Origin of the sequence: Ewingella allii (assembly GCF_044430645.1) — a bacterium.
In the GTDB taxonomy this organism is placed as follows: Bacteria; Pseudomonadota; Gammaproteobacteria; order Enterobacterales; family Enterobacteriaceae; genus Ewingella; species Ewingella allii.
This window is the reverse complement of record NZ_JAWUDN010000001.1, coordinates 230,687-288,357: the sequence shown is the minus strand read 5'-3', so window position 1 is coordinate 288,357 and position 57,671 is coordinate 230,687. Positions and strand designations below refer to the sequence as shown.

The following is a 57,671-nucleotide window of genomic DNA, read 5'->3' as shown; positions in this document are numbered from 1 at the left end:
CTTTCACGCCATAGCGCTCGGTGGCGTGGTGGCCTGCGGCGTAGAAGTGCAGGCCCATCTCGCGGGCAATGTGGATGGTCTGCTCGGAGACTTCGCCGCTGATAAAGGCATCAACACCAAACTCCGCCGCCTGCTGGATAAAGCCCTGACCGCCGCCGGAGCACCAGGCCACGCGACGAATCTCAGCCGGGCCGCCCTGGCCGCTGTGCAGCACCTTACGGTCCAGCAGCACTTCAATGCGCTGGCGCAAAGCTTCGCCGCTGAGTGGCGTTTTCAGCTCGCCGAAAGGCACCAGCGGCATCACTTCACCCAGCACCTCAATGCTGAACATCTTGGCCAGCTGCGCGTTGTTGCCTAACTCCGGGTGGGCGTCAAGGGGCAAGTGGTAGCCGTAGAGGTTAATGTCGTTAAGTAGCAGAGTTTTCAACCGGTTGCGCTTCATGCCGCGCACCACGGCTGGCTCGTTTTTCCAGAAATAGCCGTGGTGAACCAGGATAGCGTCGGCCTTGTGCTCCACCGCCGCGTCCAGTAAAGCCTGAGAAGCCGTCACGCCGGTCACGACGCGGTTGATCTCCTTGCGCCCTTCCACCTGTAAGCCGTTCGGCGCATAGTCATGGAAGCTACTGATATCAAGTTTCTGATTAATCAAGGATTCAAGCTGAAGGTTGGTGATCATATCGGTCTCTCATTGGGTCTGAATATTTAGGGTGATGATAACTGACAAGCCGCTAACACCCAACCTTCAACACGGCTGGCTATAAGGTTAAGTGGTCGCCCTGCTGCATCCTGACAAACTTCACGCCAAGGTCATTGCCTTTCTCCAGCTGCTGCATGATAGAGGTTTCTGGATTTTCACCGGCTTTCAGGCTGGGCTTGATGTGGCTGATGATCACACTCAGGCCGTCGAGAGAGCCTTTGCCGCCGCTGGCGGTTTCCAAGACTTTCAGCTCTTTGAGCAGCCATTCAGGGGTCAGATGACCAAACAGCTTGCCGTCGGCCACGTCGTCGGGATAAGAGGTTTCGATGATGATGCCCTTGAGCCGCTTGGCTTTCACCTCAGCACCCAGCACCTGCCACACCGCCGCCAGATTGTTCGACTTCTCCACCGCGTCCGGGCCGGTATCGCCAAAGTAGGCAAAAGACTCTTTATTGCGGCTGAGCAGGATCATGCTCGACGGCGTACCGCCGTGGCTGAGGGGGTAAATCACGCCATCAAGCCCGGTAAGCCCGACGGAAAAACGCTGGGCCGGGCGCGGCGCATTCAGGCGATAGGTGCCGATGCGCAGGCCGCTGCCGGCATCCGTGAAGTTCGGCCACACTTTGCCGTTGAAGTAGTGCTGGCGCAGGGTGCCGATGGTATCGGCGGTGCCGTAAATCGGTTTTTTACTGTCTTCGGGAGAGCTGATGATAAGCCCGGCAAGGTGGTCGAGATGGCCGTGGCTGATGAAGTAGCCGCCAATCAGATTGCGGAAAACCGCGCCCTGTGGGGTGTAAGGCGCGGCATTTTCTGGCGTTACCTGAGGAAAGGCGCCCTTTTCCAGCGCCTTACTGATCCCCGGCAGAACCGAACCGGCATCCAACCCGAGATAGAGTTTTTGGTCATCGCTGCGAATCAAATAGGAGGTCAAATTGCCCTCCTCAACGCCGCCGTGAACGCCAAGCGCCACCACGTCAAAACCTGCGAATGCCTGACTCGCGGAACACGCCAGGATCAGCGCCAACATTTTGTTTCTCATCACATCGCTCCGTGTGTGGTGAAGATTTCTGTTGGTTCTCAGCCCTGTGGCTGATTCCCTCGTTTCGCCGCCTCGAACGCCGCCAGTGTGTCTTTCCGGGCGGTGGAGTGATCGATAACCGGCTGAGGATAGTCTAGCACGCGCTGGGTTTTCTCAGCCCATTGATGTGGCTGGTGAATTCCTTTTTCTGGGACATCGGTCAACTCCGGCACCCAAGCTTTGATAAATCGCCCGGCTTTGTCAAAACGCTCCCCCTGAGTGGTAGGGTTGAAAATGCGGAAGTAAGGCGCGGCGTCGGTGCCGGTGGACGCGCCCCACTGCCAGCCGCCATTGTTGGCCGCCAAATCACCATCCAGCAGTTGCGACATAAAATAGCGTTCGCCCTCGCGCCAGTCGATCAGCAGGTCTTTGACCAAGAAGCTGGCGACAATCATCCGCAGGCGGTTGTGCATCCAGCCGGTGGCGTTCAACTGGCGCATGGCCGCGTCGACAATCGGATAGCCAGTTTTACCCTCTTTCCACGCCTGAAGATCTTCCGGCGCGTGCCGCCAGCGGACATTATCGGTCCAGTCGATGAAAGGCCGGTGTTTACACAGCATCGGCCAGGCCACCAACAAATGACGGTAAAACTCGCGCCACACCAGCTCGTTCAGCCAGCCAAAGGCCCCGCCGTCGCGGCGCTCGAGCACGTCCGGGCATTCGGTGCGCAGGCGGTTAAAGCACTGGCGTGGCGACAGCACGCCGATGGCTAAATAAGGGGAAAGCGAGCTGGTGCCGTCGACGGCGGGCAGGTCGCGCTGCTCGAGATAATCCTGCACCTGCTCGCGGCAAAAACGGCGTAAACGGTCACGCGCCGCCTCTTCGCCGACCGGGAAGTCATCGCCAATCTCCTGCTGCGGATGGTCGAAGGGAGTCAGCGCGTGCAGTTTGACTTCGCCGTCGATGTCGCGGGCCTGCGGCGCAGGCAGCGAGCGGCTGTCGGACTCGGTCAGGCGTTCAAGAAAGGCGCGACGAAATGGCGTGTAGACCTTGTACATGCTGCCTTCGCCGGTAGTTACCGAGCCGGGGGGTAACAGCAGGCTGTCATCAAAACTGCGACAAATGACCTCGCCGGAGAGGCTTTTTTCGAGGGCGGCGTCGCGCTCTAACTCGTTGATTTCATACTGGCGGTTGTAGAACAACGCATCCACGTTTTGCTCGGCGCAGAAATCCTTCAGCCAGACATTGCTGGCGGCGAAGTCATCGCACTGCTGGTAGTACAGTGGAATGCCGCGCTCGGCCAAGGAAGCCTGCAAAGCCTGAACGTGCTGATAAATAAAGGCCGCCTGACGCGGCGCCATGACGTGCTGTTGCCACTGTTTCGGCGTGGCGATAAATAGCGCGAGCACCTTAGCCTGCGGGTCCTCGCAGGCGGCGTGCAGCGCGCGGTTATCGGTGATACGCAGGTCGTTGCGGAACCAGACGAGATGGGTAGTCATAAAGATCCTTCATTAATGGCCGTAGCGTAACCGCAGAGCCTCTGGATACGGCTCAAAATACCGCTGATCCGCCAGATAAGCGTCCGGATACTCAGCCATATAGTGTTTAAGCAAGGTGATGGGTGCCAACAGAGGCTGAACGCCCTGACGATAGCGGTCGATAAGCTGGGTCAGTTCTTGGCGCTGGTGAGCATTAAGCTGGCGGCGGAAATAGCCCTGAACGTGCATCAATACGTTGGTGTGATTGCGGCGCGTGGCCTTGTGCTGCAACAGATTCATCAGCCGCTGGCGATATTCGACGAAGTACTCTTCCAGCGAAGTCCACTCGGCCATGCCCGCGACGAATCGGCCTAACTCGCGATATTGTGGCTGGGAGTGTGCCAAAAGCGAAAGTTTGTAACGGCTGTGAAAAGCCATCAGCTTGCCGCGCGACAGGCCGCTGGCCCGCAGCTGGTTAAGCTCATATAAGGCAAACACGCGCTCGACAAAGTTCTCACGCAGTACCGGGTCATTGAGCCGCCCATCCTCTTCCACTGGCAGCCACGGGTAGCGTTTCATCAACGCGGCGGCATAAATGCCCACGCCGCATTTCTTGCCGTCTTTGCCGTTGGCGCTGTAGACCCGCACTCTTTCCATGCCACAGCTCGGCGACTTGGCGCAGAGAATATAGCCACACAGATGCCCCAAAGGCTCAATGCGCTCCTCGGCATAACTCTGCATTTTCTCTGTCACATCAATGGATTCATCATTACTGAAACGCATCGCCACGCCGTCATCCTGACGAACCAAACGCAAGGCTGGGCGCGGCGTCGGCAGGCCAATTGCCATCTCGGGGCAAATTGCTTCGAAGCGTACATAGGGCGCAAGTTGCTCAACGGCGAAAGCCAGCCGCTTGTGGCCGCCGTCAAAACGCACGTTCTCCCCCAGCAGGCAGGCACTGATGCCGATCGGAATGTGTTCACTCATTAGCAACTCCCTGATGATGTTCGCCATGGCACGTAGGAAAAGAGCTATCTGCCCTCGTTATGAATCAGTATAAGTTATACAACAAAATAATGTTGTACAACTTTAGATTGAGGTAATAAAAAACCCCGGCTTTTCAGTCGGGGTTTAAGAAAAAAAATACAAATTGTTCCGCGCAATCCGCTAAACCATTGGCGTCACAGCAAGGCAGCAAGTGAGCGAATCCCGATGAGCTTACTCAAGTAAGTAATTCGGGTGAACGAGCGCCGCTAACGCCGCGGTGGCGTCAAGGGCGACGCGGATTTTAAAAGAAGTCTTGCGAAGCGAGTTCAGCATGGGCCAACCAAACAGGCTTATCGCTGGTTTTCAGCCAGACGCGGTGTAAATAACTATAAAAACGGGCGCGGTCCTGGCGGAACAGCATCACCGGTAATGCCAGCACGCCTGCGGCAAGCACCAGAGCGCGGCGAACAAGAATACGGGTCAGCGTATACGGCGTGTAATCAGACATAGCGTTGCTCCTTTCGGAAATGTTTAAGAATTAATGGAATCTGTAAATTGAACAAAATTTTACCGCAACAGCTGAAAGTTTACTACTCATCTGACCACTTAAAGTGTAAAAAAACACCAAATTTTGCCTATCGATGTAATTGAGTTACAGAAAAGTTAAATAAAAACACTTTTTACATTTCATTTTTATAACAACTCGATCACCTATCAGATTTTTATTCCCCCAGCCCAAATCCCAAGCCATTGGCACTGTAGTGAGCCCCTTTAACACAAGCCCAAATCCCAGCCATAGGCGCTGTAGTGAGTCCCTGTAGCACAGGGCCAAATCCCAAGCCATTTGAGTTTTATCAAGGCGGCAACTGAATGAATCCCAGGAGCTTACATAAGTAAGTGACTGGGGTGAGTGAGGGCAGCCAACGCCGAGACAACTCAAAGGGCGCCGGGATTTTTATATAATTTTTATACTGAGGACTGCTTTCTTTTCAGGATCTTTGCCTGCGATTCCCTATTCTCGCTGCAACATAAAAAAACACCTGTGGAGGTGGACTGTGACTGTTGGCGTAATCTGCGGCGCACTGCTGGTTCTGTTGTTACTCGGCTACTTGGTTTATGCCCTGCTTAATGCGGAGGAGTTTTAAAAATGGCAGCTTCGGGCTTTTTAATGATCGCCAGCTTTATGTTGGTGTTATTGCTGCTCTCAAAACCACTGGGGAATTTCATTGCTCAGCTGATTGAAGGTCAGCCTGTAGGCGGGTTTATAAGAGGAAAGTTACAACGTTTTGATCGTGGGGTATTACGCACAGCAGGAAGTTCAGAAACAGAAATGAATTGGTGGCAGTACGCCCTCGCCATCATGGTGTTCAACATTTTAGGCATCATCGTTTTGATGGTGATGTTGTTGGCGCAAGGCTGGTTGCCGATGAACCCGCAGAACTTCGGCGGTTTGTCTTGGGATCTGGCTTTCAACACAGCAGTCAGCTTTGTAAGTAACACCAACTGGCAGGCGTACAGCGGCGAAAACACGCTGAGCTACTTCAGCCAGATGATTGGTTTGACGGTGCAGAACTTCCTGTCTGCCGCCACCGGTATTGCCGTGGCCTTTGCGCTGATCCGCGCTTTCGCGCGCCCTTCGGCTCATACCATCGGTAACGCCTGGGCCGACCTGTGGCGCATCACGATGTACCTGCTACTGCCAATCACTCTGCTGATGGCGCTCTACTTCGTCAGCCAAGGGGTGATTCAGAACTTCGAAGTTTATCAGCACGTGACCACGCTGGAAGGCGCGCAGCAGCTGTTGCCAATGGGCCCAGTCGCCTCTCAAGAAGCGATCAAAATGCTCGGGACTAACGGCGGCGGCTTCTTCGGCGCTAACTCCGCGCACCCGTTCGAAAACCCAACCGCCATGACCAACATGGTGCAGATGCTGTCGATTTTCCTGATCCCTTGCGCACTGTGCTTTGCGTTCGGTCGCGTGGTCGGTGACAACCGTCAGGGCCACGCGCTGGTGTGGGCGATGTCAGTGATTTTCGTGGTGTCGGTGGTGGTCATTATGTACGCCGAATTGCAGGGTAACCCGCACTTCACGCAGCTCGGTGCGACCAGCAACATCAATATGGAAGGTAAGGAGAGTCGCTTCGGCATCTTAGCTTCTAGCTTCTTTGCTGCCGTCACTACCGCCGCCTCCTGCGGTGCGGTGAACGCCATGCATGACTCCTTCACCGCCCTTGGTGGTCTGGTGCCAATGTGGCTGATGCAGATTGGTGAAGTGGTGTTCGGCGGCGTCGGCTCTGGCCTGTACGGCATGCTGCTGTTCGTGCTGCTGACGGTGTTTATCGCTGGCCTGATGATTGGCCGCACGCCGGAATACCTTGGTAAGAAGATTGATGTTTACGACATGAAGATGACCGCGCTGGCGATTCTGGTGACACCAACGCTGGTGTTGCTGGGTACCGCGCTGGCACTGGTGACTGACGCAGGCCGTGCTGGTATCTCCAACCCGGGCGCCCACGGTTTTAGCGAAGTGCTGTATGCCGTCTCCTCTGCCGCCAACAACAACGGTAGCGCCTTCGGTGGTTTAAGCGTCAACACCCCGTTCTATAACGTGCTGTTGTCGGTATGTATGTTCTTCGGTCGCTTTGGGGTGATTCTGCCGGTGCTGGCTATCGCTGGTTCACTGGTTGCGAAAAAACGTCAGAAAGCGGGCAACGGTACGCTGCCTACCTCCGGCCCACTGTTTATCGGCCTGCTGGTCGGTACGGTTCTGCTGGTTGGTGCGCTGACCTTCGTTCCGGCCCTGGCCCTCGGTCCGGTAGCAGAACATTTGCAGGTGTGGTCCGGCCATTAATGCCGCGTAACCCGTTGAACTGATAATGAGTGAGATTAATAAAATGACTCGTAAACAACGTGCGCTGTTTGAACCGCGCCTGATCCGCACCGCCCTGCTCGACTCGGTGAAGAAACTGGACCCGCGCGTCCAGTGGCGTAACCCGGTGATGTTCGTGGTGTATCTGGGCAGTATTCTGACCACCATTATTTGGCTGGCTATTCTGTTCAAACAGACTGACGGCAGCGCCGCCTTCACCGGCAGCGTGTCACTGTGGCTGTGGTTCACCGTGCTGTTCGCCAACTTTGCCGAAGCGTTGGCAGAAGGCCGCAGCAAGGCGCAGGCACAGAGCCTGAAAGGCGTGCAGAAGACCAGCTGGGCGAAGAAAATCTACGAACCGCGCCCGGAATCTCCGGTGGTTAAAGTGGCCGCAGACAGCCTGCGTAAAGGCGACATGGTGCTGATCGAAGCCGGTGATACCGTGCCGTGCGACGGTGAAGTGCTGGTCGGCGGTGCGTCAGTGGATGAGAGCGCCATTACTGGTGAATCCGCACCGGTGATTCGTGAGTCAGGCGGTGACTTCTCCTCCGTCACCGGCGGTACTCGCGTGCTGTCTGACTGGCTGATTGTTGAGTGTACGGCGAACCCGGGCGACACCTTCCTTGACCGGATGATCGCCATGGTGGAAGGCGCAAAACGTCGCAAAACGCCAAACGAAGTGGCTCTGACCATTCTGCTGGTTGCGCTGACGCTGGTGTTCGTTCTAGCCACCGCAACGCTCTATCCGTTCTCGCTGTTCAGCGTTGACGCCAGCCACATGGGCGTTCCAGTCACCGTCACCGTACTGGTCGCGCTGTTAGTCTGTCTGATCCCTACCACCATCGGCGGCCTGCTGTCGGCCATCGGCGTGGCGGGTATGAGCCGCATGCTGGAAGCTAACGTGATTGCCACCAGCGGCCGTGCTGTAGAAGCCGCGGGTGACGTTGACGTGCTGCTGCTCGACAAGACCGGGACCATTACGCTGGGTAACCGTCAGGCATCGCAGTTCCTGCCCGCACCTCAGGTGACGGAACAGGAACTGGCCGATGCCGCACAGTTATCCTCACTGGCGGACGAAACGCCGGAAGGCCGCAGCATCGTGGTGCTGGCGAAACAACGCTTTAACCTGCGCGAACGCGATATTCATTCGCTGAACGCCACCTTTGTTCCGTTCTCTGCGCAAACCCGTATGAGCGGCGTGAACATCGGCGACCGCAGCATTCGTAAAGGCTCGGTGGACGCCATTCGTCGCCACGTGGAAACCAACGGCGGCAGCTTCCCGCAGGCTATCGAAGGCCTGGTGGAAAACGTAGCTCGTAAAGGCGGTACGCCGCTGGTCGTGGCTGAAGGTGCGCGCGTTCTGGGCGTGGTTGAGCTGAAGGACATCGTCAAAGGCGGCATCAAAGAGCGCTTTGCCGAGCTGCGTAAGATGGGGATCAAAACGGTGATGATCACCGGTGACAACCGTCTGACCGCCGCCGCTATCGCGGCCGAAGCCGGGGTGGATGACTTCTTGTCTGAAGCCACGCCGGAAGCCAAGCTGGCGCTGATTCGCCAATACCAGTCAGAAGGCCGTCTGGTGGCGATGACCGGCGACGGTACCAACGACGCCCCTGCTCTGGCACAGGCTGACGTGGCGGTGGCGATGAACTCAGGTACCCAAGCGGCGAAAGAAGCCGGCAACATGGTGGATCTGGATTCCAACCCGACCAAGCTGATTGAAGTGGTGCATATCGGTAAGCAGATGCTGATGACGCGCGGCTCGCTGACCACCTTCAGTATCGCCAACGACGTGGCGAAGTACTTCGCCATTATCCCGGCGGCGTTCGCGGCGACCTATCCGCAGCTGAACGCGCTGAACGTGATGCACCTGACCTCCCCTGCTTCGGCGATTATGTCAGCAGTGATTTTCAACGCCTTGGTGATTGTGTTCCTGATCCCACTGGCGTTACGCGGTGTGAGTTATAAAGCCATGAGCGCCGCGTCGCTGCTGCGTCGCAACCTGTGGATTTATGGCGTGGGTGGTCTGGTGGTGCCGTTTATCGGTATCAAGATTATCGACGTGATCCTCACCGTTTTACACTTAAGTTAAGGGATAAAGACTATGTCTGTTTTACGTGCTCAGTCTGCTAACCATGCTCCAGCGCCAACCCGCATGAGCTACCTGCGCCCTGCAATTGTGATGACGGTGCTGCTGACGCTGGCGACCGGGGTGGTCTACCCGTTCGTCACCACCGGGATCTCCACCGCGGTATTCAACTACCGCGCTGAAGGTTCGCTGATCCGTGACAATGGCGTGATTGTCGGTTCTGAGCTGATTGGCCAGAACTTCACTCGCGACAACTATTTCTGGGGGCGTCCGTCGGCGACGTCCGATACCCCCTATAATTCAATGGCGTCCGGCGGCAGCAACATGGCGGCGAGCAATCCGGCGCTGGACAAAGCCGTGGCGGATCGCGTGGCGGCACTGCGTAAAGCGAACCCACAAAGTTCGCCACAGGTTCCGGTGGATTTAGTCACCGCATCGGGCAGCGGCCTTGACCCACAAATTTCGGTGGAAGCCGCACAGTGGCAGGCCCAGCGCGTGGCAACGGCGCGTGGCTTAACGCTGGCGCAAGTCAATAAACTGATTGATGATAATACCTCGTCGCCGCTGGCGAGCTTTATCGGCCCAACCGTGGTCAACGTGCTTGAATTAAACCATGCGCTGGACAACCTGAAAGCGCAGTAAGGGTTCGAATAAAGATGTCCTCTAGATAAAGAGGATCAGTGATTAGGGCGCAACACGCTGCACCTTTCGAGATTCCCCCTCGGAAAATGCAACATGCTGCGCCCGTTCGGCTTTCTAAATTATGATGGGAAAACACATGGTGGAAGAATCACAACGCCCCGACCCCGATAGTCTTCTGGCGCTCGCTAATGAGAAGCCGCGCGGTCAATTAAAAGTCTTTTTCGGTGCCTGCGCGGGCGTTGGAAAAACCTTTGCCATGTTACAAGAGGCCCAGCGTTTACGCGCCACGGGCCTCGATGTTTTGGTCGGCGTGGTGGAAACCCACGGGCGTAAAGAGACTGAGGCCCTGCTGCCCGGCCTGAGCCTGCTGCCGCCGAAACGCATTCAGCACCGTGGTCGTCTGGTGCAGGAGTTTGATCTCGACGCCGCCCTCGCCCGCCACCCTGCCCTGATCCTGATGGATGAACTGGCGCACAGCAACGCCACCGGCTCCCGCCACCCGAAGCGCTGGCAAGATATTGATGAGCTTTTAGATGCCGGAATCGACGTGTTTACCACCGTCAACGTGCAGCATCTGGAGAGTTTGAACGACGTGGTCAGCGGCGTGACGGGGATTATTATTCGCGAAACCGTCCCTGACCGGCTATTTGATGACGCCACAGAAGTGGTGCTGGTGGACCTGCCGCCGGACTCGCTGCGCCAGCGTCTGAAAGAGGGCAAAGTCTATATTCCCGGTCAGGCCGAGCGCGCCATCGAGCACTTTTTCCGCAAAGGCAATCTGATTGCGCTGCGCGAATTAGCCCTGCGCCGCACCGCCGACCGGGTTGATGACCAGATGCGCGAATACCGCGATGATCAGGGCGTCCACCGCGTCTGGCACACTCGCGACGCCCTGCTGCTGTGCATCGGTCACGGCGGCGGCAATGAGAAATTAGTGCGCGTCGCCTCGCGGCTGGCGGCGCGGCTGGGGTGCATCTGGCACGCGGTGTATGTCGAAACCCCGCGCCTGCATCGTCTGCCAGAAGGCCAGCGGCGGGCGATTTTGCGCTCGCTAAAACTGGCGCAGGAGCTGGGGGCCGAAACTGCCACCCTCTCCGACCCGCAGGAAGAGAAAGCCATTCTGCGCTATGCCCGCGAGCACCGTCTGGGCAAAGTGCTGATGGGGCGGCGCAAAGAGCAGCGCTGGAAGCTTGGCGGCAGCTTCGCCGACCGCCTGGCGCGCATCGGGCCAGATTTAGATTTGATGATCATCGGGCTGGAAGATGCCCCGGCGATCCCGAGCCGCAAAGAGCACGACGCCCGCACCTTCGCCGAGAAATTCCGCCGCCAGCTTCAGGGCTGCGCCGTGGCCGTGGCGCTCTGTACGCTGATCACCCTATTCTCACAATGGCTGATCCCGGCCTTCGATCAGGCCAACCTGGTGATGGTTTACCTGCTCGGCGTGGTGATCGTCGCGCTATTTTATGGCCGCTGGCCGTCGGCGCTGGCCGCGGTGATTAACGTCGCCAGCTTCGACCTGTTCTTCGTCCAGCCCCGAGGCTCACTGGCGGTCACCGACGCCCAGTATCTGGTGACCTTCGCGGTGATGCTGATTGTCGGCATTCTGATCGGCAATCTCACCGCCGGGGTGCGCTATCAGGCGCGCATTGCCCGTCACCGCGAACAGCGCGCTCAGCATCTGTATGAAATGTCGAAAGGTTTAAGTCAGGCATTGACGCCAGACGCCATTGCCCAAACCAGCCGCCACTTTATCTCTTCCAGCCTGCACGCCAAAACCGCGGTTTTACTGCCGCAGGAAAATGGCGGTCTGGCTCCGGCGGCCAGCGATGAAGGCGCCAGCATCGTGGTGGATGACGCCATTGCGCGCTGGAGTTTTGACAAGCAGATGCCAGCCGGAGCAGGTACCGACACGCTGGCGGGCGTGCCTTACCAACTGCTGCCTCTGGTGGCCTCCGGCCAGTCGCGCGGCCTGCTGGCGGTTGAGCCGACCAACGCCCGACAGCTGATGGTGCCGGAGCAGCAGCGACTGCTGCAAACCTTCACCGTGCTGGTCGCCAACGCCCTCGAGCGTTTAGATTTAGCCGCCAGCGCCGAAAGCGCGCGGCTGGACGCCGAGCGCGAACAGCTGCGCAACTCGCTGCTCTCCGCCCTCTCCCACGACCTGCGCACGCCCCTCACCGTGCTGTTCGGTCAGGCAGAAATTCTGACCTTGGACTTAGCGTCCGAAGGCTCGAAACACGCGCCGCAGGCTAATCAGATTCGCCAACAAGTCCTCAGCACCACCCGGCTGGTGAACAATTTGCTAGATATGGCGCGCATTCAGTCCGGCGGCTTTAACCTGCGCAAAGAGTGGCAGTCGGTGGAAGAGATCATTGGCAGCGCGCTGCGCATGCTGGAAACCGTGCTTAGCAGCCACGAAATCAAAATCGAGCTGCCGGAAGAGCTATTGCTGGTGAACTGCGACGGCAGCCTGATTGAGCGGGTATTTATCAACCTGCTGGAGAATGCCCATAAATACGCCGGTTCTGGGGCGACCATCGGCATTCGCGCCACGCCGCAGCAGGAGTGGCTGGAGATGGAAGTGTGGGACAACGGGCCGGGAATTATGTCCGGCGGCGAGCGCGCCATCTTCGACAAATTCTCTCGCGGAAATAAAGAGTCAGCAATCCCCGGCGTAGGCTTGGGATTAGCGATTTGTCGTGCCATTATTGAAGTACACGACGGAGAAATCTGGGCGGAAAATGGCCCTAACGGCGGCGCGCGCTTCCGTTTCCGCTTACCTTTGGAATCACTGCCAGAAATGGACACTGACATAATTGAGGAAATGTGACTTCATCTCCCATTAATATTTTGATTGTTGAAGATGAGAAAGAGATCCGGCGCTTTGTTCGTACCGCGCTGGAGGGCGAAGGTTTGCGCGTTTTCGAGAGCGATACGCTGCAACGCGGGCTGATTGAGGCCGGTACGCGCAAGCCTGACCTGATTATTCTTGATCTCGGTTTACCGGATGGCGACGGGCTGGATTACATTCGCGATTTGCGCCACTGGAGCAGTATCCCGGTGATTGTGCTTTCAGCCAGAACCAGTGAAGAAGATAAAATTGCCGCGCTGGATGCCGGTGCCGATGACTTCCTGACTAAGCCGTTTGGCGTTGGCGAGCTGTTGGCGCGGGTGCGCGTGGCCCTGAGACGCCATGCCGGCAGCCATCAGGAAAGCCCGCTGGTAAGTTTCTCTGATATCAACGTGGATTTGGTCAATCGGCGCGTGCAGCGCAATGGCGAAGATTTACACCTGACGCCGATTGAGTTTCGCCTGCTGGCGGAGCTGCTGGCTAACAGTGGGAAAGTGATCACCCAGCGGCAATTATTGAGCCACGTCTGGGGGCCAAACTACGTCGAGCACAGCCACTATCTGCGAATTTATATGGGCCATTTGCGGCAGAAGCTGGAAGTCGATGCCACCCGTCCACGCCATCTGTTGACTGAAACGGGCGTCGGCTACCGATTCCTGCCCTAACCTGCTTTACTCTTCCCGCTCGCGCACTTTGCCGGTTTTCAGCAGCATCATGAAATCCTTAAAGGCGGTGCGCAGAGGGTCGAACAGCGGATGCTTGCGGTTCTCCATCATGGTTTCGGAGAATAACTTCAATCCCACGGCAAAAGCCGCCGTTTTCTCTTCGCCAAAGCCCAAATCTTCCCGCGCCTGCAAACGCTTCACAATGCCCAAAATCTCATCGTGGTTCTCAGCTTCGAACACCAGCGTTTCGGCTTCCAGAGGATCGCCGTGCTTGTCAGTTAATGGCTCTACGGTGATGCGATAACGGTAACCCGGCATTATTTTTTCTCCTCAGAATGAGCATTTTTAGAAGACGCAGCGGCCAGTTCGGCGTCGATGGCGGCGAATTCGGCTTCAATGCTTTCTACCGCTTTGACCAGCGTGGCATTAACGCGGGCCACCTGCTCGGCACTCAAATCGCCGCGCATCATATTGCCGCGCAGCACGCGTTTCAGACGGTGCATGGCGTCTGAGATACCTTCCGCCAAGTTGCCACCGCGCGGTCGCGTTGCGCCAGCCAGACGGGCGAAGATGATGTCGACCACTTCCTGATGCTGCGCCAGCTCGACTTTACCGGCTTCGGTAATTTGGTAGCTTTTGCGGCCATTGCCGGTGGCGACAGCTTCCAGAAAGTCTTGCTCTTCCAGCAGGGTCAGCGTCGGGTAAATCACCCCAGGGCTTGGCACATAGAGGCCAGACGAGGCTTCTTCAATCGCTTTAATCAGCTCATAGCCGTGGCTTGGCTTTTTCGCCACCAGCGCCAGCAGCACGCGGCGCAGGTCGCCGTGCTCAAACAGCCGCTGTACGCGCTCGCCGTGACGCCCTTCCCCACGACCGCCGCGACGGCCTTCGCCGCGCTCATCGCGATCGCCAAAATGATGACGCCCGCCGCGACGCATATCGCGATGACCGTGACGGTGATGCCCCTCTTCGCGGCATCCGTGGCCGCGATGGCGGCCTTCGAACAGTTTGCTAAACATAGATTCAATCCTTAAAAACAGGGTTATTTAGATATATCGAATTGTTTTCGATATATCTAAACTAGATCGAATTTCAGCCGTCAGCAAGTCGAAAATGCAATTTCGATATATCTTTTTTATGACAGGGGGAATTTCAGAAGGCGCAGAAAGCAAAAAAGCGCTGAAGATTCAGCGCTTTGTTTTTGGAGCAGAGGTCGGGATTACTTGGCGTCGGCGAGCACTTTGCTGACGATATCCACGGCTTCTTTTTCGATTTTTTCGCGGTGCTCGGCACCCAGGAAGCTTTCACAATAGATTTTGTAAGCTTCTTCAGTACCGGACGGACGCGCGGCGAACCAGCCATTTTTGGTCATCACTTTCAGACCGCCGATGGAAGCCCCGTTGCCCGGCGCGTTGGTCAGCCGGGCGGTGATTGGGTCACCGGCCAGCGTGTCGGCTTTCACCTGCTCAGGAGAAAGCTTGGACAGCGCGGCTTTCTGCGCGTGAGTGGCAGGTGCCTGAATACGGTTGTAACTTGGCGCACCAAAGCGAGCCGCCAGCGCATTGTAGTGCTCTTGCGGGTTCTTGCCGGTGACGGCGGTGATCTCAGCCGCCAGCAGGCACATGATGATGCCGTCTTTGTCGGTGGACCAAGGCGTACCGTCGAAACGCAAGAAGGACGCCCCGGCGCTCTCTTCGCCGCCGAAGCCGAAGCTGCCGTCAAACAGGCCGTCTACGAACCATTTGAAGCCCACTGGCACTTCCACCAGCTTGCGGCCCAGATCTTCGACCACGCGATCAATCATCGCGCTGGAGACCAGCGTTTTGCCGACGGCGACCTCTTTGCCCCACTGCGGACGGTGCTGGAACAGGTATTGAATCGCTACCGCCAGATAGTGGTTCGGGTTCATCAAACCGGCTGGGGTGACGATGCCGTGGCGGTCGTAATCCGGGTCATTGGCGAAGGCCAAATCGAACTTGTCGCGCAGCGCCAGCAGGCCCGCCATCGCGGATTCAGACGAGCAGTCCATGCGGATCACGCCGTCGTGGTCGAGATGCATAAAGCGGAAAGTCTGATCGACCGAGTCGTTCACCAGCGTCAAATCTAATTCGTAATGCTTAGCAATACGCTTCCAGTATTCGATACCGGAACCGCCGAGTGGGTCAACGCCCAGCTTCAGGCCCGCTTTTTGAATCGCCTTCATGTCGACGATTTCGCCAAGGCTTTCCACATAAGGCTGAACCAAGTCTACGGCTTGCAGATGGCCGCTTTTCCATGCCGCGTCGAGAGACTGACGCTGAACGCCGGCCAGCTTGACCGCCAGCAGCGCATTGGCACGTTTTTCGATCACTGACGTCAGGTCAGTATCAGCCGGGCCGCCATTGGTTGGGTTGTACTTGATGCCACCGTCTTCTGGCGGGTTGTGCGATGGGGTGATGACGATGCCATCAGCCAAAATGCCGCCTTTGCGATTGTGGGTCAGGATAGCGTGAGAAACCGCAGGCGTCGGCGTGTAGCCATTATCTTCCTGCACAATCACGTCAACGCCGTTGGCCGTCAGCACTTCCAGCACGGAAATAAAGGCCGGTTCGGACAGCGCATGGGTATCTTTGCCCACGTAGCAAGGACCGGTAGTGCCCTGCTCTTTGCGCACTTCAGCAATTGCCTGAGCAATCGCCAGAATGTGGTTTTCGTTGAAGCTATGACGCAACGCGCTACCGCGATGGCCGGAAGTCCCAAACTTCACCGCGTGGGCAGTGTTCGCCGGGTCCGGTTGCAGAACGTAATATTGTGACGTCAACTGCGCCACATTGATTAAATCGCTTTGCTGAGCAGGTTGTCCTGCACGAGGGTTATTAGCCACGTGTGCATCTCCCTTACGCTGAAATTAGAGGGTACCGCAGACTTTGTCGGTCAGTTCTTGTGGGAACTGCATCAACTGCATGATGTGTTCAATCATGCTGCGTTTGCGATCTGTGTTGGTATTCGTGATAACCCAATACGGCGTTCCAGGAACGTGTTTAGGCTTAGTATGGTTACCGTTTTGCAGCAATGTCTGCTGGTCGCCGGCGAAATAGGTGCGCGTACGGCCGTGCAGAGAGTCCGTCGCCGCAGCAAATTCTTTAGGATTCAGACAGTACAATGTAGTCAGGATCAGCATGAAACGGTTCACTGCCTTGGTCTGTTCTGCATAGTCATCAGAAAGCAGCAGTTCGCGCACGGCACGGACTTTATCACGCGCGGTGTTAGCAGCAACGACAGGCGTTTTCTCTGCGGCAGTGGCGGCAGCAACCTGCGCGCCCGCATTGGCAGGAGGGGTTTTCGCTTCCTGCCCGGCAGAAAACTTCAGCATACGGCGCAAAATATCCGACGCACTTTCACCGATATGCTGCGTATGGCTGGCAATATAACGGTAGAGTTCTTCGTCAACCTCAATAGTTTTCATCTTTTTCCAGTACTGTTTTTTCTACTTAATTCGTTCGAAAAGGATTATACAAACTTCTGCGCGTTAACGAACAGGCCGCAACACAAAAAGCAGATTTATCCCGCTTTCTGCTCACGCCTGCTGCAAACTGCTTCGCAGCGCGAAATCCCAATCAGGTATCTGGCTAAAACTTTCCGGTTTAAAAATTTTCAGCAACTCATGATAACCTAATGAGATTGTTTATCTGCATGAACTTCACCATGAAATTACATTATCGTCTGCAAGAATCTGCCCAGCCCGAGAATCAAACCCTGCCCGTTTTGCTGATCCACGGCCTGTTCGGCACGCTGGATAATCTCGGGGTATTGGCGCGCGACTTGAAACAGCAGCATCAGGTGCTGCAGGTAGACATGCGTAACCATGGCCAGTCGGGGCGTTCGGATGACATGTCTTATGCCGCCATGGCGCAGGACTTATTGGATACCATGGATGACGTCGGCTTCGAAAAAGCCTTAGTGATTGGCCACTCGATGGGTGGCAAAGCCGCCATGGCGATGACCGCGCTGGCCCCCGAGCGGATAGAAAAACTGGTGGCGATTGATATCGCGCCGGTGGATTATGACACTCGCCGCCACGACGAAATTTTTGCCGCGGTTAACGCCGTGAGCGACACCAAGGCTGGCGACCGCCAGTCCGCCGCCGAGTGCATGCGTCAATATATAGATGAAGAAGGCGTGATTCAGTTCTTGCTGAAATCCTTCCAGCAGGGCGAGTGGCGTTTCAACGTGCCTGTGCTGATGGCCGAGTACGCGAAAATCATCGGCTGGGAAAACATTCCCGCGTGGAACCACCCTGCGCTCTTTATTCGCGGCGGCCTGTCGCCTTATGTGCAAGATAAGTACCGCGACGCCATTGCCAGCCAATTCCCTCAGGCGCGCGCCCACGTGGTCGCAGGAACCGGCCATTGGGTTCATGCAGAAAAACCTGACGCGGTGCTTCGTGCTGTACACCGTTTCATCGATGAGGCTTGATGTTTAATAAGCTGGGGATAAATTGTGCAAAAAGCCTGCATAACTTAATCATTTAGCTATAAATTTGGGCTTTTAACCGTTGTGAATCGCGGCGCGGCTAGGGTATGATTGCGCGCTAAAATTTTGCCGCCCCAAACTGGGTATAAGTTGTGCGGGGCGTCTCGAAGTTGGGTTGGGTGATTAGCCCGAAATATGTAAGGCAATCGTCAGAAACGGCGTGCCGTTTTCCGATGTAACTTTCCTGGTTTTACCGCTACCTATGGCAAAAGAACAACTGGATCGCACGACGCTTGATCTGTTCGCAGATGATCGCCGTCCGGGGCGTCCGAAAACAAATCCGCTTTCACGAGATGAGCAGCTTAGGATTAATAAGCGCAATCAACTTCGTCGCGATAAAGCGAGCGGTTTGCGACGCGTCGAGCTAAAAATTAATGCAGAAGCTGTTGATACGCTCAACAAGCTTGCCGAAGAACGCAATATCAGTCGTAGTGAGTTGATTGAAGAGATGCTATTGGCGCATCTGAATCATCACGAAAGCTGAACCTCAGCGGGCAGCCAGTTCTGGCTACCCGCTCATTTTAGGTTGCTTACAACCCGCTAGCCTTAGTTAAAACTTTTCCCAATTATCACTGCTTTTGGCGGCAGATGCCCCCAAGTCCGGGCGCAGTAAAGGTGCGCGCTGAGATGCAACCTGATGCTGTCCCACGCGCGTCACGCTGTCGCGCAGTTTGAAGGTCGCCACGGCGTTGTTCAGCAATGCCGCCTGCTCTTCCAGAGACACCGCGGCCTGCGACGCCTCTTCCACCAGCGCGGCGTTTTGCTGCGTCACGCTATCCATCTGCGTCACCGCCACGGCCACCTGGCTAATCCCTTTGCTCTGCTCATCCGACGCCGAGGCAATTTCCGCCATAATGTCGGTAACGTGGGTTATCGAGCGCACCACGTCATCCATGGTGTTACCCGCCTGCTCAACCAATTTCGAACCATTATCCACGCGGGAGACGGACTCGCTGATCAGCTGTTCAATCTCCTTCGCCGCCTGCGCGCTGCGCTGGGCTAGATTACGCACTTCGCTGGCAACCACGGCAAAACCGCGCCCCTGCTCGCCCGCGCGCGCTGCCTCAACCGCCGCATTCAGCGCCAAAATATTGGTCTGGAAAGCAATGCTGTTGATCACCGCCGTTATCTCAGCAATCTTTTTCGAGCTGCCGGAGATGTCCTTCATGGTGCTAACCACATCAGCGACAATGTTGCCGCCCTTGCGCGCCGTGGCAGAGGCTTCCACCACCAGCTGGCTGGCGTGATGAGCATTGTCGGCGTTGTGTTTCACCGTCGCGGTCAGCTGTTCCATGCTGGCGGCCGTCTCTTCCAGCGCCGAGGCCTGCTGCTCGGTGCGCGAGGAGAGGTCATTGTTACCGGCAGAAATTTCAGAAGCGCCCTGATAGATGCTATTGGTGCAGTTGCGAATGGTTTGCACGGTGTTGATCAGGCTGTTTTGCATCACGTTGAGCAATGGAATCAGCTTCCCGGCGCAGTTTTTACCAAACTCCTCCAGATTGTGGGTCAAGTCGCCGCGCGCAATCACCGCAAACTGGTCACGGATTTTATTCAGCGGTTTAACTAATCCCCACACCAGATAGCGATCGGTGATAAACAGAATCACCATGCCCAGCGCGAAAGCCACCAGAAGAATGATTTTGCTCATTTGCGTCAAATAGGCTGATTGCGCTTCCGTGCGCTTTAATGCTTCAGCAATCAATGCATTGGCTTTCTCAACCGAGGCGCCAAACTTGACGCTGTACGGCACAACGTTGACGGTAGAAATCTGCTTATAAGCCTCGGCGTTCTTGCTGCTCGCGGCGTTGAACAGCGGCGTAGCGCCCTGCTCCGCCAGATTAGTCCAGTCAGTAATAAGCTGCTGCACCACGGCGTCATCCAGTCCCGGATGCGGGGATTTTTTAAACGCAGCCAGTGCGTCAGTCATATTGGTCAGCGCCAGTTTCGCGCCATCGAATAACTCCGGTTTCTGGTTAGGGTCGTTTTGTAACGCTGACATCGCACGAGTCAAACGCGTTTGGGTTCTAAAATATTGATCGCTTCCTTTATGAATCAAGGTGAGATCGTTGACTAATGCCACGTTAATCTCGGCATTTCTGGTCAGAGAGTTGAGTGAAGTTACGGTATAGATAGCCACGCCCGCCCACATGACGCTAAATGTACCGAGAATGACTAGTATTGCGGTCCTGATGGTAATATTTTTCAAAAATTGCACGATGTGCCTCTCGTGAAACAGCTCTGTTTCTTTTTATGTGTATTAACGGGGATGCGGAGAATCAAAACAGGTCGCCGGAAGGCATAGGCCGCGGGACATGTTGAACACCTCTCCGGGCATCGATTGCTTGTACTGACGAGTTTCCTCTCGCTTCATCTATCGGCGCTGGATGGGTAAAATTTAGGAGCAACGTGAAATTCTTTCAGTTTTGCTTAGGGAGTGCGCACTTTGTATGAGCCGAATAACCATACAAAACACACAAAGGCGATAACGCTCGCCGGCAATGCTCGATAAACTTGTTAGTTAACTGCAAGCTGCGTAGAGGCATGTTCTCTGCGTGATGAGTTTGTTATTATTTGCGGCATTATTGCCTAGGGTATATTTCCGCTATCCTCACTCCGCCAATCAAATGGCCGAGGCAACGGATAGTTAGGATCAGGCTTTTCATTGAGAACAAGAGGTTAGAAATCTTATGGCCGTAGTAGGAATCTTCTTTGGATCCGATACAGGTAACACCGAAAACATCGCAAAAATGATCCAAAAGCAGTTGGGTAAAGATGTTGCCGAGGTACATGACATTGCGAAAAGCAGCAAAGAGGATTTGGAAAAATTCGATATTTTGCTGATCGGCATTCCAACCTGGTATTACGGCGAAGCACAGTGTGACTGGGACGACTTTTTCCCATCGCTGGAAGAGATAGATTTCGAAGGTAAGCTGGTTGCCCTGTTTGGCTGTGGCGATCAGGAAGATTATGCCGAATACTTCTGTGATGCGATGGGCACCGTGCGTGACATCATCGAGCCACGCGGCGCGGTTATCGTAGGACACTGGCCAACAGCCGGTTATCACTACGAAGCCTCTAAAGGTATGGCGGATGACACTCACTTCATCGGCCTGGCGATTGACGAAGACCGTCAACCAGAACTGACCAATGAGCGCGTGGATGCATGGGTGAAACAGATCACCGAAGAATTAAGTTTAGCTGAAATCATTGGCTGATCATGAGCTGATAGCAAGAAAGGCCCTGAGTCGTTGATTACACGTCGAAAGGGCCAATCTATTACTGAAATTAACAATTTAACCGCTACAAAATTGTAACTTTCAGCGGTATCAAGGTACACTTAGATCTTGGTTTATTCTATTGATCAAGCCGTTGCGATCTGATCGCGACAGTCGTGAAAAGTGTGATCTTCGTTAACAGATCCCCCTATTCACCATGAACTGATACCACAGGCTTCATGCCTCAACGTGACAAGCATAGTAACAGGACTGAATCCGCATGACTGACAATAATACCGCACTGAAGAAAGCTGGCTTAAAAGTCACGCTTCCGCGACTTAAGATCCTGGAAGTGCTGCAAGCGCCGGAAGGTCATCACGTCAGCGCGGAAGATTTGTACAAACAATTAATTGATATGGGTGAAGAGATTGGTCTGGCGACGGTTTACCGCGTTCTGAACCAATTTGATGACGCAGGTATCGTTACCCGTCATAACTTCGAAGGCGGCAAATCTGTTTTCGAACTGACCCAACAGCATCACCACGACCACCTGATTTGCCTTGATTGCGGCCGCGTTATTGAATTCCGCGATGAGTCAATCGAAGCACGTCAGCGTGAGATTGCGAAGAAACATGGCATTAAACTGACTAACCACAGCCTCTATCTGTACGGCCACTGCGAACTGGGTGACTGCCGTGAAGATGACAGCCTGCATAACGATAAACCAGCACTGTAATTGCAGTTCTGTAGTCATGCGTTATGTTCTGCCTGAGATGGAGCAGAACTAAAATTAGCCGCTGAAAAGCGGTTTTTTTTATGCCTAATTTCCTCCCCGCTCGATTCAGACATTAAAAAACCCCGATCTCTGCATCCGAAATCGGGGTTCTTCATTGTGGCTGGCGGCAAGGCTGACTGCCCTGCCGCTTGCGCCCGTCAACTCACCTTACTTCATGGCGCTCGGCGAGTTGTTGGCTTTGATCTCCTGCCAGATTTTACCGCAATCCTCGGCATAGCTTTGACCATCGCCGGTTTTACGCGCCGTCAGGCATTTCTGGTAGTCGATAACCCGCACGGTTTCTTTCTTCGCAAACGCCTCATGGGCTTTCTCTTTCTGCAGCGATTCCAGAATGGTCTGGCAGGTCGCTAGCTTATCGGCTTCGCCATTCGAGGTATTGATACAGTTGGTGTAAGAGTGACGAAGCTGGTCGGCCTTACTGGCACTCGGGTCAGAACAAGCGCCTAGCAAAGCGACAGAAGCCACCACCAACAACATATTTTTAATCGATTTCATTTTCATTATTTTTTACCCAGAGTCCGATATTAGAAAATGGTGAATGGCGCAATAACAATGAACTTCACGTCTTTCTCATCCTGGAAGATGTTGCCGTAGCCACCGCCCCAGCTTGGGATGTCGGAATGGTTGTCATACTGGGTATAGTGAAGCTTGAACAAGGTGCCTTTGGCACGGCCGCCCTGCACGGTGTACAGCGCATCGAGGCTCCACGCACTCTCTTTCAAGCGCTGGCTCTGGTCGTAAATCGGGTTGGAGCTTGGTTTTGCATCCCACGCATAAACGTAAGAACCGCCCACCGCGAAGCCCGGAAGATCCCATTTCGCCAAGTCATACAGCACGCCCGCGTACAATGCTTTTTCGCCGTTGGCGTTGAAGTCGGAACGGTTGTCCCACCACACGTCAAGACGGCCGTTAGAAGAAGAATAGGTAGGGGTCATGCGTTGCAGGAAATAACCTTGGTTACCATCGGCCTTAACCATGGTGCCTTCCAGACGCCAGTTAAATTGCCCGGTGGTGTAGCCGAAGGTCAGCGCCTGCAACCAAGCCATGCCGTCGTACAGACTGTTTGGATCGCTGCTGTCACCAATTTTGTCTTTCGAGCCGTAGAACTGATAGCTGGTGGTCAGTGGGTTACCCGCCAGCTCAAGTTTATAAGAGGCCTTTCCAAAGTATTGGTCAACGTAGTTCTCGGCTTGGCCAAAAGCCGCTTCCAGCACGAAGTCATTTTTGAAGTCGTATTTCGCGCCCAGTGAGTGGATGTAGGAGACGCCGGTGGTCCGGTCAGCGCGGCGGAAATCATCCATCTCAAGGTGCCATGGGGATTTGTACTCATCGGCCCACATATAGGAGAAACTCAGCTCGCCCGGGTCACCAAAGTCGTGTTTGTAGCCCGCTTCGGCACCGCGATAAGTGCCCGGCATAAAGCTCCAGTGCGGCGCAATCAGCGTCTGGCCGGTGGGTTGGATATAGCCTGCATGACCCCAGAAGCCGCCATATTTAAATTTACCCGCTGCTTTATACAGGCTGACCCCGCCTTTATCGCCAGAGTAATCTTCGTCATAAGCATGGTTGCTGGAAGAAAACGCGATTTCGTTTGGGTGGCCGCTGTCACTGGCTTCGGCAAGCTCGACCGCGGTGAAGGCCGCGAGATCAATACCGAACATATCCCAAGCGTAACCTGATGAGAAATCGAGGTTTAAGTTAGCGGTAGAGTGAGAGAGGTTGGTGGAGTATTTATTATAGTCTGGGTTATTCACCGTCACTTTGCTGCCGTCAGGACGGGTTTCTTCTTTGGTTTTATTCAGATCTTTTCTGTCACGTTCACGCTGCCAGTAATAAATTCCGCCGGTCAGCGTTGAATCGTCAATAAAGCCTGCCGCTTGGGCTTCCGGCATACTCATCAAGCCGCCGCCTAACAAGGTTCCAGCGAGCGCCAGAGAAATCGGTTTCATTCTTGCTCTTGGGTTAAGGCCAGCCGCGACCCTGCCCCTGTTAAATTGACTCAACATGGGAAATCCTCTTTTTGACTTGAAAGTTAACGCAAACCCAAACGGGTAATAGGCCAGTCGCTAATAGCGAAACCAGCACTGTAAACAAGGTTTAGACTATTTTTCGCGGCGCGAATTATCAATCAGTAATTAAATACAAATATCAGAAACATGACAAAGTGCACATAAATATGTATTTATGTTACAAAAGGATGAAAAGATTGAATTTAATTGAATTATTAAAAATAAACCATATAAATCAATAAATTAAATAACAACAAAACTCTGACAGTGTAATATTTCAGTGATAATTCATAAAAATGCATCAGCGATCACATATTTATCCGCAAGCATTAATTCGTGTTAAGAAATAAAATTTTGATAGTTTTTATGCTTAGCGATTTGGATAAATAAAATAAAGAAGGGAATGAATGTGACTGAGGGGAAATTTTGGACATAAAAAAACGCAGCCAAGGCTGCGTTTTTAACAGGGTTAATCACTCGCGCGATTAAACAGCCGGTTTGCTTTCCCACGTATCACGCAGGCCAACTGTACGGTTGAACACTAAATGTTCTGCACTGGAGTAGCGGCTGTCGGCACAAAAGTAACCTTCACGTTCAAACTGCAGGCTCACTTCTGGCTGCGCGGCACCGAGGCTTGGCTCGACAAAACCTTGCGCAATCACCAGTGACTCAGGGTTAATGGTGGTCAGGAAGTCTTCAGCCTGCGCCGGGTTTGGCACGTTGAACAGGCGGTCATACAGGCGGAACTCGGCCGGTTTACCTTCTGTTGCAGAAACCCAGTGAATGACGCCTTTCACTTTGCGGCCATCGGCAGGATCTTTGCTCAGTGTATCAACATCATAGCTACAGAAGATGGTGGTGATATTACCTTCTGTATCTTTCTCAATACGCTCAGCTTTGATCACGTAAGCATTGCGCAAGCGCACTTCTTTGCCCAACACCAGACGCTTGTACTGCTTGTTCGCTTCTTCGCGGAAATCAGCCTGATCGATGTAGATCTCGCGAGTAAACGGCACTTCGCGGCTGCCCATTTCTGGCTTGTTCGGATGGTTTGGCATAGTCACCAACTGCACATCTTCACCGGTGAAGTTTTCAATCACCACTTTAACCGGATTGATCACCGCCATCGCGCGCGGCGCGTTTTCATTCAGGTCATCACGGATACAGGATTCCAGCGCCATCATTTCAACGTTGTTATCTTGCTTGGTGACGCCGATGCGACGGCAGAATTCACGGATAGAAGCCGCAGTGTAGCCACGGCGACGCAGGCCTGACACCGTTGGCATGCGAGGGTCATCCCAGCCTTCTACAATCTTCTCAGACACCAGCAGCTGCAGCTTGCGCTTAGACATGATGGCGTATTCGAGATTCAGGCGAGAGAACTCATATTGACGCGGGTGACAAGGAATGGTGATGTTATCCAGCACCCAGTCGTACAGACGGCGGTTGTCCTGGAACTCCAGCGTACACAGCGAATGCGTGATCCCTTCCAGCGCATCGGAGATGCAGTGGGTGAAATCGTACATCGGGTAGATGCACCATTTGTCAGCAGTCTGGTGATGATGCGCGAACTTGATACGATAAATCACCGGGTCACGCATCACGATAAATGGCGAAGCCATATCGATTTTGGCACGCAGACACGCCTTACCTTCAGCGAACTCACCGTTGCGCATTTTCGCGAACAGCGCGAGGTTCTCTTCCGGCGTACGATCGCGGTATGGGCTGTTTTTACCTGGCGCAGTCAGGGTTCCACGGTATTCGCGGATCTGCTCTGGAGAAAGTTCGTCAACGTAGGCCAAGCCTTTATTGATAAGCTCTACAGCGTAGTTGTGCAGTTGGTCGAAGTAGTTAGAAGAGTATTGAATCTCCCCGCTCCACTCGAAGCCCAGCCACTTAACGTCGTGCTTAATGGACTCAACGAACTCGATATCTTCTTTCGCTGGGTTGGTATCGTCAAAGCGCAGGTTGCATTGGCCCTGGTAATCTTGAGCAATACCGAAGTTCAGGCAAATTGATTTGGCATGACCGATATGCAAATAGCCATTAGGCTCAGGCGGGAAACGGGTGTGAACCGTGTTGTGTTTCCCGGACGCCAGATCTTCATCAATAATCTGACGGATAAAATTTGTTGGGCGGGCTTCAGCCTCACTCATTGTGCAATTCCTCTACGCGACATTGGCTCGAATGACTAACCGCATATGTTCCAACAAGCCACGTCGGGAAACAACCGTTAGTTACATAAAATAGAGGTTATCTGGGTTTGAAACAAAAAAACGGGAAGAGATTGCTCTCTTCCCGTCTTATTTACTGCATCACTGCGAGTTCAGTGGGGGATTACTTGGACTGAATCTCGAACAGTTTAGTTTGACCCGCAACGACTGAGCCGCTGGCTACTGCAACAACGCCTGAGTAATCGTCGATGTTGCTGACAACAACCGGGCTAATCATTGAGCGTGCGTTGGCGTTCAGGAATTCCAGATCCAGTTCAAGCACAGGCTGACCAGCAGTGACTGTCGCGCCCTCTTCAACCAGACGAGTAAATCCTTTGCCTTCGAGGGCCACGGTATCAATACCCATGTGCACCACGATCTCAGCGCCGGTATCCGTTTCTAAGCAGAATGCGTGGTTAGTGTTGAAGATTTTCACCACGGTACCACTCGCCGGAGAAACCACGGTTTTGTCGGTTGGGCGAATTGCCACACCGTCACCTACCGCTTTGCTGGCGAACGCTTCGTCAGGAACCTGTTCCAGCGCCACGATGTCACCCGTTACTGGAGAAACCAGCGTTTCTACGGTTTTCTTCGCAACATTAGGTACAGCCTGAGCCACGGGCGCTGCCGCAGCCGGAGCTACAGTGGCCGCTGACGCCGGGATTGGACCGCGAGCAATCTGTTTTTTCATCGCATCAGCCAGTGATTCGGCTTTAGCACCAACGATAACCTGAATACTTTGTTTGTTCAGTCGGACGATACCTGACGCGCCCAAGCGTTTACAGGCTGCATCATTCACCACACCGGCATCTTTAACAGTCAGACGCAGACGAGTGATACAAGCATCAATACCTTTGAAGTTGTCTGAACCGCCCAGTGCACCGATGTAGCTCAGCGCCAGCTGGTTCAAGCCTTCTTCAGTATTGCTATTAGCTTCTGGTTCCGTCACAGCTTCGCTTGGATCTTCGCGACCTGGGGTTTTCAGGTTGAACATACGAATGATCACGCTGAACAGCACGAAGTAGATGATGAAGAAGATAACGCCCATCACCAACAGCATCCAGACGTTCTTACTGGCCGCTGGCAGGTTGTACATCAACGCATAGTCGATGGCGCCCGCAGAGAAGGAGAAGCCAGCGTGGATACCCAGCGCAGTGGCGATGTACAGGCTGATACCGGTCAAAATCGCGTGGACTAAGTACAGCAGCGGAGCCAAGAACATGAACAGGAATTCCAGCGGCTCGGTAACACCGGTCAAGAATGCTGTTACTGCTACAGACACCAACATACCGCCAACTAATGCACGACGTTCTTTCGGCGCGGCGAAATACATGGCGAAGGCTGCACCTGGCAGGCCGAACATCATGATTGGGAAGAAGCCGGACATGAACATACCCGCAGTGGTATCGCCCGCGTAGAAGCGGTTGATGTCACCGTGGAACACGGTACCTGCTGCGTTGGTAAAGTCACCAATCTGGAACCATGCGATGGTGTTCAGAACCTGATGCAGACCCGTTGGGATCAGCAAACGGTTTACGAAACCGAAGATGCCCGCACCGAATGCGCCAGCGCCCACGATCCACTCACCGCCGGCGCGGATAGCATCCTGAACAGGAGGCCAAACGTAACCGAACAGAGCAGCAAGGATCAGACAGAAGAAGCCCGTTGCGATAGGAACGAAACGTTTCCCACCGAAGAAGCTCAGGAAGTCTGGAAGTTTGATATCAGACCAGCGGTTGTAAACCATACCGCCGACCAGGCCAGTGATGATACCCGCCAAGACACCCATGTTGACTGCTGGGTTAATGGTGATCATTGCTTTGGTCAAAATGAAATAGCCGATACCGCCTGCTAAAGCAGCCGCACCCGCGTTGTCTTTTGACCAGCTAGACGCCACACCAATGGCAAAGATAAGAGCGAGGTTATCGAAGATACCCCCACCAGCTTGCGCAATAAACGGCATATTGAGCAGATCTGGTTGTCCAAAGCGCAGCAAAAGTGCCGCGACTGGCAACACAGCGATTGGCAGCTGAAGCGCTCTGCCTAACCGTTGAAAGAATCCAAGAATATTCACATTTCCCCCTAATTCGCCCTGTGAGCGAATCACCTAAGTAGTTTAATAAGTATGGTTACTACCTTTAAAATCTCATTCAACCAACTGCACTGCGGAGTGTAAAAAAAATATTTCGTATCGCAAATTAAAACCTCGCTTTTTGTGATAATTATCACCAAAAAACACTATTAACAGGCCACAACCCTAGGCAATTTGCAAAACTTATTTTATCATTAAAAAAATCTAGACGGCATTGTGCCTCTCCCGCATGTCATAGTTGGGTTACGCTTACAATGACGGACTTTTAAACACAGCTTTCAAATCCAATTCAAGTATATTCAAGTTCTGAAAACTAAGAGGTGTGTAATGAGATTAATTCCTTTAAATGACACTACTGAAGTCGGTAAGTGGGCAGCTCGTCATATCGTCGAACGTATCAACGCTTTCAAACCTACCGCTGACCGTCCTTTCGTACTTGGCTTACCTACTGGTGGTACCCCTCTCGAAGCTTATAAACATCTTATCGCTATGCATAAAGCGGGCCAAGTAAGCTTTAAGAATGTGGTTACCTTCAATATGGATGAATATGTTGGCTTGCCGCAGGAACATCCAGAAAGCTATCACACATTCATGTACCGTAATTTCTTCGACCATGTTGATATTCCACGTGAAAACATCAACCTGCTTAACGGCAACGCACCCGATGTAAACGAAGAGTGCCGCCAGTACGAAGCAAAAATTAAGTCCTACGGCAAAATTAATCTGTTCATGGGCGGCGTCGGTAATGACGGTCACATCGCGTTCAACGAACCGGCTTCTTCTCTGGCTTCACGCACGCGTATCAAGACCCTGACTCACGATACTCGCATCGCCAACTCACGCTTCTTCAACAACGACGTATCTTTGGTGCCTAAATTCGCACTGACCGTTGGCGTGGGCACCCTGCTGGATGCCGAAGAAGTGATGATTCTGGTTACCGGCCATGCTAAAGCACAGGCGCTGGCTGCCGCGGTTGAAGGCAACATCAACCACATGTGGACCATCAGCTGCTTACAGCTTCACGCGAAATCCGTGGTAGTTTGTGACGAACCGTCCACCATGGAACTTAAAGTTAAAACTGTTAAATATTTCCGCGAGTTAGAAGCGGAAAATATGAAGAATCTTTGAATAAATAATTGATTCCCCACAATCATTCGAGTTGTGGCAAGGCGGCAACTGAAGTCACCCCAGGAGCTTACTGAAGTAAGTGACTGGGGTAGCTGAAGGCAGCCAACGCAGCCACGGCTTGAAGGATAAAGGGGAATAGGGGGTAGGATGTACGCACTGATAAATGGCCGCATTTATACTGGCCACGACGTTCTGGATAACCACGCGGTCGTCATTGCCGACGGCAAGATCGAACGTGTCTGTCTGGCAGCTGAACTGCCGGCGAATATGGAAACTCGCGATCTGGATGGCGCCAGCCTTGCCCCCGGATTTATCGATTTACAGCTGAACGGCTGTGGCGGCGTGCAATTTAACGATTCTCTGGAAGCGATTTCAGTTAAAACGTTAGAAATTATGCAGAAAGCCAACGAGAAGTCCGGCTGTACTAGCTATTTACCGACGCTGATCACCTGTAGCGATGACTACATGAAGCACGGGATCAACGTGATGCGCGACTACTTGAAAAAGTATCCGCATCAGGCTCTGGGCCTGCATCTTGAAGGGCCGTACCTCAGCCCGCTGAAGAAAGGCACCCATAATCCGGCGTTTATTCGCAAACCTGACAGCGCGATGATTGATTATCTGTGCGCCAATGCGAATGTCATCACTAAGGTGACGCTGGCACCAGAAATGGCCGAAGATAAGTATATTCGCCAACTGCGCGACGCGGGCATCATCGTTTCTGGCGGCCACTCCAACGCCACTTATGAAGAAGCGCGCAAAGGCTTTGCGGCGGGTATCACCTTCACCACTCACCTGTTCAACGCCATGCCAGCCATTACTGGCCGCCAGCCGGGCTTAGTCAGCGCGATTTTTGATACGCCAGAAGTCTATACCGGCATTATCGTTGACGGCCATCACGTCGCCTGGGCGAACGTGCGGAACGCGAAAAAACTCAAAGGTGACAAATTGGTTCTGGTGACTGACGCCACTGCGCCAGCCGGTGCCGACATTCAAGAGTTCATTTTCGCAGGTAAAACAATATACTATCGTGATGGACTCTGTGTTGATGAGAACGGTGTACTGAGTGGTTCAGCGCTAACCATGATCGAAGCTGTACAAAACAGCGTTGAGCATGTTGGTATAGCTCTGGACGAAGCACTGCGCATGGCAACTTTGTATGCCGCACGTGCGATTGGCGTGGATGCGCAACTGGGCAGTATTGAAGCCGGTAAAGTCGCCAACCTCACCGCCTTCACCCATGATTTCAAAATCACGAAAACTATCGTTAATGGTGACGAAGTTTAATTGAGCGGATAAAAGTATTGATGACGACTGACGGACAGGCACAAATCGGCAACGTTGATCTGGTAAAGCAGTTAAACGGCGCGGCGGTTTACCGCCTGATTGATCAGCAAGGGCCAATATCTCGCATTCAGATTGCAGATCACAGCCAGTTGGCTCCCGCCAGCGTCACCAAAATTACTCGCCAGCTGTTAGAGCGCGGGTTGATCAAAGAAGTGGATCAACAGGCTTCCACCGGGGGCCGCCGCGCTATTTCGATTATCACCGAAACCCGCCCTTTTCATACTATTGCCGTCCGCCTTGGACGCAACGATGCCACCATCACGCTGTACGATCTCAGCGCGAAATCTATCGCTGAACACCACTACGCCCTGCCGGAACGCACCCAAGAGACGCTCGAGAACGCGTTGATTAAAGCCATTAAGGAATTTATGGAGCTTAATCAACGTAAAATCCGCGAGCTGATTGCTATCTCCGTCATCCTGCCCGGCCTGGTCGACCCTAATAAAGGTATCGTGCGCTACATGCCGCACATCAGCGTGGGCAACTGGAAATTGGTCGATGCGCTGGAAGAAAAGTTCAAAGTCACCAGCTTTGTCGGCCACGATATTCGCAGTTTGGCTTTAGCGGAGCACTATTTTGGGGCAACCCGCGACTGTCAGGACTCCATTTTGGTTCGTTTACATCGCGGTACCGGTGCAGGGATCATCGTCAATGGGCAAATTTTCCTCGGCAGCAACGGCAACGTCGGCGAAATCGGCCATATCCAGATAGACCCGCTGGGCGAACGCTGCCACTGTGGCAACTTCGGCTGCTTAGAAACCGTCGCCGCCAACTCAGCCATTGAAAATCGGGTGCGTGCCCTGCTCACTCAAGGTTATCCGAGCAAATTAAGTCTCGAAGACTGTTCGATAAACGCGATTTGCAAAGCAGCGAATCGCAGCGACGGCCTGGCCTGTGAAGTGATCGAGCACGTCGGACGCCAGTTAGGCAAAGGCGTTGCCATCGCGATAAACCTGTTCAACCCACAGAAAGTGGTGATAGCCGGGGAAATTACCGAGGCAGAAAAAGTCCTATTACCAGCGATTCAAAGCTGCATTAACACGCAGGTTTTGAAGGATTTCCGCCGCAACCTGCCGGTGGTGAAATCAGAGTTAAACCATCAGTCTGCTATCGGCGCCTTCGCGCTGGTCAAGCGGGCTATGCTCAATGGCGTGCTGTTGCAGCGTCTGATGGAAAATTAAGCCGTGCTATAGTTCGGGATTGCCAGAATGGATTGGATTAGGGACCTATGACTTTAAAAAACGTAATTTGTGATATCGACGGCGTACTGCTCCACGACAATACGCCGGTCCCGGGTGCAGATCTTTTCCTCGCACGCATCCAGGAACAGGGCATGCCGTTGGTTGTGCTGACCAACTACCCTTCCCAGACCGCGCAGGATTTAGCGAATCGCTTTACCGCCGCCGGCCTAGACGTCCCTGAAAATGCTTTTTACACCTCCGCCATGGCAACGGCTGACTTTCTCAAACGGCAGGAAGGCAAGAAAGCCTATGTCGTGGGCGAAGGCGCGTTAATTCACGAGCTTTATAAAGCAGGCTTTACCATCACGGATATCAATCCTGATTTTGTTATTGTTGGTGAAACGCGTTCCTATAACTGGGATATGATCCATAAAGCTGCCTTCTTCGTCGCCAACGGCGCGCGCTTTATCGCCACTAACCCTGATAGCCACGGCCACGGCTTCTCCCCGGCCTGTGGCGCGCTGTGCGCCCCGATTGAAAAAATCACCGGCCGAAAACCTTTCTATGTCGGCAAGCCAAGCCCGTGGATCATTCGCTCTGCACTGAACAAAATGCAAGCACACTCGGAAGAAACGGTAATCGTCGGCGATAACCTGCGCACCGATATTCTGGCTGGCTTTCAGGCGGGCCTGGATACTATTCTGGTGCTGTCGGGCGTGTCGACCTTGAATGATGTGGAAGAGATGCCATTCCGCCCAACCTGGATCTACCCTTCCGTCGCTGATATCGACATTATCTAGTTCCGCCCGCTTCCCCCTGCTTTCTCACGTCTGGTCATTCGGCCAGACGGACTTCTGCCACTTCTTACTATTTTCTTTTCATTGCCTATTTTTGTCCGCAGCTCAAATCAGCGAGAAAAATTGCATATTCTGCAATTTAAATAGCCATAAACTGACAATCCATCAAAGATCTGACCTACCTCAACAACTATTTTTCAGAAGAATGCTAAACCACTTGCACAGATGAGGGGTTTTGACGCATTTTCTTAATCAACCGCGCAGTAAAGCCGAACCTTTAATGAGAAATCGGCAAAGCGCAAAGCAAACACAACAAAATAATCGTTTATAAGTGGTCAGGAGAAATAGATATGTGTTCAATTTTCGGTGTGCTCGATATCAAGACCGACTCCGCTGAGTTGCGTAAGAAAGCGCTGGAGTTATCCCGTCTGATGCGCCATCGCGGCCCGGATTGGTCTGGCGTTTTCGCTAGCGACAAAGCCATTCTTTGCCACGAGCGTCTGTCGATTGTCGACGTCAACAACGGCGCACAGCCGCTGTACAACGCCGCGCACACCCACGTATTGGCCGTTAACGGTGAGATTTACAACCATCAGGCACTGCGCGCTGAGTTAGGCCACCGTTATGAATTCCAGACCGAATCTGACTGTGAAGTGATCCTCGCGCTTTATCAGGAGAAAGGGCCAGAGTTTCTCGACGAGCTGCAAGGCATGTTCGCCTTCATTCTGTATGACACAGAAAAAGACGCCTACCTGATTGGTCGCGACCATTTGGGCATCATCCCTCTTTATTATGGTCACGATGAGCACGGCAACCTGTTCGTTGCTTCTGAAATGAAGTCGCTGGTGCCGGTGTGCCGCACCATTCAGGAATTCCCTGCGGGCAGCTTCCTGTGGAGCAAAGAGGGCCAAATCCGCGAATACTACCGTCGCGACTGGTTCGATTACGACAACGTTAAAGACAACCCTACGGACGCGGCCGCGCTGCGCGACGCGCTGGAAGAGTCAGTGAAAAGCCATCTGATGTCCGACGTGCCTTATGGCGTGTTGCTATCAGGCGGTTTGGATTCCTCGGTAATTTCCGCCATTACTAAGAAATTCGCCGGTCGCCGTATCGAAGATAAAGACCAAAGCGAAGCCTGGTGGCCACAGCTGCACTCCTTCGCCGTCGGCCTTGAAGGCTCTCCTGACCTGCGCGCCGCACAGGCCGTGGCTAACCATTTGGGCACCGTGCACCATGAAATTCACTTCACCGTGCAGGAAGGTCTTGACGCCATTCGTGACGTGATTTATCACATCGAAACCTATGACGTGACTACTATCCGCGCGTCGACCCCGATGTACCTGATGTCGCGTAAAATCAAAGCGATGGGCATCAAGATGGTGCTGTCCGGTGAAGGCGCAGATGAAGTGTTGGGTGGCTACCTTTACTTCCATAAAGCGCCAAACGCCAAAGAGTTCCACGAAGAAACCGTGCGTAAGTTGCTGGCCCTGCACATGTATGACTGTGCTCGCGCCAACAAAGCGATGTCCGCATGGGGCGTTGAAGCACGCGTGCCATTCCTCGACAAGAAATTCCTCGACGTGGCGATGCGCATCAACCCGAAAGACAAGATGTGCGGCAACGGCAAGATGGAAAAACATATCCTGCGCGAATGTTTTGAGTCTTATCTGCCACACAGCGTGGCATGGCGCCAGAAAGAACAGTTCTCCGACGGCGTAGGTTATAGCTGGATTGATACCTTAAAAGAAGTCGCTGGGCAGCAAATTACCGACCAACAGCTCGAAACTGCACATTTCCGCTTCCCGTATAACACGCCGGGCTCCAAAGAAGCGTATCTGTACCGCACCATTTTTGAAGAGCTGTTCCCAGTACCAAGCGCGGCTGAGTGCGTTCCTGGCGGCCCGTCGGTGGCCTGTTCTTCTGCTAAGGCAATTGAGTGGGATGAATCCTTTAAAAACATGAACGATCCGTCTGGTCGTGCAGTGGGCGTTCACCAGTCCGCCTACTAATTTAGAAGAAATAAACGGGTTTTATTTCGATTAACGGGCCTCTTATGGCCCGTTTTTTCGTCACAAAAGCCAATAAAAATAACGTCTTTTGCTGAATTTATCGCCACACTGGTTATAAGCCAGACAAATGATTGCTCTAAGACATTTTTCGTCAAAAAAGTGGTTGACGCAAAACGGCCAACTACGCATAATGCGCCCCGCAACGCCGATGAAGGTTGCAAGAAAAAAGATGGCTACGTAGCTCAGTTGGTTAGAGCACATCACTCATAATGATGGGGTCACAGGTTCGAATCCCGTCGTAGCCACCAAACTTTTTTCATGCGGGAGTGGCGAAATTGGTAGACGCACTAGATTTAGGTTCTAGCGCCGCAAGGTGTGCGAGTTCAAGTCTCGCCTCCCGCACCATTTCCTGATATCGGTAAGCACAGTTGGGGTATCGCCAAGCGGTAAGGCACTGGTTTTTGATACCAGCATTCCCAGGTTCGAATCCTGGTACCCCAGCCATTTTTTCTTGTTTTATCTTTGATATTGCATGAAAAAATACAATTTGAAGTAGTTTTATTGGGGTATCGCCAAGCGGTAAGGCACTGGTTTTTGATACCAGCATACCCTGGTTCGAATCCAGGTACCCCAGCCATACTTCTTATTGGCAAGCGATTGAAATTTATTATTAAGTTAATCAAATCAGCGCTTGAGTTTTAGAGTTAAGTCAGTAAAATTTGGCTACGTAGCTCAGCTGGTTAGAGCACATCACTCATAATGATGGGGTCACAGGTTCAAATCCCGTCGTAGCCACCATTTTATTGTCTGCATGAGTGTTTTAGTAAAGCAGTTCTTTTGGGGTGTCGCCAAGCGGTAAGGCTCTGGTTTCTGATACCAGCATACCCAGGTTCGAATCCTGGCACCCCAGCCATATTTAGAAAAGCTCGCTTAGGCGGGCTTTTTGCTTTGTATTGCATCCCCTTCATACTTCGAGCTGCAGATGCGTTGGCTGCGCTCGGGTACCCTAATCACTTACTGATGTAAGCTCATCGGGATACCCTTACTTGCCGAGTTACTTGGCCTGTCACCAGTCCTCGCCCATAAAGGGCCGCTGCAAGCAGCGTTCAAATCCGCTTGCAGCAGATTAGTCCTGCAACTCGAATTATTTTGGGGACCTGCACGTTCGCAACATCAAACCCAACTTCTAAAACCTAATTTTAAATTCCCAGAGCATATTTCAACGCTTTGGTTTTGAGTGCGCCTGCGCGTTGGGCGGTCATCAGGGCCAGATTGCGCAAGATCTTGACTGGCGCTAAGTCATTACTGAAGGCGGTGTAGAACAGGTCCATGCCGCTCTGCATCAGTAAATTATCCAGACGGCGCTGGCGCTGATACCTCAACAACACGCGCTCTTCAAACCACTTCTCTTCGCGTTCGCGCGCTTTCTTCACCACGTCGAGCAAAGCCTCTACGTCCCGATAGCCCAGATTAACGCCCTGCCCGGCCAGCGGATTGATGGTATGCGCGGCATCTCCGACCAATACCAGACCTGGCAACACGTAGCGCTGCGCGTGGCGGCGAACCAGCGGGAATGAACCCGAGGAGAGCGCCTTAACAGGCCCTAAGCGACTCGGGAAGGCACGGCTGACCTCATCCGTTAGCTGCTTCATGTTCAGCGTCTGCAGATAGCGAATACGCTGCGGGCTGTCATACCACACTAATGAGGCGTTATTGCCAGAGAGCGGCAAGAAGGCTCTCGGGCCTGAAGGATAAAACTGCTGCCAAGTGGTGTCTTGATCGGCTGACGCCGTTTCCACATTAATGAGCATGCAGTTTTGGCGATACTGCCAGCCATCCACGCCAATCCCCGCCAGCTGGCGCACCAGCGAGTTCGCGCCATCGGCGGCAACCACCAGCTGCGTTTTCAGCACTTCTCCGGTGGTGAGCTGCAATGACCAGCTTTTATCATCGTGCTGCAACAGGTGACGAAGCTTGGACGGGCAAAACAGAGTCAGGTTCGGCAAAGCATCAAACTGCTGCCACAGGCCGAGCTGCAAGACGCGGTTCTCCACCATGAAGCCCAACTCTGACAAACCTAGGGAGGAGGCGTCGAAACGCACTTCAGATCCCTCGTTCTCCCAGGTTTCCAGACGGCGATAAGGCGTCAGTCTCATGCTTTCGATAGCAGACCACGCGCCAAGGCTTTGCAGGAAACGCACCGAGGCGCAGCCAATGGCCGAAATACGCAGATCAATTGCCGCGAGAGCGTCGAACACAGCCGGGCGCTGGTTTTCAATCAGGGCCACGCGAAGGCCCTGTTGGGTCAGCCCTAGCGCCGCCGCGGCTCCCACCATGCCACCACCGACGACGACCGCATCAAAGGATTTTTCAGAAGGGTTCATTTTCATCCAGCTTGATAATGGAATTCATTCCCTGAATGATACCGGATTTTTATGTTGGTATCAGAACCTAAGCTGTTTAACTGCACTGGTCACCACTGGAGCGAGGGTTTACAATACGCCCCCTGGACGTCACCGTCGCCCGAGCCCGTGGTTCTGCTCTTCAGCACGGACACAGATATAACGCTTTTCTACCCGCATTGAGTAATGACAAGTCGATGATTAAAAAACTGCACATAAAGACCTGGGGCTGCCAGATGAATGAATATGATTCATCTAAAATGGCCGACCTGCTCGAAAGTACACACGGTTATCAGCTGACCGACGTCGCTGAAGAAGCAGATATTCTGTTGCTGAACACCTGTTCTATTCGGGAAAAGGCTCAGGAAAAAGTGTTCAGCCTGCTGGGCCACTGGAAATTACTCAAGAAGAAGAACCCTGACGTCATTATTGGCGTGGGTGGCTGCGTGGCGTCACAAGAGGGCGAAATGCTGCGCCAGCGTGCGCCTTGCGTCGACGTGGTCTTCGGCCCGCAGACCCTGCACCGCCTGCCGGAAATGATTAACCACGTGCGCGGCACCAAAAGCCCCATCGTCGATATCAGCTTCCCTGAAATCGAAAAATTCGACCGCCTGCCAGAGCCGCGTGCCGAAGGCCCAACGGCGTTCGTCTCCATTATGGAAGGCTGCAACAAGTACTGTAGCTTCTGCGTGGTGCCCTACACCCGTGGTGAGGAAGTCAGCCGCCCAAGCGACGACGTGCTGTTTGAAATTGCCCAGTTGGCCGCTCAGGGCGTGCGTGAAGTTAATTTGCTTGGGCAGAACGTGAATGCCTATCGTGGCGCGACCTATGATGGCGGCATTTGCAGCTTCGCAGAGTTACTGCGCCTGGTGGCGGCAATCGACGGCATCGACCGCATTCGCTTCACCACCAGCCATCCGGTGGAGTTTACCGACGACATCATCGAAGTGTACAAAGACACGCCAGAGCTGGTGAGCTTCCTGCACCTGCCGATCCAGAGCGGCTCCGACCGCATTCTGACCATGATGAAGCGCCCGCACACCGTGCTGGAGTACAAGGCGATTATCCGCAAACTGCGCGCGGTGCGCCCTGATATTCATATGAGTTCCGACTTCATCATTGGCTTCCCGGGTGAAACCAACGATGACTTCGAGAAGACCATGAAGCTGATTGCCGAAGTGAACTACGACGTCAGTTTCAGCTTCATCTACTCCCCTCGCCCGGGGACGCCAGCGGCCGACATGGTGGATGACGTCACTCTGGAAGAGAAAAAGCAGCGCCTGCAAATCCTGCAAGACCGTATCACTCAGCAGGTGGTGCGCTTTAGCCGCGCAACGCTGGGTACGGTGCAACGCATCTTGGTGGAAGGCACGTCGCGCAAGAGCATTATGGAGCTGACCGGGCGTACCGAATGCAACCGCGTGGTGAACTTCGAAGGCACGCCGGACATGATTGGTAAGTTCGTCGACGTTGAAATCGTTGATGTTTACGCCAACTCGCTGCGCGGCGTGGTGGTCAGAACAGAAGATCAGATGGCGCTACGCCTGCACGAATCGCCACAGTCGGTGATTGCGCGTACCCGCAAAGAGAATGAGATAGGCGTGGGTCTCTATCAGCCATAATCTGGCAGCCCATAAAGGCTTGGACTCAGCAACAGGACGCTTCGGCGTCCTGTTTGTTTTTACAGTTTTTAGTCGAAAATTTCCCAATCAGAACAGTGATAAGGTTTAATTTTTCGAGACAGGCCGCATATTGTCACTAAGGTGTACGCCATCCCATGCCTAACAAGGCATATTTTGCCAAGGGCATGTATTATTAACCAAGGTATTGTGAGTTTTATTGGTGTGAGCAACGCCAGCTAAGACGACAAAAGTCAGACACATCAACAGGTCCTTCGTGGCCCAGAGGAAAAGTTTGAACGTTGTAACACAAGAGATTTTGCTAGAGCCCGAAGACAATCAGCGTTTGCTGAGCCTGTGCGGGCCGTTTGATGACAACATCAAACAACTGGAGCGTCGGTTGGGCGTCGAAATCAACCGTCGTGATAACGCCTTTAAACTGGTAGGAAAAAGTCTGCCTGTGACCGCCGCGGTCAATATTCTGCGTGACTTATACGTGGATACCGCGCCGCTGCGGGGAGAAACTCAGGATATCGATCCTGAGCAAATCCATCTGGCCATTAAAGAGAGCCGCGTGCTGGAACAGACCGCCGAGAGCGTGCCTGACTATGGCAAAGCGGTGATCATCAAAACCAAGCGCGGCATGGTGAAGCCACGCACGCCAAATCAGGCGCAGTACATCGCCAACATCCTCGACCACGATATCACCTTTGGTATCGGGCCTGCGGGTACGGGTAAGACCTATCTCGCCGTGGCGGCGGCCGTCGATGCCCTTGAGCGTCAGGACGTGCGACGTATCCTGCTGACTCGACCAGCGGTTGAAGCCGGTGAGAAGCTGGGCTTCCTGCCGGGCGACCTCAGCCAGAAAGTTGACCCTTATTTGCGCCCGCTGTATGACGCGCTGTTCGAAATGCTCGGCTTTGAGAAAGTGGAAAAGCTGATTGAGCGCAACGTGATTGAAGTCGCCCCGCTGGCCTACATGCGCGGCCGTACGCTCAACGACGCCTTTATCATTTTGGATGAAAGTCAGAACACCTCGATTGAACAGATGAAAATGTTCCTGACGCGCATTGGTTTCAACTCCAAAGCCGTGATCACCGGCGACGTTACCCAGATTGACCTGCCGCGCCATCAGAAGTCTGGCCTGCGCCATGCTATCGAGGTGCTTTCGTCGGTTGATGAACTTAGTTTCAACTTCTTCCATAGCGAAGACGTGGTTCGTCATCCCGTGGTAGCCCGTATCGTGGTAGCCTATGAGGCTTGGGAAGAAGAAGATCAAAAACGTCGCGATGCTATTGCTGAACAACGTCGTCAGGAATCTCATCAGCCGCCGTCACAACAGGTTAATCAATGACTCAGGTTATTCTCGATTTGCAAATCGCATGTGAAAACAGCGAGGGTTTACCCACGGAAAGTGATTTCCAAAAATGGCTTGACGTCGTCCTGCCACAGTTTCAGGAAGAGTCAGAAGTGACCATCCGTCTGGTTGATGAAGCGGAAAGTCACGAGCTGAATATGACTTATCGTGGTAAAGACAAATCGACCAACGTGTTATCCTTCCCGTTCGAGGCTCCGCCGGGTATGGAATTGCCGCTGCTGGGTGATCTGGTCATCTGCCGTCAGGTAGTTGAAAAAGAAGCTCAGGAGCAGCAAAAAGAACTGCTGGCGCATTGGGCGCATATGGTTGTTCACGGCAGTCTGCATCTGCTAGGGTATGACCACATCGTCGATGAAGAAGCCGAAGAAATGGAGTCCATCGAGATAGAAATTATGCAGAGTCTGGGTTATCCGGACCCGTATATTTTCATTGAAGATGACGAGAAAGACGACATTCGAGACTAGCGTTAACGCCTCCCCCATCGCCACAAGCCTTGGGGGACTTCCGTTTCTGTTAGTTATTATTTCCCTTTATATGAGTAAATTTAACCAAACGCCATGAGCGATGACCATTCACAAAATAGTGATAGCCCCAGTCCCAAGAAGGGCTTCTTTTCCCTTATTCTCAGCCAGTTATTTCACGGTGAACCAAAAAACCGTGGCGATCTGGTCGAGCTGATCCGTGATTCCGAACAAAACGACCTGATCGATCCCGATACCCGTGACATGCTGGAAGGCGTGATGGATATCGCCGAGCAGCGCGTTCGTGACATCATGATCCCGCGTTCGCAAATGATCACGCTTAAACGCAACCAGCCGCTGGAAGAGTGTCTTGACGTCATCATTGAGTCAGCGCATTCACGCTTCCCGGTGATCAGCGAAGATAAGGACCACATTGAAGGCATCCTGATGGCCAAGGACCTGTTGCCGTTCATGCGCACAGAATCCGAACCCTTCAGCATTGATAAAGTTTTGAGAACCGCCGTGGTGGTGCCGGAAAGCAAGCGCGTTGACCGCATGCTGAAGGAGTTCCGCTCACAGCGTTACCATATGGCTATCGTGGTCGATGAGTTCGGCGGCGTATCTGGTCTGGTCACTATCGAAGACATCCTCGAGCTTATCGTGGGTGAAATCGATGACGAGTATGACGAAGCGGAAGACTTAGATATCCGCCAGCTCAGCCGCCACACCTATACCGTCCGTGCGCTGGCGCCTATCGAGGACTTCAACGAAGTCTTCCAGACCAACTACAGCGACGATGAAGTCGATACCATTGGTGGCCTGGTGATGCAGTCGTTTGGTCATTTGCCAGCTCGTGGCGAAACCATTGAAATTGACGGTTACCTGTTCAAAGTTGCCATGGCCGACAGCCGCCGTATTATTCAGGTTCACGTAAAAATACCGGACGACGCGCCGCAACCGATATTGGAAGAATAATTACTCCATGGCAATTGCCTCTTTATACCAACGCCAGCGGGTTCGCATCCTGCTGGCGCTCTTATTCGGTGCCTGTGGCACCCTGGCCTTCTCCCCTTACGATCACTGGCCTGCGGCACTGGTCTCCCTGTTTGGTTTATTCGCGCTAACGCTGGATCGCCGTCCGTCTCAGGCTGCGTGGATAGGCTTCTTCTGGGGGATGGGTCTGTTCGGCAGCGGCGTAAACTGGGTGTATGTCAGCATCGCCACCTTTGGCGGCATGCCGGAAGCCATCAACCTCTTTTTAGTGGTGCTGCTGGCGTGCTACCTGTCGCTCTATACTATGCTGTTCGCCGGCTTGCTGGCGCGACTGTGGCCGAAAACCACCTGGTGGAAGCTGGCTCTGGCCGCCCCTGCACTGTGGCAAATCACCGAGTTTCTGCGCGGCTGGGTGCTCACCGGCTTCCCATGGCTGCAGTTTGGCTACAGCCAAATTGATGGCCCGCTGAAAGGCCTGGCCCCTATTGCCGGGGTCGACAGCATTACCCTGCTGCTCACCTCCATCAGTGGCCTGCTGGTTTACGCGGTCTATCAGCGCAAGATTATTGCGGCAGTGGTGGCTTTCGCCTTGCTGCTATTGCCTCTGTCGTTGCGCGGCGTGCATTGGTATCAACCGCAAGAGCAGAAGAAAGTCGACGTGGCGCTGGTGCAGGGCAACATCCCGCAGTCCATGAAATGGGACCCGAAAGCCTTAGTCAGCGCGCTGCAAACCTATATGGACCTTAGCCGGCCTTATTTGGGTAAAGCGAAGATGATTATCTGGCCGGAATCAGCGATTTCGGACATTGAATCTGACCAGCAGCAGTTCCTGACCATGATGGATGATCTGTACCGTTCGCAAGGCTCCCAGCTGGTGACCGGCATCATTGACGCGCGTCGCACCAGTCAGGATATGCATATTTATAACAGCGCCATTGTGCTTGGCGGCGATAAGCCTTATCGCTACCCGGACAGCAACCGTTTTGATAAACACCATCTGGTGCCTTTCGGCGAATTTGTTCCGCTGGAGGCCATTCTGCGCCCGTTAGCCCCGTTCTTTGACCTGCCAATGTCCGGTCTGAGCAGCGGCGCCTATGTGCAGAAGCCGCTGATGGTTAGCGGGATGAATCTGACCACCGCCATCTGTTATGAAATCGTCTTTGGCGAGCAAGTGCGGGATAACTTCCAGCCTGATACTGATTTCCTGCTGACGATCTCTAATGATGCCTGGTTCGGTCACTCAATCGGTCCGTGGCAGCACTTCCAAATGGCCCGCATGCGCGCCTTGGAATTGGGCCGACCTCTGCTGCGTAGTACCAACAATGGCGTGACCGCGGCGGTAGACGCCAATGGCGATATGATTGCTGAATTGCCGCAATTTACTCGTCAGGTGCTGAATGTGGAAGTGACGCCAACCACCGGCATTACGCCATATGCACGCTTTGGCTGGTGGCCGACGTGGATCCTCACGCTGCTGCTGGCGGGCATCTCGCTGTTCTTGAATCAGCGGCATAAACGCCAATAAGCTTCGCAATCCCTCCTCTACGGGTGCCAAACGGCGCCCGTTTTTTTTGCCATAAATTCTCCTAATCATTACCCCACTGGCACGTTTATTGCTTTATCTCTATGAAAGCTATGCTTTTACTTATTTTTACTAAGACGGTGCACCATAGTGGAACCAAACGTTTAAAAAACATACTCATACGCGGTGCATGAATGTTTTCTTGCATTGATTTGGTGCGTGTCTCGTCTCAAAAAAGAAACATTGTGGTTTCATTATCTTCACATTCAGCTATTTTCGATGCTGAGTAAGTTCGAATTGGCTATGAGCTTTACGATTCATAAGTGCTTCCTGATCCCTCGGTGTGGATCTTTAACGACAGCAAAGGAGTTGGACAATGCAAATGCGCAAATTGGCGTTATCGGTACTGCTGGCAGGCCTGGCAGCAAGTAGCGTAGCCCATGCAGAAGACCTGAACGGTACCCTGAAGAAAATCAAAGATAACGGCGTTATCGTTGTCGGTCACCGTGAGTCTTCTGTGCCATTTTCTTATTACGATAATAATCAAAAAGTGGTGGGTTACTCTCAGGACTACTCCAACGCTATCGTTGAGGCGGTGAAGAAAAAGCTGAACTTGCCTAATCTGCAAGTCAAATTGATGCCAATCACCTCGCAAAACCGTATTCCTTTGCTGCAAAACGGCACCTACGATTTTGAGTGTGGCTCGACCACTAACAACGCAGAGCGCCAGCAACAAGCGGCTTTCTCCGACACTATCTTCATCATCGGCACCCGCCTGCTGGTGAAAAAAGGGTCTGACATTAAAGATTTCGATGACCTGAAAGGCAAAACCGTGGTGGTGACTTCAGGGACTACCTCTGAAATCCTGCTCAACAAGCTGAACGAAGAGAAGAAACTGGGCATGCGCATCATCAGCGCAAAAGACCACGGTGACTCCTTCCGTACGCTGGAAACCGGCCGCGCAGTGGCGTTCATGATGGACGATGCTCTGCTGGCTGGCGAACGTGCTAAAGCTAAAAAGCCTGATGACTGGACCATCGTCGGCACGCCTCAATCCAAAGAAGCTTACGGCTGTATGCTGCGTAAAGATGACGCCGGCTTTAAAACGCTGGTCGATGACACCATCGCTAAAACCCAGACCTCGGGCGAAGCCGCCAAGTGGTTTGATAAATGGTTCAAGCAGCCTATTCCACCAAAGAACCTGAACATGAACTTCGAACTGTCAGACGACATGCAAGCTCTGTTCAAAGCGCCTAACGACAAAGCGCTGTAAGTTTCTTAGTCAGATAATAAGACAGACGGGAAGGCCCCAACGTGATTTACCAATTGCCGCGGGGAAATAAAGGGCTGGCCCACCAGCCTTGTGATGACAGCCTGAAAAGGCAGCAAGACCGGAATGCGGGGTGGTCGTTCCCCACCTCGCATTTTTTGCGTCACTCAGCATGGGATTGGTTCGTCATCACTCAGTAGGGTTGCGTTCGCGCGCATTATGGAGTTTTTATGTCTATAGATTGGAACTGGGGCATTTTTCTGCAACAAGCCCCCTTCGGGAATACCACTTATCTTGGGTGGATTTGGAATGGATTTCAGGTCACCGTCGCACTGTCACTGTGTGCCTGGGTTATCGCTTTCTTTGTCGGCTCTCTGTTCGGTATCTTGCGTACCGTCCCTAACCGTTTCCTCTCGGGTATCGGTACTTGCTACGTTGAGCTGTTTCGTAACGTACCCCTGATCGTCCAATTCTTTACCTGGTATCTGGTGGTTCCTGAACTGCTGCCGGAAAGCATTGGCATGTGGTTTAAATCAGAACTTCCGCCAAACGTGCAGTTCTTCTCCTCATCGGTTATCTGCCTCGGGTTGTTCACCGCAGCGCGTGTCTGTGAGCAGGTTCGTGCCGCAATCCAGTCACTGCCTCGCGGCCAGCGTAACGCCGGTTTAGCGATGGGCCTGACCCTGCCGCAAACCTACCGCTACGTGCTGTTGCCGAATGCTTATCGCGTGATTGTTCCGCCAATGACCTCTGAAATGGTCAACCTGGTGAAGAACTCCGCGATCGCCTCCACCATTGGTCTGGTCGACATGGCAGCACAGGCCGGAAAACTGCTGGATTACTCTGCTCACGCCTATGAATCATTTACTGCCATTACTGTTGCCTACGTGCTCATCAATGCAGTGATCATGTTGCTGATGCATTTTGTAGAACGCAAAGTCCGCCTGCCGGGCAACATGGGAGGTAAATAATCATGCATGATTTCGACTGGAGTTCTATTGGCCCTGGCCTGCCCTATTTATGGCAAGGCATGCTGATCACGCTGGAAATCACCGCGATTGCTATCGTCGTGGGTATTCTCTGGGGCACGCTGTTGGCGGTAATGCGCCTATCATCATTCAAGCCCATCAGCTGGTTCGCCACGGCCTATGTGAATATTTTCCGGGCCATTCCATTGGTTATGGTGCTGCTGTGGTTCTATCTGATCGTGCCAAGTTTCCTGCAAAAAGTACTTGGCCTGTCACCAAAAACCGACATTCGTTTAATTTCAGCGATGGTGGCTTTCGCCCTGTTCGAAGCGGCCTATTATTCTGAAATTATTCGTGCCGGGATAATCAGTATTGCTCGCGGCCAATCCTCAGCCGCGCTGGCGCTGGGGATGACCCAATGGCAAGCCATGAAACTGGTTATTCTGCCGCAGGCGTTCCGTGCGATGGTGCCCCTGCTACTGACTCAGGCGATTGTTTTGTTCCAGGACACCTCGCTGGTGTACGTGCTTGGTCTGGCGGACTTCTTCCGCAGCGCCTCTAACATCGGCGACCGTGACGGCACACTCGTCGAAATGGTTCTGTTCGCCGGAGCTATCTATTTTGTTATCAGCCTTTCCGCTTCCTTGCTGGTGCGTTATTTGAAGAAAAGGACAGTTTCATGATTTCACTGAAGAATGTTTCTAAATGGTATGGTCACTTCCAGGTGCTGACCGACTGCAGCACCGAGGTTAAAAAAGGTGAAGTTGTGGTGGTTTGCGGTCCTTCGGGGTCAGGTAAGTCAACGCTTATCAAAACCGTGAATGGGCTTGAGCCGGTGCAGAAAGGTGACATTCTGGTTAACGGCACGCCGGTCAATGACAAGAAAACCAATCTGGCGCAGCTGCGTGCCAAAGTTGGCATGGTGTTCCAGCATTTTGAGCTGTTCCCTCACCTGTCTATTATCGACAACCTGACTCTGGCGCAGGTCAAAGTCTTGAAGCGTGATAAAGCCGCAGCAAAAGATAAAGGCCTGAAATTGCTGGATCGCGTCGGGTTATCGGCTCACGCCAATAAATTCCCCGGCCAGCTTTCTGGCGGCCAGCAGCAGCGCGTGGCTATCGCCCGTGCGCTGTGTATGGACCCGATTGCCATGCTGTTTGATGAGCCAACCTCGGCCCTTGATCCGGAAATGATCAACGAAGTGCTGGACGTCATGGTCGAACTGGCGAACGAAGGCATGACCATGATGGTGGTGACTCACGAAATGGGCTTTGCCCGCAAAGTGGCAAACCGCGTGATTTTCATGGATGAAGGCAAAATCGTTGAAGACCGCAATAAAGACGATTTCTTCAACAATCCAGAATCTGACCGCGCTCGTGACTTCTTAGCGAAGATCCTGCACTAATCCGCTCGGCTTTTCGCTATTAATGAACCGCCAGCCCGTGCTGGCGGTGTTTGTTTTACAGGCCAGAGATTAAGGCTCAAAGGCCTTGCGGGTAAACTCGGTGCCGTTGCATTTCGGGCATTTGCTTAACACTTCCGGGGTGTAAACCGCCAGCGTAAAGTGACAGTTTTCGCACACCAGATTGCCCAATCCGACCACTTCCCCACTGTGATACACCCCGTGGTGGTTGACGTCCTTAAACACCTCTTTCCATTCAAGCTGGGTTTTGTCGGTCATGTCCGCCAGCTCTTTCCACAGGCTCTCTTTAATGATGCGCATAAAGACGCTGTCTTCTTCCGTGTCTTCGACGGTGGCGGCCTGCCTATTTTCCGTATAGCTGCGGGCAAATTCGCGCAAATCGCGACGAACGGAGTAAGTTAATTGCTCAATTTGCAAATCCGTTAGCTTGCCTTCTCTTTGCAACGTTTCGCGAGCATCCTGAACCAAGGCATCCACATCCCTTTCGCCGTTTTGCAAACGCTCGGTTAATGAGCTGACCAACTGGCGATAATACTGTGCGACATTGTTCATAATTTCCCCTAAGTCAAAGCGACGTGAACGAACATTCAGTCATGAGCCATGGGACTTATTTTAGTCGTAAATCACTGATCCGGTACGGACAATATCCCGAGAAGCCTCGCACTTTGAGAATATTCCCTCTGCAACATGCAGAAATCCCCACTGACGACGCGCTTGGTGTTGTTGCCTCAGGCGCTTATCAGCTATGCTATGTGGATCTTTTGATTAAAACTATTTGAGCTACAGGCGTAGCTGTTTTCACTCACAGGACCACCGGCCGCCATGCAAGAGCAATACCGCCCAGAAGAAATAGAGTCACACGTTCAGCTTCACTGGCAAGAGAAGCAGACCTTTAAAGTTACCGAGCAGCCTGGCAAAGAGAAGTACTACTGTCTCTCCATGTTGCCATACCCGTCCGGCCGCCTACATATGGGCCACGTGCGTAACTACACCATCGGTGACGTGATCTCCCGCTACCAGCGTATGCTGGGTAAAAACGTTCTACAGCCAATCGGCTGGGACGCATTTGGGCTACCGGCGGAAGGCGCTGCGGTAAAAAACAATACTGCACCGGCTCCGTGGACCTACGAAAACATCGAATACATGAAGAACCAGCTTAAATTGCTGGGCTTCGGCTATGATTGGGATCGCGAACTGGCGACCTGCCAGCCTGACTACTACCGTTGGGAACAGTGGTTCTTCACCAAGCTGTATGAAAAAGGTTTGGTTTATAAGAAGACTTCTGCCGTTAACTGGTGCCCGCATGATCTGACCGTTTTAGCTAACGAACAGGTTATCGACGGCTGCTGCTGGCGCTGTGATACCAAGGTGGAACGCAAAGAAATTCCACAGTGGTTCATTAAAATCACTGCCTATGCCGATCAACTGCTTAACGATTTGGATACGCTGGAAAGCTGGCCTGAGCAGGTCAAAACCATGCAGCGTAACTGGATTGGCCGCTCTGAAGGCGTTGAAATCACCTTCGACGTCGAAAACAGTGAAGAGAAAGTCACCGTGTACACCACGCGCCCTGACACCTTCCTGGGCGCCACCTACGTTGCCGTTGCAGCAGGTCACCCCCTCTCTTTACAAGCTGCGGCAACTCAACCGGCCCTGGCTGATTTCATAGACGAATGCCGTAACACCAAAGTTGCCGAAGCAGAAATGGCGACCATGGAAAAACGCGGCATGAATACCGGCCTATTTGCTATTCACCCGCTGACGGGCAAGAAAGTGGCAATCTGGGTCGCTAACTTCGTCTTGATGGAATACGGCACCGGCGCAGTAATGGCGGTTCCAGGCCACGACCAGCGTGACTGGGAGTTCGCCACCAAATATAACCTGCCAATCGTTCCGGTCATTCTGAACGCTGACGGCACTGAGCCAGACGTGTCTGCCGCAGCGTTGACCGAAAAAGGCACCCTGTATAATTCTGGTGAATTTGACGGTCTGAGCCACGAAGCGGGCTTCAACGCCATCGCCGATAAGCTGGTTGCTTTAGGCGTGGGCGAGCGCAAAGTGAACTACCGCCTGCGTGACTGGGGTGTTTCACGCCAGCGCTACTGGGGTGCACCAATCCCAATGATCACGCTGGAAGATGGCACCGTGATCCCAACGCCAGAAGACCAACTGCCGGTTATCCTGCCGGAAGACGTGGTCATGGACGGCATCACCAGCCCAATCAAAGCTGATCCAGAGTGGGCCAAAACTACGGTCAACGGCGTGCCTGGCCTGCGTGAAACCGACACCTTCGACACCTTTATGGAGTCTTCCTGGTACTATGCGCGCTACACCTGCCCACAGTACGACCAAGGCATGCTGGACCCGGCGGCAGCTAACTATTGGCTGCCAGTGGACCAATATGTAGGTGGTATCGAACACGCCATCATGCACCTGATGTACTTCCGCTTCTTCCACAAACTGATGCGCGACGCGGGTCTGGTCAACTCTGACGAACCGGCTAAACGCCTGCTGTGCCAAGGCATGGTGCTGGCTGACGCCTTCTACTACACCGGCAACAGCGGCGAGCGCGTTTGGGTTTCTCCGGTAGATGCTACTGTTGAACGTGACGAGAAAGGCCGCATTGTTAAAGCCACTGACCCAGAAGGTCGCGAGCTGGTTTATGCTGGCATGAGCAAGATGTCCAAGTCTAAGAACAACGGCATCGACCCCCAGGTTATGGTTGAGAAATACGGTGCGGACACCGTTCGTCTGTTCATGATGTTTGCTTCTCCGGCAGAAATGACGCTGGAATGGCAAGAATCCGGCGTGGAAGGGGCAAACCGCTTCCTGAAACGTGTCTGGAAGCTGGCCTTCGAACACACGCAGAAAGGCGCTACCGTGGCTCTTGACGCGGCTTCGCTGACTGAAGCACAGAAAGATTTACGCCGCGACCTGCACAAAACTATCGCCAAAGTGACCGATGATATCGGCCGCCGTCAGACCTTCAACACCGCGATTGCTGCCGTGATGGAGCTGATGAACAAGCTTGGCCGTGCGCCGCAAGAAAGCGATCAAGACCGCGCCCTGCTACAAGAAGCGCTGCTGGCCGTGGTGCGTATGCTGTATCCATTCACTCCACACGTGTGCTTCAGCCTTTGGCAGACACTGGGCGGTGAGGGCGACGTTGATACTGCACCTTGGCCACAAGCTGATGAGCAGGCTATGGTTGAAGACTCTAAACTGGTGGTTGTGCAGGTTAACGGCAAAGTGCGTGGCAAAATTACCGTTGCTGCGGATGCTACCGAAGAGCAAGTACGCGAGCGTGCTGCACAAGAACATCTGGTCGCTAAATATCTGGATGGCGTGACTGTGCGTAAAGTCATCTACGTTCCAGGCAAACTGCTTAACCTGGTTGTAGGTTGAGTCAAGGAGGGGTTGTGCGACATCGTATACTAATGCTGTTATTGGGTACTGTAGTTCTGGTGACGTCGGGCTGTGGTTTTCATTTACGCGGTACCACTGACGTACCGGATGAGATGAAAACTATCACGCTCGACAGTGGGGACCCATATGGACCACTGGCGCGTGAGGTGCGTACACAGCTGCGTTTGAATAATGTCACCATTGTGGAAGATTCAAAGCGTAAAGATATTCCATCTCTGCGCCTACAGGGTGAGCTTGTCAATCAGGCAACGGCCTCCATCTTCCAGGACGGCCGTACTGCCGAGTACCAAATGCAGATGACGGTTAATGCGCAGGTGCTGTTGCCAGGTAAGGATCTCTATCCAATCCATGTCACCGTATTCCGTTCATTCTTCGACAACCCGTTGACCGCGTTGGCGAAGGATAACGAGCAGGACATCATTGTTAATGAAATGCGTACGCAGGCTTCCCAGCAGCTGATCCGCAAATTGTTGACGGTCCATGCTTCGGAAAAAGAGAAGCAGTCCGAGGCAGTGAAAGATGCAACGCCGGTGGTTATCACAACCCAATCTGCAGCAGAAGAAATGAAAAAGCAGGATGCGGAAAATGCAGCAGGTCGCGACATGTTTGCGCCTAAGCCGGTCAGTTCTTCGGCTCCATGATTCGACTCTATCCTGAACAACTTGCCGCGCAGCTCCGAGAGGGGCTGCGCGCTTGTTATTTATTATGTGGAAATGATCCCCTGCTGATCCAGGAAAGTCAGGACAGCATTCGCAAAGCGGCCCAAGCGGCAGCTTTCGAAGAACACTACACGTTTACCCTTGATGCCCATACCGAGTGGGATGCTATCTTCAGCATCTGTCAGGCATTAAGTCTGTTTGCTTCACGGCAAACCCTGCTGCTTATCTTGCCAGAGAACGGCCCACCTGCGCCGATGAGTGAGCAGTTAGTCAAACTCACTCAGCTGCTGCACGACGATATTCTGCTGGTGCTGCGCGGCACAAAGCTCACCAAAGCCCAAGAAAACAGCGCCTGGTTTAAAGCCCTGAGCGATCGCGGCGTCTTTGTTAGCTGCCAAACGCCTGAGCAGGCGCAGCTGCCTCGCTGGGTGGCAAAACGCGCCAAAGAGTTATCCCTTGAGCTTGATGAGCCAGCCAACCAGCTGCTTTGCTATTGCTACGAAGGGAATCTGTTGGCGCTGGCCCAGTCTCTTGAGCGCCTCTCCCTGCTCTACCCCGACGGCAAACTGACCCTGCTGCGAGTAGAAGAAGCGGTTTACGACGCCGCGCACTTCACCCCTTTCCATTGGCTGGATGCGCTGTTGGCCGGTAAAAGCAAACGCGCGTGGCACATCCTGCGCCAGCTTCAGCAAGAAGATAGCGAGCCGGTTATCCTGCTACGCACCTTGCAGCGTGAACTGCTGATGCTGCTGACGCTGAAAAGAAAGATGGACACCACGCCGCTGCGCGCCTTGTTCGACCAATATAAAGTGTGGCAAAACCGCCGCACCTTGGTGACGCAGGCCCTGCAAAGGCTCTCTTTGCGCCAGCTGCAGCAGGCGGTTCATTTGCTGACAAAAATGGAAATCACGCTAAAACAGGACTACGGTCAATCCATCTGGCCTGAACTTGAAAGCCTATCGATGCTGATCTGCGGCAAGCCATTACCAGAGAGCTTTATCGACCTCGGCCAGTGATCAATCAGGAAGCTATATTGATGACCCACGACACCTCGTCCCGCGATTCCCTATTGGCGCTGTTTGGCGGCACCTTTGATCCTATCCATTACGGCCATCTCAAGCCGGTTGAGCAATTGGCGAAAGAAGTTAATCTGGATCGCGTGGTGTTACTTCCCAACAATGTTCCGCCACATCGCCCGCAGCCAGAGGCTTCGGCCCTGCAGCGGCTAAAAATGGTTGAGCTGGCGGTGCAGGGAAATTCGCTGTTTTCGGTCGACGATCGTGAACTGAAAGTGGATACGCCCTCCTACAGCATCGTGACACTTGAAACGTTACGTAAAGAGTATGGCGCTGACCGCCCGCTGGCGTTTATTATCGGCCAGGATTCGCTGCTAACCCTGCATAAATGGCATCGCTGGGAAGATTTACTTGGAGTGTGTAATCTGCTGGTGATGGCAAGACCGGGTTACGCGGAACGTCTGGATACGCCTGAGCTGCAACGTTGGTATGACCAACACCACATCGAGGATGCGGCGAAACTCAAGCAACGCCCGCACGGATACATTTATCAGGCGAATACCCCACTGCTGGATATTTCAGCAACTGAAATTCGCCAGCGTCGGCACGAGGGCAAAAGTTTCGCAGATTTAGTGCCTGGCGCCGTTGAGCGCTATATTGAGTCAAATAGTCTTTACACTAAATGATTTGAGTCACAGTAAGGTGGGTTTATATCACCCGTGGGTAACGCGTGGTATACTGCGCCGCTTAATTTCGGCTTGCGGTATAGCTGTGGCGATAACGAACGTAATCATTTGATTCATCGTGCTTTTTCGGCATTAACTCCGTATTTCGACGTACACTCTTTTTTGAAAGCCCTCTCCTGCACGCAGCGTTTGCGCTCATGCAGCAGAAGGTTTTCATCAAGCTAACCCGTTTCAACATCCCCAGGGGGAACCTTTGCAAGGTAAAGCGCTCCAAGATTTTGTTATCGATAAAGTCGATGACCTGAAAGCACAAGACATCATTGCCATTGATGTTATCGGTAAATCCAGCATTACTGACTGCATGATCATCTGTACCGGCACTTCCAGCCGTCACGTGATGTCTATTGCAGGGCATCTGGTAGAAGAAGTGAAAGCCGCTGGCTTAGACGCCATGGGCGTTAAAGGCATCAATGAGGCGGATTGGGTTGTTGTCGACCTGGGTGAAGTGATTGTTCACGTCATGCAGGAAGAGAGCCGCCAGCTGTATGAGCTTGAGAAACTCTGGGCTTAATTCGTGAAACTGCAACTCGTCGCTGTCGGAACCAAAATGCCCGACTGGGTTCAGACCGGTTTTAACGATTATCTCAACCGTTTCCCAAAAGATATGCCTTTTGAACTGGTCGAAGTCCCGGCTGGGAAACGGGGCAAAAATGCAGATATCAAACGCATTCTTGAAAAAGAAGGCGAGCAGATGCTGGCTGCCGTCGGGAAAGGCAATCGTATTGTGACGCTGGATATTCCAGGTACGCCCTGGGAAACCCCAACGCTTGCCCAACAACTGGAGCGCTGGAAGCAGGATGGCCGCAACGTCAGCCTGTTGATTGGCGGCCCTGAAGGGCTAGCACCTGCGTGTAAAGCCGCAGCCGAGCAGAGCTGGTCGCTCTCTCCGTTGACCCTGCCCCACCCATTAGTTCGGGTGTTGGTAGCGGAAAGCCTTTATCGTGCATGGAGTATCACCACAAATCATCCATACCACCGGGAATAATCGGTTGGTGAATGTCAGCAACATGAATTAAGTAGTGGGATGAAAATAGATCGTAACCCTTTTCGCGACTATACGGCTGAATCAGCCCTCTTTGTGCGCCGTGCACTGGTGGCGTTCACAGGTATTCTGCTACTCAGCGGTGTGCTGGCATTCAATCTGTATAACTTACAGATTGTTCGTTTTCAGGATTACCAAACCCGCTCCAACGACAACCGTATCAAACTGGTTCCCATAGCGCCGAGCCGTGGCATCATTTATGACCGCAACGGCACGCCTCTGGCGCTGAACCGCACCATTTACCAGCTCGAACTGGTTCCGGAAAAAGTCGACAATCTCGCCACCATCCTCGAAGGCCTAAAGCCTATTGTCGATTTGACTCCCGAAGATATTGAAAACTTTCAAAAAGAGCGCAAACGTTCGCGCCGCTTCACCTCGATTCCGGTAAAAACCGCCCTGACCGAAGTTCAAGTGGCGCGCTTTGCCGTAAACCAATTCAATTTCCCCGGCGTTGAAGTCAAAGGCTATCAGCGCCGCTATTACCCTTATGGTTCGGCCCTCACCCACGTGATTGGCTATGTCTCGAAGATCAACGACCGTGACGTAGAGCGTCTGGATAAAGACGGCATTTTGGCTAACTACGCCGCCACGCACGACATTGGCAAGCTGGGCATCGAGCGTTATTACGAAGACACGCTGCATGGCAAAACGGGCTATGAAGAAGTCGAAGTAAACAACCGCGGGCGCGTTATTCGCCAGCTGCACGAAGAGCCGCCGCAGGCTGGTAAAGACATCTATCTGACCATAGATCTCGCCCTGCAAACCTATATTGAAGAGTTGCTGACCGGCAGCCGCTCCGCCGTGGTGGTGTCCGACCCGCGCGACGGCAGCATCCGCGCACTGGTTTCCAACCCGAGCTATGACCCTAACCTGTTCGTCGACGGTATCTCGAGCAAGGACTACAGCGGCCTGTTGAATGACCCGAACAAGCCGCTGATAAACCGCGCGACGCAGGGGGTTTACCCACCGGCGTCCACGGTGAAACCTTATATTGCCGTCTCGGCGCTGACCGCCGGAGTGATCACCAAGGCGACCTCGCTGTTTGACCCAGGCTGGTGGCAGCTTCCAGGCTCTGACAAACGCTATCGCGACTGGAAACACTGGGGCCACGGCCGCCTAAACGTCACTAAATCGCTGGAAGAGTCGGCGGATACCTTCTTCTACCAAGTGGCTTACGACATGGGCATAGACCGCCTGTCGGAGTGGATGGGCAAATTCGGCTATGGCCAGTATTCCGGTATCGACTTGTCCGAAGAGCGCAACGGCAACATGCCGAGCCGCGACTGGAAATTCAAACGCTTTAAAAAACCTTGGTATCAGGGTGACACCATTCCGGTCGGCATCGGCCAAGGCTACTGGACGGCCACGCCAATCCAGATAATGAAAGCCATGACCACGCTCATCAATGACGGAACGGTGAAAACCCCGCACTTGCTGCTAAGCACCAAAGTCGACGGCAAGCTGGTTCCCTACCAGCAGCAGGAAACCACGCAGATTGGTGATGTGCATTCAGGCTATTGGGAAATCGCCAAAGACGGGATGTACGGCGTGGCTAACCGCCCGAACGGCACCGCGCGTAAGAGCTTCGCCGACGCGCCTTATAAAGCCGCCGCCAAATCCGGTACAGCACAAGTTTACGGTTTGAAAGCCAATGAAATCTATAATGCGAATAAGATATCCGAACATCTTCGCGACCATAAATTAATGACCGCCTTTGCGCCATTCAATAACCCGACGGTAGCCGTAGCGGTGATCCTTGAAAACGGTGGCGCCGGTCCGGCCGTGGGTACCATTACCCGCCAGATACTCGACCATATTTTGTTGGGCGATAATACGACACAATTACCGGCTGAAGCGCCAGCTCCGCCGGGAATCGAAGGTGATTAACCGAACATGACTGAAAACCAACAAAAAGGGTCGCTGTGGTCGAAAATGCATATCGACCTCACCCTGCTGCTGATTGTGCTTGCCCTGCTGGCCTATAGCGCCTTCGTGATGTGGAGCGCCAGCGGCCAGGATATCGGCATGATGGAGCGCAAAATTGGTCAGATTGTGATGGGGCTTATCATCATGCTGGTCATGGCGCAGATCCCGCCACGCGTCTATGAAAGCTGGGCGCCCTATCTCTATATTGTCTGCGTGCTGTTGCTAGTGCTGGTGGATGCCTTCGGCACTATCAGTAAAGGGGCGCAGCGCTGGCTTGATCTCGGGGTGGTTCGCTTCCAGCCGTCGGAATTGGCGAAAATCGCCGTGCCGCTGATGGTAGCGCGCTTTATCAACCGCGATGTCTGCCCGCCGTCATTGAAGAATACCGCCATCGCGCTGGCGCTGATTTTCATTCCCACCCTGCTGGTTGCCGCGCAGCCTGACCTCGGGACGTCTATTCTTATCGCCGCCTCTGGCCTGTTTGTCCTGTTCTTATCGGGCATGAGTTGGAAGCTTATCGCCGTCGCCGCCCTGCTGGTTGCCGCCTTCATCCCTATCCTGTGGTTCTTCCTGATGCATGATTACCAGCGTGACCGCGTGATGATGCTGCTGGACCCTGAGAGCGACCCACTGGGCGCGGGCTACCACATTATTCAGTCGAAAATCGCCATTGGTTCTGGCGGCCTTTCCGGCAAAGGCTGGCTGCACGGCACCCAGTCACAGCTCGAATTCCTGCCCGAACGCCATACCGACTTTATCTTTGCCGTATTGGCCGAAGAGCTAGGACTGGTGGGGGTTTTGGTGCTGCTCGCGCTCTATCTATGCTTGATTATGCGCGGGCTGGTGATTGCGGCTCGCGCGCAAACCACATTTGGACGAGTGATGTCCGGTGGGCTGATGTTAATTTTATTCGTTTATGTGTTCGTTAACATCGGCATGGTCAGTGGTATTGTCCCAGTGGTTGGGGTACCTTTGCCACTGGTCAGCTATGGTGGCTCAGCGCTCATCGTGCTGATGGCAGGGTTTGGTATCGTCATGTCGATACATACTCATCGAAAAATGTTATCAAAAAACTTATAAGAGGTGGGCGATGCGTAAGCAGTGGCTTGGAGCCGTCATTATCGGGTTGTTATTGAGCGCCTGTAGTACCGAAGACACACAGCAACAACAACCGGCCCCACCGCAGACCTATAACGGTCCCGTGGTTGAAATCGGCGGCGCTGATCCGCGTTACGAACCTTATAATCCGGGCACCAGTCAGGATTATTCGGTCAATGGCAAAACCTACAAAATTGTCAAAGACCCGTCTAACTTCTCTCAGGTCGGCTTAGCCTCTTGGTATGGGCAAGAAAACGGCAGCAACACCACGGCTATTGGCGAAGAGTTTGACCCGAACGCCCTGACCGCCGCGCACCCTACTCTGCCGATCCCAAGCTATGTTCGCGTGACCAACGTCGCCAACGGCCGCATGTTGGTGGTTCGCGTTAACGACCGTGGCCCTTATACGCCAGGTCGCATTATTGATTTATCCCAGGCCGCCGCCGAGCGTCTGAACCTGACTAACAGCACCAAAGTCAGAGTCGACTTCATCAATGTTGCTCCAGACGGCACGCTGTCTGGCCCAGGCACCATTGGTACCACCGTCGCCAAACAGTCTTATGCTCTGCCAGCGCGCCCGGAATTGGGTGCTAGCGGTATCGGTACGCCGGTGCAAAGTGCGCCGACTGACACCGGTGCGGCAGTTCGCCCAATTGATAACAGCACCCTGACCAACGCCGAAGATACCGATACCGTCGCCACTACCGGCGTGGCGGAGAATGGCGGCAACGGCGGTGGTGGCTTCCTGCAATCACCAAAACCTGTGCCACAGGGTATTTTGGAACATGATGATCCAGCCCCCGTCGCTTCTCCAAGCCCTGCTCCGGCAATGGCCGCAGTAGCTGCGCCTGCCGCCGTGGCAGCCGCATCGGCTCCTCATGCGTCATCATCAAACCACGCCGCGGGCGGCAACTACATGGTGCAGGTCGGCGCGCTGAGCAATCCGCAAAACGCCGCGCTATGGCAAAAAAGCCTGAGCCAGAAGTTCTCCGTGCCGGGCAAAGTTCAACCTAATGGCAGTATGTACCGCGTACAGCTGGGTCCGATGAGCCGCCAGCAGGCAGAACAGCTCAAACAACGTCTGGCTAGCGAAGCCCAGCAGCAGTCGTTTGTCGTTTCAGCCC

Annotated in this window: 49 protein-coding genes and 6 tRNA genes (2 of these 55 running past the window's edge); 39 read left to right on the top strand and 16 right to left on the bottom strand. The window is 53.5% G+C overall.

What is annotated here, in order from left to right; all coding sequences use genetic code 11:
• The 5 genes from SBO83_RS01355 to SBO83_RS01335 form a co-directional block, all read right to left on the bottom strand.
• Positions 1–673, bottom strand: the 5' portion of a protein-coding gene (locus SBO83_RS01355) for a type 2 GTP cyclohydrolase I (RefSeq protein ID WP_396130915.1). Its footprint begins 71 nt before the window's first position; only the first 673 of its 744 coding nucleotides appear in the window; its start codon is at positions 671–673; its stop codon lies beyond the left edge, outside the window.
• An 82-nt stretch (positions 674–755) separates the two neighbouring features.
• A complete protein-coding gene (locus SBO83_RS01350) occupies positions 756–1,736 on the bottom strand; it encodes an MBL fold metallo-hydrolase (protein ID WP_396130217.1) in 981 nt (326 codons plus the stop codon).
• A gap of 38 nt (positions 1,737–1,774) precedes the next feature.
• The gene (gene phrB, locus SBO83_RS01345) at positions 1,775–3,214 is read right to left on the bottom strand and encodes a deoxyribodipyrimidine photo-lyase (protein WP_396130216.1); all 1,440 of its coding nucleotides are present in this window, start codon (positions 3,212–3,214) and stop codon (positions 1,775–1,777) included.
• A gap of 12 nt (positions 3,215–3,226) precedes the next feature.
• Positions 3,227–4,180, bottom strand: coding sequence for a YbgA family protein (locus SBO83_RS01340; RefSeq protein WP_353501357.1), 954 nt, complete (start codon positions 4,178–4,180; stop codon positions 3,227–3,229).
• Between the two features lie 301 nt (positions 4,181–4,481).
• The gene (locus tag SBO83_RS01335) at positions 4,482–4,688 is read right to left on the bottom strand and encodes a YbfA family protein (protein WP_396130215.1); all 207 of its coding nucleotides are present in this window, start codon (positions 4,686–4,688) and stop codon (positions 4,482–4,484) included.
• Positions 4,689–5,235: 547 nt separating this feature from the next.
• Here SBO83_RS01335 and SBO83_RS01330 point away from each other — a divergent pair.
• The 6 genes from SBO83_RS01330 to kdpE all read left to right on the top strand — a co-directional run bounded on the left by SBO83_RS01330 (position 5,236) and on the right by kdpE (position 13,296).
• Positions 5,236–5,325 (top strand): K(+)-transporting ATPase subunit F, encoded by a 90-nt coding sequence (locus SBO83_RS01330; protein ID WP_100937756.1) that lies wholly within the window; start codon positions 5,236–5,238, stop codon positions 5,323–5,325.
• 2 nt (positions 5,326–5,327) lie between these two features.
• Positions 5,328–7,031, top strand: coding sequence for a potassium-transporting ATPase subunit KdpA (kdpA, locus tag SBO83_RS01325; protein WP_396130214.1), 1,704 nt, complete (start codon positions 5,328–5,330; stop codon positions 7,029–7,031).
• 43 nt (positions 7,032–7,074) lie between these two features.
• Positions 7,075–9,141, top strand: coding sequence for a potassium-transporting ATPase subunit KdpB (gene kdpB, locus SBO83_RS01320; protein ID WP_353501355.1), 2,067 nt, complete (start codon positions 7,075–7,077; stop codon positions 9,139–9,141).
• A 63-nt stretch (positions 9,142–9,204) separates the two neighbouring features.
• Entirely contained in the window at positions 9,205–9,780 is a 576-nt protein-coding gene (gene kdpC, locus SBO83_RS01315; RefSeq protein WP_396130914.1) for a potassium-transporting ATPase subunit KdpC, read from the top strand.
• Positions 9,781–9,916: 136 nt separating this feature from the next.
• Complete coding sequence (gene kdpD, locus SBO83_RS01310; RefSeq protein WP_353501354.1) at positions 9,917–12,610, top strand: two-component system sensor histidine kinase KdpD; 2,694 nt, start codon at positions 9,917–9,919, stop codon at positions 12,608–12,610.
• Positions 12,607–13,296 carry a two-component system response regulator KdpE gene (gene kdpE, locus SBO83_RS01305; RefSeq protein WP_396130213.1) on the top strand — a complete coding sequence of 230 codons (690 nt, stop codon included), beginning with the start codon at positions 12,607–12,609 and terminating at the stop codon, positions 13,294–13,296. Before kdpD ends, kdpE begins: the two co-directional genes overlap by 4 nt.
• Before the next feature lie 6 nt (positions 13,297–13,302).
• On the opposite strand, the gene SBO83_RS01300 is transcribed toward kdpE, so the two are convergent.
• The 4 genes from SBO83_RS01300 to seqA all read right to left on the bottom strand — a co-directional run bounded on the left by SBO83_RS01300 (position 13,303) and on the right by seqA (position 16,741).
• A complete protein-coding gene (locus SBO83_RS01300) occupies positions 13,303–13,614 on the bottom strand; it encodes a DUF3861 domain-containing protein (protein WP_396130212.1) in 312 nt (103 codons plus the stop codon).
• On the bottom strand, positions 13,614–14,315 hold the full coding sequence (locus tag SBO83_RS01295) for a helix-turn-helix transcriptional regulator (RefSeq protein ID WP_396130211.1): 702 nt from the start codon (positions 14,313–14,315) through the stop codon (positions 13,614–13,616). Before SBO83_RS01295 ends, SBO83_RS01300 begins: the two co-directional genes overlap by 1 nt.
• Before the next feature lie 200 nt (positions 14,316–14,515).
• Positions 14,516–16,159 (bottom strand): phosphoglucomutase (alpha-D-glucose-1,6-bisphosphate-dependent), encoded by a 1,644-nt coding sequence (pgm, locus tag SBO83_RS01290; protein ID WP_396130210.1) that lies wholly within the window; start codon positions 16,157–16,159, stop codon positions 14,516–14,518.
• Between the two features lie 24 nt (positions 16,160–16,183).
• Positions 16,184–16,741, bottom strand: coding sequence for a replication initiation negative regulator SeqA (seqA, locus tag SBO83_RS01285; RefSeq protein ID WP_353501350.1), 558 nt, complete (start codon positions 16,739–16,741; stop codon positions 16,184–16,186).
• A gap of 227 nt (positions 16,742–16,968) precedes the next feature.
• On the opposite strand from seqA, the gene ybfF reads away from it, so the two are divergent.
• Both ybfF and ybfE read left to right on the top strand, forming a co-directional pair.
• Entirely contained in the window at positions 16,969–17,751 is a 783-nt protein-coding gene (ybfF, locus tag SBO83_RS01280) for an esterase (protein ID WP_396130913.1), read from the top strand.
• Positions 17,752–18,010: 259 nt separating this feature from the next.
• Positions 18,011–18,292: a LexA regulated protein gene (gene ybfE / locus SBO83_RS01275; RefSeq protein ID WP_034788646.1), complete on the top strand. Its 282-nt coding sequence runs from the start codon at positions 18,011–18,013 to the stop codon at positions 18,290–18,292.
• A 66-nt stretch (positions 18,293–18,358) separates the two neighbouring features.
• Here the strand turns inward: ybfE and SBO83_RS01270 are convergent, their stop codons facing one another.
• The gene (locus SBO83_RS01270; RefSeq protein ID WP_396130208.1) at positions 18,359–20,023 is read right to left on the bottom strand and encodes a methyl-accepting chemotaxis protein; all 1,665 of its coding nucleotides are present in this window, start codon (positions 20,021–20,023) and stop codon (positions 18,359–18,361) included.
• Between the two features lie 472 nt (positions 20,024–20,495).
• Between SBO83_RS01270 and fldA the strand changes: the two genes are divergently transcribed.
• Both fldA and fur read left to right on the top strand, forming a co-directional pair.
• Positions 20,496–21,023, top strand: a complete 528-nt coding sequence (fldA, locus tag SBO83_RS01265) for a flavodoxin FldA (protein ID WP_034788400.1) — start codon at positions 20,496–20,498, stop codon at positions 21,021–21,023.
• A gap of 280 nt (positions 21,024–21,303) precedes the next feature.
• The gene (gene fur, locus SBO83_RS01260) at positions 21,304–21,759 is read left to right on the top strand and encodes a ferric iron uptake transcriptional regulator (RefSeq protein WP_034788397.1); all 456 of its coding nucleotides are present in this window, start codon (positions 21,304–21,306) and stop codon (positions 21,757–21,759) included.
• 207 nt (positions 21,760–21,966) lie between these two features.
• Here the strand turns inward: fur and chiQ are convergent, their stop codons facing one another.
• The 4 genes from chiQ to nagE all read right to left on the bottom strand — a co-directional run bounded on the left by chiQ (position 21,967) and on the right by nagE (position 28,115).
• The gene (gene chiQ / locus SBO83_RS01255) at positions 21,967–22,305 is read right to left on the bottom strand and encodes a ChiQ/YbfN family lipoprotein (RefSeq protein WP_449536231.1); all 339 of its coding nucleotides are present in this window, start codon (positions 22,303–22,305) and stop codon (positions 21,967–21,969) included.
• 38 nt (positions 22,306–22,343) lie between these two features.
• The gene (gene chiP / locus SBO83_RS01250) at positions 22,344–23,768 is read right to left on the bottom strand and encodes a chitoporin ChiP (protein WP_396130205.1); all 1,425 of its coding nucleotides are present in this window, start codon (positions 23,766–23,768) and stop codon (positions 22,344–22,346) included.
• A gap of 545 nt (positions 23,769–24,313) precedes the next feature.
• On the bottom strand, positions 24,314–25,984 hold the full coding sequence (gene glnS / locus SBO83_RS01245; RefSeq protein WP_396130204.1) for a glutamine--tRNA ligase: 1,671 nt from the start codon (positions 25,982–25,984) through the stop codon (positions 24,314–24,316).
• Between the two features lie 181 nt (positions 25,985–26,165).
• Positions 26,166–28,115 (bottom strand): PTS N-acetyl glucosamine transporter subunit IIABC, encoded by a 1,950-nt coding sequence (gene nagE, locus SBO83_RS01240; RefSeq protein WP_396130203.1) that lies wholly within the window; start codon positions 28,113–28,115, stop codon positions 26,166–26,168.
• 345 nt (positions 28,116–28,460) lie between these two features.
• On the opposite strand from nagE, the gene nagB reads away from it, so the two are divergent.
• From nagB to SBO83_RS01185, 11 genes are all read left to right on the top strand, one after another.
• Positions 28,461–29,261 carry a glucosamine-6-phosphate deaminase gene (gene nagB / locus SBO83_RS01235; protein WP_396130202.1) on the top strand — a complete coding sequence of 267 codons (801 nt, stop codon included), beginning with the start codon at positions 28,461–28,463 and terminating at the stop codon, positions 29,259–29,261.
• A 147-nt stretch (positions 29,262–29,408) separates the two neighbouring features.
• Positions 29,409–30,548, top strand: a complete 1,140-nt coding sequence (gene nagA, locus SBO83_RS01230) for an N-acetylglucosamine-6-phosphate deacetylase (protein ID WP_396130201.1) — start codon at positions 29,409–29,411, stop codon at positions 30,546–30,548.
• Positions 30,549–30,568: 20 nt separating this feature from the next.
• Positions 30,569–31,789, top strand: a complete 1,221-nt coding sequence (gene nagC, locus SBO83_RS01225; protein WP_396130200.1) for a DNA-binding transcriptional regulator NagC — start codon at positions 30,569–30,571, stop codon at positions 31,787–31,789.
• A gap of 47 nt (positions 31,790–31,836) precedes the next feature.
• Entirely contained in the window at positions 31,837–32,589 is a 753-nt protein-coding gene (locus tag SBO83_RS01220) for an HAD-IIA family hydrolase (protein ID WP_396130199.1), read from the top strand.
• A gap of 347 nt (positions 32,590–32,936) precedes the next feature.
• On the top strand, positions 32,937–34,598 hold the full coding sequence (gene asnB / locus SBO83_RS01215; RefSeq protein WP_034788380.1) for an asparagine synthase B: 1,662 nt from the start codon (positions 32,937–32,939) through the stop codon (positions 34,596–34,598).
• Positions 34,599–34,829: 231 nt separating this feature from the next.
• Positions 34,830–34,906, top strand: a tRNA-Met gene (locus SBO83_RS01210).
• A 12-nt stretch (positions 34,907–34,918) separates the two neighbouring features.
• A tRNA-Leu gene (locus tag SBO83_RS01205) sits at positions 34,919–35,003 on the top strand.
• Positions 35,004–35,027: 24 nt separating this feature from the next.
• Positions 35,028–35,102 (top strand) — tRNA-Gln (locus SBO83_RS01200).
• Positions 35,103–35,160: 58 nt separating this feature from the next.
• Positions 35,161–35,235, top strand: a tRNA-Gln gene (locus SBO83_RS01195).
• Between the two features lie 84 nt (positions 35,236–35,319).
• Positions 35,320–35,396 (top strand) — tRNA-Met (locus SBO83_RS01190).
• Positions 35,397–35,436: 40 nt separating this feature from the next.
• A tRNA-Gln gene (locus SBO83_RS01185) sits at positions 35,437–35,511 on the top strand.
• 286 nt (positions 35,512–35,797) lie between these two features.
• On the opposite strand, the gene ubiF is transcribed toward SBO83_RS01185, so the two are convergent.
• Entirely contained in the window at positions 35,798–36,982 is a 1,185-nt protein-coding gene (gene ubiF, locus SBO83_RS01180; protein ID WP_396130198.1) for a 3-demethoxyubiquinol 3-hydroxylase, read from the bottom strand.
• Positions 36,983–37,197: 215 nt separating this feature from the next.
• Here ubiF and miaB point away from each other — a divergent pair, with 215 nt between their 5' ends.
• The 9 genes from miaB to SBO83_RS01135 all read left to right on the top strand — a co-directional run bounded on the left by miaB (position 37,198) and on the right by SBO83_RS01135 (position 46,616).
• A complete protein-coding gene (gene miaB, locus SBO83_RS01175; protein ID WP_396130197.1) occupies positions 37,198–38,622 on the top strand; it encodes a tRNA (N6-isopentenyl adenosine(37)-C2)-methylthiotransferase MiaB in 1,425 nt (474 codons plus the stop codon).
• Positions 38,623–38,896: 274 nt separating this feature from the next.
• Positions 38,897–39,973: a PhoH family protein gene (locus SBO83_RS01170; RefSeq protein ID WP_353501341.1), complete on the top strand. Its 1,077-nt coding sequence runs from the start codon at positions 38,897–38,899 to the stop codon at positions 39,971–39,973.
• On the top strand, positions 39,970–40,461 hold the full coding sequence (gene ybeY, locus SBO83_RS01165; RefSeq protein ID WP_396130196.1) for an rRNA maturation RNase YbeY: 492 nt from the start codon (positions 39,970–39,972) through the stop codon (positions 40,459–40,461). Before SBO83_RS01170 ends, ybeY begins: the two co-directional genes overlap by 4 nt.
• Before the next feature lie 93 nt (positions 40,462–40,554).
• On the top strand, positions 40,555–41,433 hold the full coding sequence (gene corC / locus SBO83_RS01160) for a CNNM family magnesium/cobalt transport protein CorC (protein WP_353501339.1): 879 nt from the start codon (positions 40,555–40,557) through the stop codon (positions 41,431–41,433).
• Positions 41,434–41,440: 7 nt separating this feature from the next.
• A complete protein-coding gene (gene lnt / locus SBO83_RS01155) occupies positions 41,441–42,976 on the top strand; it encodes an apolipoprotein N-acyltransferase (protein ID WP_396130195.1) in 1,536 nt (511 codons plus the stop codon).
• Positions 42,977–43,349: 373 nt separating this feature from the next.
• Entirely contained in the window at positions 43,350–44,246 is an 897-nt protein-coding gene (locus tag SBO83_RS01150; protein WP_396130194.1) for an amino acid ABC transporter substrate-binding protein, read from the top strand.
• Between the two features lie 227 nt (positions 44,247–44,473).
• The gene (locus SBO83_RS01145) at positions 44,474–45,214 is read left to right on the top strand and encodes an amino acid ABC transporter permease (RefSeq protein ID WP_353501336.1); all 741 of its coding nucleotides are present in this window, start codon (positions 44,474–44,476) and stop codon (positions 45,212–45,214) included.
• A gap of 2 nt (positions 45,215–45,216) precedes the next feature.
• Entirely contained in the window at positions 45,217–45,894 is a 678-nt protein-coding gene (gene gltK, locus SBO83_RS01140; protein ID WP_353501335.1) for a glutamate/aspartate ABC transporter permease GltK, read from the top strand.
• Entirely contained in the window at positions 45,891–46,616 is a 726-nt protein-coding gene (locus SBO83_RS01135; protein WP_353501334.1) for an amino acid ABC transporter ATP-binding protein, read from the top strand. The genes gltK and SBO83_RS01135 overlap by 4 nt, the downstream gene beginning before the upstream one ends.
• A gap of 69 nt (positions 46,617–46,685) precedes the next feature.
• Here the strand turns inward: SBO83_RS01135 and SBO83_RS01130 are convergent, their stop codons facing one another.
• Complete coding sequence (locus SBO83_RS01130) at positions 46,686–47,189, bottom strand: zinc ribbon-containing protein (protein WP_236942800.1); 504 nt, start codon at positions 47,187–47,189, stop codon at positions 46,686–46,688.
• 267 nt (positions 47,190–47,456) lie between these two features.
• Here SBO83_RS01130 and leuS point away from each other — a divergent pair, with 267 nt between their 5' ends.
• The 9 genes from leuS to rlpA all read left to right on the top strand — a co-directional run.
• A complete protein-coding gene (gene leuS / locus SBO83_RS01125; RefSeq protein WP_396130193.1) occupies positions 47,457–50,039 on the top strand; it encodes a leucine--tRNA ligase in 2,583 nt (860 codons plus the stop codon).
• Positions 50,040–50,053: 14 nt separating this feature from the next.
• Positions 50,054–50,701 (top strand): LPS assembly lipoprotein LptE, encoded by a 648-nt coding sequence (gene lptE / locus SBO83_RS01120; RefSeq protein ID WP_396130192.1) that lies wholly within the window; start codon positions 50,054–50,056, stop codon positions 50,699–50,701.
• Positions 50,698–51,735, top strand: coding sequence for a DNA polymerase III subunit delta (holA, locus tag SBO83_RS01115; RefSeq protein ID WP_396130191.1), 1,038 nt, complete (start codon positions 50,698–50,700; stop codon positions 51,733–51,735). The genes lptE and holA overlap by 4 nt, the downstream gene beginning before the upstream one ends.
• 20 nt (positions 51,736–51,755) lie before the next feature.
• A complete protein-coding gene (gene nadD / locus SBO83_RS01110; protein ID WP_396130190.1) occupies positions 51,756–52,421 on the top strand; it encodes a nicotinate-nucleotide adenylyltransferase in 666 nt (221 codons plus the stop codon).
• A gap of 253 nt (positions 52,422–52,674) precedes the next feature.
• Positions 52,675–52,992, top strand: a complete 318-nt coding sequence (gene rsfS / locus SBO83_RS01105) for a ribosome silencing factor (protein ID WP_100937776.1) — start codon at positions 52,675–52,677, stop codon at positions 52,990–52,992.
• Between the two features lie 3 nt (positions 52,993–52,995).
• Positions 52,996–53,466, top strand: a complete 471-nt coding sequence (rlmH, locus tag SBO83_RS01100) for a 23S rRNA (pseudouridine(1915)-N(3))-methyltransferase RlmH (RefSeq protein WP_034788360.1) — start codon at positions 52,996–52,998, stop codon at positions 53,464–53,466.
• Positions 53,467–53,505: 39 nt separating this feature from the next.
• The gene (gene mrdA / locus SBO83_RS01095) at positions 53,506–55,410 is read left to right on the top strand and encodes a peptidoglycan DD-transpeptidase MrdA (RefSeq protein ID WP_396130189.1); all 1,905 of its coding nucleotides are present in this window, start codon (positions 53,506–53,508) and stop codon (positions 55,408–55,410) included.
• Between the two features lie 6 nt (positions 55,411–55,416).
• The gene (gene mrdB / locus SBO83_RS01090) at positions 55,417–56,529 is read left to right on the top strand and encodes a peptidoglycan glycosyltransferase MrdB (protein WP_034788358.1); all 1,113 of its coding nucleotides are present in this window, start codon (positions 55,417–55,419) and stop codon (positions 56,527–56,529) included.
• A gap of 10 nt (positions 56,530–56,539) precedes the next feature.
• Positions 56,540–57,671 carry the 5' portion of an endolytic peptidoglycan transglycosylase RlpA gene (rlpA, locus tag SBO83_RS01085; protein ID WP_396130188.1) on the top strand. Its footprint extends 5 nt past the window's final position, so 1,132 of the gene's 1,137 nt are visible here — the first part of the coding sequence; it begins with the start codon at positions 56,540–56,542; its stop codon lies beyond the right edge, outside the window.

Excerpts from the sequence above, each read along its gene's own strand:
- kdpC (WP_396130914.1), top strand. The coding sequence starts at position 9,205 with ATGAGCTACCTGCGCCCTGCAATTGTGATGACGGTGCTGCTGACGCTG.
- chiP (WP_396130205.1), bottom strand. The coding sequence starts at position 23,768 with ATGAAACCGATTTCTCTGGCGCTCGCTGGAACCTTGTTAGGCGGCGGC.
- SBO83_RS01300 (WP_396130212.1), bottom strand. The coding sequence starts at position 13,614 with ATGCCGGGTTACCGTTATCGCATCACCGTAGAGCCATTAACTGACAAG.
- SBO83_RS01350 (WP_396130217.1), bottom strand. The coding sequence starts at position 1,736 with ATGAGAAACAAAATGTTGGCGCTGATCCTGGCGTGTTCCGCGAGTCAG.
- miaB (WP_396130197.1), top strand. The coding sequence starts at position 37,198 with ATGATTAAAAAACTGCACATAAAGACCTGGGGCTGCCAGATGAATGAA.
- fur (WP_034788397.1), top strand. The coding sequence starts at position 21,304 with ATGACTGACAATAATACCGCACTGAAGAAAGCTGGCTTAAAAGTCACG.
- leuS (WP_396130193.1), top strand. The coding sequence starts at position 47,457 with ATGCAAGAGCAATACCGCCCAGAAGAAATAGAGTCACACGTTCAGCTT.
- ybfF (WP_396130913.1), top strand. The coding sequence starts at position 16,969 with ATGAACTTCACCATGAAATTACATTATCGTCTGCAAGAATCTGCCCAG.
- nagC (WP_396130200.1), top strand. The coding sequence starts at position 30,569 with ATGACGACTGACGGACAGGCACAAATCGGCAACGTTGATCTGGTAAAG.
- SBO83_RS01340 (WP_353501357.1), bottom strand. The coding sequence starts at position 4,180 with ATGAGTGAACACATTCCGATCGGCATCAGTGCCTGCCTGCTGGGGGAG.
- phrB (WP_396130216.1), bottom strand. The coding sequence starts at position 3,214 with ATGACTACCCATCTCGTCTGGTTCCGCAACGACCTGCGTATCACCGAT.
- ybeY (WP_396130196.1), top strand. The coding sequence starts at position 39,970 with ATGACTCAGGTTATTCTCGATTTGCAAATCGCATGTGAAAACAGCGAG.
- holA (WP_396130191.1), top strand. The coding sequence starts at position 50,698 with ATGATTCGACTCTATCCTGAACAACTTGCCGCGCAGCTCCGAGAGGGG.
- asnB (WP_034788380.1), top strand. The coding sequence starts at position 32,937 with ATGTGTTCAATTTTCGGTGTGCTCGATATCAAGACCGACTCCGCTGAG.
- kdpD (WP_353501354.1), top strand. The coding sequence starts at position 9,917 with ATGGTGGAAGAATCACAACGCCCCGACCCCGATAGTCTTCTGGCGCTC.
- lnt (WP_396130195.1), top strand. The coding sequence starts at position 41,441 with ATGGCAATTGCCTCTTTATACCAACGCCAGCGGGTTCGCATCCTGCTG.
- SBO83_RS01145 (WP_353501336.1), top strand. The coding sequence starts at position 44,474 with ATGTCTATAGATTGGAACTGGGGCATTTTTCTGCAACAAGCCCCCTTC.
- ybfE (WP_034788646.1), top strand. The coding sequence starts at position 18,011 with ATGGCAAAAGAACAACTGGATCGCACGACGCTTGATCTGTTCGCAGAT.
- SBO83_RS01295 (WP_396130211.1), bottom strand. The coding sequence starts at position 14,315 with ATGTTTAGCAAACTGTTCGAAGGCCGCCATCGCGGCCACGGATGCCGC.
- glnS (WP_396130204.1), bottom strand. The coding sequence starts at position 25,984 with ATGAGTGAGGCTGAAGCCCGCCCAACAAATTTTATCCGTCAGATTATT.
- mrdA (WP_396130189.1), top strand. The coding sequence starts at position 53,506 with ATGAAAATAGATCGTAACCCTTTTCGCGACTATACGGCTGAATCAGCC.
- kdpA (WP_396130214.1), top strand. The coding sequence starts at position 5,328 with ATGGCAGCTTCGGGCTTTTTAATGATCGCCAGCTTTATGTTGGTGTTA.
- kdpB (WP_353501355.1), top strand. The coding sequence starts at position 7,075 with ATGACTCGTAAACAACGTGCGCTGTTTGAACCGCGCCTGATCCGCACC.
- gltK (WP_353501335.1), top strand. The coding sequence starts at position 45,217 with ATGCATGATTTCGACTGGAGTTCTATTGGCCCTGGCCTGCCCTATTTA.
- mrdB (WP_034788358.1), top strand. The coding sequence starts at position 55,417 with ATGACTGAAAACCAACAAAAAGGGTCGCTGTGGTCGAAAATGCATATC.
- ubiF (WP_396130198.1), bottom strand. The coding sequence starts at position 36,982 with ATGAACCCTTCTGAAAAATCCTTTGATGCGGTCGTCGTCGGTGGTGGC.
- nadD (WP_396130190.1), top strand. The coding sequence starts at position 51,756 with ATGACCCACGACACCTCGTCCCGCGATTCCCTATTGGCGCTGTTTGGC.
- nagA (WP_396130201.1), top strand. The coding sequence starts at position 29,409 with ATGTACGCACTGATAAATGGCCGCATTTATACTGGCCACGACGTTCTG.
- corC (WP_353501339.1), top strand. The coding sequence starts at position 40,555 with ATGAGCGATGACCATTCACAAAATAGTGATAGCCCCAGTCCCAAGAAG.
- SBO83_RS01150 (WP_396130194.1), top strand. The coding sequence starts at position 43,350 with ATGCAAATGCGCAAATTGGCGTTATCGGTACTGCTGGCAGGCCTGGCA.
- nagB (WP_396130202.1), top strand. The coding sequence starts at position 28,461 with ATGAGATTAATTCCTTTAAATGACACTACTGAAGTCGGTAAGTGGGCA.
- fldA (WP_034788400.1), top strand. The coding sequence starts at position 20,496 with ATGGCCGTAGTAGGAATCTTCTTTGGATCCGATACAGGTAACACCGAA.
- SBO83_RS01135 (WP_353501334.1), top strand. The coding sequence starts at position 45,891 with ATGATTTCACTGAAGAATGTTTCTAAATGGTATGGTCACTTCCAGGTG.
- seqA (WP_353501350.1), bottom strand. The coding sequence starts at position 16,741 with ATGAAAACTATTGAGGTTGACGAAGAACTCTACCGTTATATTGCCAGC.
- SBO83_RS01220 (WP_396130199.1), top strand. The coding sequence starts at position 31,837 with ATGACTTTAAAAAACGTAATTTGTGATATCGACGGCGTACTGCTCCAC.
- SBO83_RS01335 (WP_396130215.1), bottom strand. The coding sequence starts at position 4,688 with ATGTCTGATTACACGCCGTATACGCTGACCCGTATTCTTGTTCGCCGC.